Below are 54,611 nucleotides of genomic sequence, written 5' to 3' on the forward strand. Positions count from 1 at the left end.
GGCCAGCACAGCCTCAAAGGCGGCATCGGGTTCCTCTGGCGGCACGATGATGAAGCACTGGCCGTCAGCGGCCTCCATCACATCCTCAAGGGTCAGATGGCATTCACCCTTGGGGGCTTTCATCTTGCCTTTGGAGATGAGGGCGGAGAGGCGGCCATAGGCGGCGCGGGTTTCGGGGTAGCAGAGAAGGCTTAAGCCGCAGGCCAGATCCAGCCGCGCGCCAACCAGCAGTTTCAGCCCGTGTTCCTTCGCCGCGATATAGGCGCGCACCACACCAGCGAGCGTGTTGCGGTCCGCCACGCCAATCGCGGATAGGCCCAGCGCTTTTGCCTGCTCCACCAGTTCGGCAGCATGGCTCGCCCCGCGCAGGAAGGAGAAGTTCGTGGTCACCTGTAGCTCGGCGTAAAGGGCGGCGTTCATGGGAACAGCCCGCACACATACCAGCGCGGGGTGCCGCCGCGCTGGTCATCATAAAGCCCTTCGCGCATCAGCCAGTAGCGGTGCCCGTCCTCGTCCTCCACGCGGTAATAATCGCGCGCACGCACGCCGTCCGCGCTGCCCCGCCACCATTCCGGGCCGATCCGCTCCGGCCCGTCCGCGCGCGCCACGCTGCGTGTTACCCGCCGCCAGGTGAAGCGCGCAGGCGGCCCGTCGGGCAGGATCGCGATTGTTTCCACCGGCTCTGGCCGGTCGAGCACGATGAGCGGGCGCGGGCCGGTGCGGTGGGCCGTGACTGGCCAGGGTTTCAGCGCGCCGGGAAAGGGTGTCAGCGCCTCGCTGCGGCCCGGCACATGGCTTTCAAACGGGGTGAAAACGGCGACCAGATCATCGCCCAGCCTTGCATTCAGCCGGTCCACCAGCGCCGCTGTCTCGGCCGGGTCCGCGCCGGGCAGGGCCGCGCCATCGGGCAGGGCAGAGGCAATGGCTTCGAGCGGGCCAGTGCCATGGGCGGAGAGCGTCATCAGATCGATGCCAAAGCCCGGATCCATCGCCTCAAGGCGCGGCGCGAAGAGCTTCGCGATAGCGCTTGCCTCCCGCCCCGGACGGGAGAGGGCAAGGCTGGCGCTGGTGCGTGTGCCATCAGAGCGATAGCCGGTCAGGATGAAGCGGCGCGCGCCCTTGCCCGCTTCCTCCAGTTGGCGCGTTAGCTCGGTAAGCAGCTTGGAGAGCGCATCTTCGATCCCGCCAAGGCTCAATAGCGGTTCCGGGCCGGAAATCCGCGCGGTGAAGCGCGCGGGCGCTTTCAAGGGTATGAGCGGCTCCGGGCGGACACCAAGCGCCTGATCGAGGCGTAACAGCACGTCCTGCGCGGCTTCGCGATTGCGGAAGCGGCGGGCAAGGGCGGTGCGCTCGATTGCATAAAGCTGGCCGATGCGGGTCAGGCCGAAGCGGCGCAAGACCTGCACCGTGCCAGCCTCCAGCCGCAGGGCAGCGATGGGCAAGGGCGTCAGGGTCTCCCGCGCCTTTCCCGGCCCACTGATCTGCACCGCGCTGTCGCCAAACCGGGAAAGCGCCCATGCCGCGCCTGCGCTATCAGCGAGGCCAAGGCGCGGGGTGAGGCCCAAGGCTTCAAGCGCGCGCTTGATGGTGGCCAGAAAGGCGTCCTCCCCGCCGAACAGGTGCGCGCAGCCCGTCACGTCGAGGTGTATCCCGTCCGGCCCGTCCATGGCGGTGAGGGGGCTGAAACGCGTCATCCAGAGCGTGAGGCGTTTCAGGGCGATATGATCCGCCTCGCGGTCGATCTCTTCTGCTGCAAGGTCCGGCACGCGGGCGCGCGCATCGGTAAAGCGAAGCCCCGGCTCCAGTCCCAGCGCGCGTGCGCCATCGTTCACCGCCGCCAGCGTGCGGCCATGCAGGCAAGTCTCCGTCAGCACGAAGGGCGCGCCGTCCTCAACCGGCCAGGGCGTGGTGCGGGCGCGTTTCAGGCGCTCCATCGGCCAGTGCGGGAACCAGACGCACACGAAGCGGCGCATCATCAATCTCCATCAGGAATGTCTCTCCGGCCTTTTGCGCAAATTCGCGCGAGCGCTCCAGCGTCACCTGCCAGCGCGCGCGTCCGGGCGCGCGTGGATCAAACGCATTGGGCGCAGAAGGCGCCGCCGCCACCCGCCAGCGATTATGCGCGGCGGTCGCCCCTTCAGTGCGCCATGAACGCACCAGGATGACCGGCGTGGCGCTTGCCTCATGGGCCAGTGTCAGCCGCCGGGTGAAGGTGAAATCAGCGCTTTCCACCTCCGCGATGACGGCCCCGATGGCGCGTGAGCGCGCGGCCTCGTCAATCGCGCGCAGGGCCGCAGTGTGGTCGCGGGTCTCCACCAGCATCACCCGTCCGGGGTCGGCTCCCAGCGCTGCCAGTCCGCGCGCGCTGATCCGGCCCAGATCAAGGCGCTGGCGGCGCGTGCGCACCCACAGCCAGCCTCCATGGCCCCTTGTCTGCGCAAACCCCACCGCCAGCCCCAGCGCCGCGGCCATGTCGGCAAAGGCGGCAGGGGCGATCTCGTGTACGCCCTGCAAGGGTGCGCCGAATCTCTCTTCCAGACGCGCCGCCTCACTCTCCACACGCGCGGAAAGACGCTTAAGAGGCAGGTCATGGATGATCGCACGGGCCATATGTTCTTATTTTGTTCTTGGACCCAAGAGTCAAGAGGGTGATTCGGAGATCCTTTTTTTTGGGCAGGCCCGGCATGGGTCGAGCATCGCCAAAAGACTGGATCCCGGGTCAAGCCCGGGAACCCGGTTGATAGGTAGATGATGTAAACCACCGGGGTCCCCCGCCCCGACGGGGGACCCAGAATAAAAGCAAACCCCGGAACCCAGCCGGCGCGCAGCGCCGCAAGCGCGAACGCGCGCCCGCGCTCGTGCGCGGAACATCGCAACGCGGATGCGTTGCGGAACTCAAGGGTGCCCTACCCCCTTGCCGCCTTCACCACGCGCGCCACGTCTTCGGGCTTGGTCTGCCAGCTGGTGACGAAGCGGTAGCCGCCATGGGGCCAGGGGTAGAAGCCGGCATTGGCCGCATTGAGCGCGTTCACGGTTTCCTGCGGCAGGTCGATGAAGACCTCATTGCCCTCCACCGGGTGGAGCAGTTTGGCGCCGGAAGCGGCGGAGAGACCCTCGGCCAGTTCGCTGGCCATCGCATTGGCGTGAGACGCGAGTTCCAGCCAGCGGCCGTTCTCCAGCCATGCCTCGAACTGGGCGGCGACATAGCGCATTTTCGCTACCATGTGTCCGGCGCGTTTCTGGCGCACCTGCAGGGCGGAAAAGCGGTCCATGACGGACGGGAACAGGATCACGGCCTCTGCCGCCAGCGCCCCGCCCTTGGTCGCGCCAAGGCTGAGCACATCAACGCCAGCGCGCCATGTCAGGTCTGCGGGGTCGCATTTGAGATGCGCCAACGCATTGGCAAAGCGCGCCCCGTCCATGTGGACGTGCATGCCGCGCGTGTTGGCGATCCCGGCCAGTGCCTTCACAGCCGCCACATCATAGGCCGTGCCGGACTCGGTGAGGTTGGAAAGACTCAAGACGGAGGGCGGGGTGGTGTGCACGAAGTCTGACGGCCACTCGGCAAGGGCCGCTTCCAGCGCTTCAGGCGTCAGGCGCGCATGGTCGCCGTGCAGGGTGATCAGCTTGGCCCCGCCGGTGAAAAACTCCGGCGCGCCGCGCTCATCGCGGTGAATATGCGCCTCGTCATGGCAGAGGATGGCCGTATCGCCCGGCGCCAGCACAGACAGCGCAAGCGCGTTGGAGGCCGTGCCGGAGACGGTGAACACCAGTTCCAGATCGGTGGAGAATATCTCTTTGAGCTGCGCCTTCACCCGCGCCGAGACGGTGTCATTGCCATAGCTCGCGGCGGCCCCGTCATTGGCGCGTACAAGCGCCTCCAGAAGGGCAGGGTGGGCGGGGGCGGTAGTATCTGACAGGAAGCTCATGGGCGCGCACCTGACACGAGAAAAGGCGCGCGATCAACGCCTTGAAGCGGTGTCAGGCGACGGCCTGTTTGCGCGCATACATGGCCGCATCGGCTTCGGCCATGGCGGTTTCGGGCGTAATGCCACGTTCCAGCGCCTGTACGCCCCAGGCGGCCTTGAGGTTCAAGGTCAGTCCGCCGAAATGGATCGGCGCGGCTGCAATGGCACCGGCCAGTTCTTCGGCCTTGCGCTCGGCGGCCTCGACCGGGGTGAGTACCAGGACCACGCCAAACTCGTCGCCGCCGAGGCGTCCGACAGCATCAGTGTCGCGTAGCTGGGAGGAGAGGGTATCGGCCACGACTTTAAGCGCTTCATCGCCTGCGGCATGGCCATAGGTGTCGTTGATAGCCTTGAAGCCATTAAGGTCGAAATAGACCAGCGCTGAAGGGGCATCGTGGCGCTCTGCCAGTGACAGGGCTTTCGATACCTCGCGCAGGAAGGCGCGCCGGTTCAGCACGGGAAGCAGCACGTCGCGGTCGGCGAGACTCTCCAGATCACGCACCTTGGCGCGCAGCGCGTCGGTTTCCTTGCGCAGCTGGTCCACCTCGCCCATCAGGGTCAGGAGCGCACGCTGGACATTCGGGGTCAGTTCCGCTTCCGGCACGCCCATGATGGAGGCGGTGTCGTCGGCGCGCCGCACCGGAGAGGGGGCCGATACCGGGCTGGCAGCTTCGCTGCGCACGGGCCCGCTGACAGGCCCTGCAGACGCCACTCCGCCTGCCGCTCCGCTGGATCGCACCCGCATGTCCCCGATCCTTCCCAATCGACTCAAGGACGCAGTCTTGTTGATCGTGGTTAACAAACGCTCAAGCGGGTTTCGGCGTCTATTCACCTGCCGCTTGACGCCATGCGGCTTATGGCTAGGCTCGCGCGCTTTCCGCTGCCCGGAGGCTGCGCATGGCGACCCGTTTTCCCGACCCTTCACCGCCCGTAGCGGTCATCATGGGCTCACGCTCGGACTGGCCGACCATGCAGCACGCGGCCGGCGCGCTCGACGCGCTGGGTGTGGCGTTTGATGCGCGGGTGATCTCCGCTCACCGCACGCCGGACCGGATGGTGGATTTTACCAAGTCGGCAAAGGCGCGCGGCGTGAAAGTCATCATTGCCGGGGCAGGGGGCGCGGCCCATCTGCCGGGCATGGTCGCCTCGCTTACCGAACTGCCGGTGCTCGGCGTGCCGGTGAAGTCCAAGGCCCTCAACGGCCTCGACAGCCTGCTCTCCATCGTCCAGATGCCCGGCGGCATACCCGTTGGCACGCTGGCCATCGGCGAGGCGGGCGCGACGAATGCCGGGCTGCTGGCAGCCTCCATACTGGCGCTCACAGACACGGCGCTTGCTGACAGGTTGACCGCCTATCGTGCCAGCCTCAGCGATAGCATTCCCGACAGTGTAGAGGACTAGGCTCGCGCTCATGCTGCAACCCGGCGCGCGTATAGGCATTCTCGGCGGCGGTCAGCTGGGGCGCATGCTGGCGATGGACGCGGCGCGTCTGGGCTTTGATGTGCATATCTTCACGCCCGAGGACAACAGCCCCGCCGCGCGCGTGGCGGCGGCCTGTACGGTCGCGCCCTATGACGATCTGGACGCTGTGGCGCGCTTTGCCGCTGGTGTTGATGCCGTGACCTACGAATTTGAGAACGTACCCGTAGAGACCGCGCGCAAGGCGGCTGAACATGCCGCGTTGCGTCCCGGCGTAAAAGCGCTGGAAGTGTGTCAGGACCGGGTGACGGAAAAGCGCTTCGTCAATGAGGCGGGTATCGAGACCACGCCCTGGCGGGCTGTCTCCAGCGCTGCAGAGGCCGAGGCGGCAATAGAGGCGCTTGGCACACCTGCCATCCTGAAAACGCGGCGTATGGGCTATGACGGCAAGGGCCAGCAGGTCATCCGCAAGGCCAGTGATGCCGCTGCTGCCTTCGAGGCGCTGGGCGGTGTGGCCTGCATTCTGGAAGCCTTTGCGCCGTTCACGCGCGAAGTATCAGTCGTGGCCGCGCGCAGCCTTGACGGCCAGATTGCGGCCTATCCGCTGGCCGAAAACCACCATGAGGGCGGTATATTGCGCACCTCCATTGCCCCTGCACCCGGCGCGGATGTGCTGGCCGGGGAGGCCTTGCGCATTGCCTCTGCGATCCTCGAAGGGCTCGACTATGTGGGTGTGCTGGCGGTGGAATTGTTCGTGCTGGACGATGGCCGTCTGTGGGTGAACGAGATTGCCCCGCGCGTTCACAATACCGGCCACTGGACGATGGATGCGTGCGCGGTCAGCCAGTTTGAGCAGCATGTCCGCGCTGTGGCGGGCTGGCCACTGGGTAAGCCTGAGCCCCATTCCGCCGCCCGCATGGACAATCTGATCGGTGATGATGTGGCACGCTGGCAGGCGCTGGCCTCCGAGCCGGGCGTGTGCCTGCACCTCTATGGCAAGGGCGAAGCGCGCGAGGGCCGCAAGATGGGTCATGTAAACCGGCTCTCACCGTTCTCCTGACGGGTCGCGTGCGCGCTGCGGCGTGATGGACGGGCCGATACCCAGATGATCGGTGCGCGTTGAGCGGTCGCGGTCCATCGCGCGAAGCAGCGGTGAACGGCTGGTCTGCTCGCGCTGCGCATTGAGGAAATGCACGCGCAGCAATTCCATCGTCGAGGGGCTCACGCCCAGCTGGGCGAGTTCAAACTCCAGCCGCGACATGTTTTCGGCGAACTCCAGCGGCCCCGCGCTCATGGCCCGGATATGATAGATAGCGAGTTCTGCCTGGGCTGCGTTGGGGCCATCGCCGCAATCGCCAATCTCCCGGTTGGCATCGCCCGATGACAGGCAGAACACCTCGGCTATCACGGCGCCAACGCTGCCCTCGATGCGGCTGACCTGAAAATCTTCCACCCGCAGGCCGGTCTCCGCGCGGGCGGCGATTCCGGCAAAAGTGGGCACGCGGCGTATTGTGATCGCCGCATCTTCCTCGGCTGGCTGGATGGTGTCGACCGGGGATTCCGGAGACGTTACGGAAAAGGAAGGTACAGGCGCCCTGTCTTGTGCGGGGGCTGGAGGGGCTGACGCTGCTGGCGTGTCGGGTTCAGGGGGAAGGGTGCCAGTCTCCGATACAGGGGGAACAGGCTCAACCGTTTCGTCCGGACTTGTCTCGTCAGCGGGTTCAGGCTCCGGTTCCGCCGCCGGTTCAGGCTCTGCCTCCTCCATGCCGGAGGCGTCATCGCCTGGACTTCGGTCCGCGCCGGCACTGTCGCTGCCCGTTTCGCCACGATCAGCCAGCAATGGCACATTGAGCGGCAGATTGCTCTCTGCGTCGCTGGCGCTGATGGTGAAAAAGCGTATCTCGATGCCGGTGCCGGTATCGATAAACTGTTCCAGGGCTTCCGGCGGCAGCACGGCAATCGCACCGATAGCACCAAGATGCAGCAGGCCCGCACACACATAGGCGCCCAGCCGCAAGCGGCTGAACGCGGGTGCCGATGCACGGGTCAGGGCCGGTCCACGAACGCTCACAATGATGAGAGATGGCCGCTGGTGGCAGCTGGTTCAAATTAAATCGGCAGCAATGCCACAGGTATCGGCGTGTTAGCCTTCGCCGCCTTGGGCGATGAACAGGCCTGAGGAGGTGTCGCCGAGGACGCCCGAAGCGTGCGCGATCACGGCGCAAGCGCCGAACATGACGATGGCGATGAGCAGGGCGCCCAGATTGATATCGCGGCCCGGACGGCCATTGCCGGCAGAAAAGTCAGCCATGATCCCCTCCCTCAATAAGCCAGCCATCTATTGCTGGCTCTGTACTGATCCGGTGAACGCCAGATGAACAGGTTCAATCCGCTTAGCGGCGCGCAGAGGTTCAAAATCAGGCGAACTCAAGATCAATTACGGCCAGAAGAAGGCATCATGACAGTGCCACAGCGCAACGCGTATTGCGGTTTACGGTAAACGGACGGTAGTTTCTGCGCGCCTTTCACCTCCCGCATCAGGAGAGCCCATGTCCGCCCCGTTCGAGGTTTCCAAAGCCCTTTCCCGCGTCCAGCCGTCTGCCACCATTGCGGCGACCCAGAAGGCACGTGAGCTGAAAGCCAAGGGCATTGATGTGATCTCGCTCGGCGCTGGCGAGCCGGACTTCGACACGCCGGACCACATCAAGGACGCGGCCATAGACGCCATACGGCGCGGCGAAACGAAATACACCGCCGTGGACGGCATAACCGAGCTGAAAGAGGCGATCTGCGCCAAGTTCAAGCGCGATAACGGCCTCGCATACAAGCCCTCGCAGGTGAATGTCTCACCGGGCGGCAAGCCGGTGATCTACAACGCCTTTGCGGCCACGCTGAACCCCGGCGACGAGGTGATCGTGCCTGCGCCGTACTGGGTGAGCTATCCCGACATGGCATTACTGTGCGGCGGCAAACCTGTGTTCGCTGAGGCCACCGCAAAGGACGGCTACAAGCTGCGCCCTGAAGCCCTTGAAGCGGCCATCACGCCGCGCACGAAATGGCTGGTGCTGAATTCTCCATCAAACCCCACGGGCGCAGCCTATTCGGCCGATGATCTCAAGGCGCTGGCAGAGGTGCTGGAGCGCCATCCGCATGTCTGGATCCTGACCGACGACATGTATGAGCACCTTGTCTATGACGGGTTCAAGTTCGCCACCATCGCCGAGGTCGCGCCCTCGCTCTATGAGCGCACGCTGACCATGAATGGCGTGTCCAAATCCTACGCCATGACGGGCTGGCGCATCGGCTATGCTGCTGGACCGGAGCCTCTCATCAAGGCGATGGCCAAGGTGATGACGCAGACCACCTCCAACCCGTGCTCGATCAGCCAGTGGGCGTCCGTAGCCGCGTTGAATGGCGAGCATGACTTCCTGAAACCGCGCAATGACGCCTTCGTGCGCCGCCGCGATCTCGTCCTGCGTCACATCGCGGCTAGCGAAGGTCTTGATGCGCCAAAGCCGGAAGGCGCGTTCTACGTGTTTCCATCCTGCGCCGGACTCATCGGAAAAACCTCTGGCAAGGGCAAAGCACTGAAAACCGATGGCGATGTGTGTGATGCGCTGCTCGAAGAGGCGCATGTGGCCGTCGTTCCCGGCACAGCCTTTGGCTCCGGGCCGGCCTTCCGCATCTCCTATGCCACGTCTGACGAGGCGCTGGAGAAGGCGGGCACCCGCATTGCGGAATTCTGTGCCGCCGCGCGTTGATATAGGCGTTCTCTATCGCTGACAGTTTGTGTTCCAGTTGGATTGGAACAGGGCGTTCCCATATACGTAAGGCAATGGACACTGTCCGGGCGGTTCCCTCTCCGCCCGTTCCGCAAACTGGAGAACGTCATGCAGATCAATATGGGACTGAGCCAGGCGCAGCGTGAAGAGATGGCCGAGGCCGTCACCCGCCTGCTGTCTGACACCTACGCGCTCTATTTCAAGACGCACGCCTATCACTGGAACGTCACGGGGCCGCGTTTCCACGATCTCCACGCCATGTTCGAGACGCAGTATACCGAGATGTGGACGGCGACCGACGACATTGCCGAACGCATCCGCGCGCTCGGCGTGATGGCCCCGATCTCCTATGACGAGATCACGAAATCGGCCTCAATCCGCCCGGATGACAAGACTCCGAAGGCCGACGACATGGTCGCCAATCTCCTGGCGGGCCATGAGACGGTGGTACGCACGGCGCGCGCCGCGCTGGAACTGGCCAACACCCATGGCGACGAGGCCACAGCCGATGTCGTTGCACCGCGTGTGACCGCGCACGAGAAGATGGCGTGGATGCTGCGCGCGACGCTGGGGTAGGGGATGTTTTCAAGTCTCTACAACTTGAAATCCCGGCCAAGCGTAGCGCAGAGCCGGGATCTGGTGCAGGACTAGCGGAACAAGGCCCCGGATAGCGCTTTGCGCTTCCGGGGTTTCAGTTCCGGGTCTTTCAAGCCTTCTCCGCTATCGTCCAGGCATATTCAGCCATCGGCTCGACGAGGGCGCCAAGCTCCTTCGCGCGCTCATTGGAGGCATTACCCTGCAGGGCGCGCGCATAGACTCCCTGCGCGATGCCGGCCAGGCGGAAGATATTGTAGGCGATATAGAAATCGAGATTGGGAATGCCGCTGCGTCCGGTCCGCTCGCAATAGGCCGCGACATATTCTTCTTCGGTCGGGATGCCGAGCGATTTCAGGTCCACACCGAGGAAGCCGGAGCGGATTTCCTTCGGCGTGCGCCATTGCATGAGCTGGTAGGTGAAGTCTGCCAGCGGATCACCGAGTGTTGAGAGCTCCCAGTCCAGCACCGCGATGACGCGCGGTTCGGTGGGGTGAAAGATCATGTTGTCGAGGCGGTAGTCGCCATGGACGACGCTGGTTCGCTCCTGCTGCGGCGCATTGGCGGGCAGCCACTCGATCAGACGGTCCATCGCCGGGATGGGCCGTGTTTCAGCGGCCTTGTACTGCTTGGTCCAGCGTCCGATCTGGCGTTCGAAATAATTGCCCGGCTTGCCGTACTCGGACAGGCCCGCCTTTTCGACATCGATGGAGTGGAGATGCGCCAGCGAGGCGTTCGACGCATCATAGAGCGCGCGGCGTTCTGACGGGTCCATACCCGGCAGATAGGCGTCCCAGAAGATACGCCCCTCCACGAATTCCATTACGTAGAAGGCGGTGCCGATAATTTCCGGATCTTCGCACAGGCCAAACATGCGCGGTGCCGGAAAGCCGGCCTCGCCGAGCGCCTTCATCACCGTGAACTCGCGCTCCACGGCGTGAGCAGAGGGCAGCAGCACGCCCGGCGGCTTGCGGCGCAGCACGTACTGGCGTGACGGCGTTACCAGCTTGTAGGTCGGGTTGGACTGCCCGCCCCGGAACTGGCTCACCTCCAGCGGACCGGCATAACCGTCCACATGTGCCTTCATCCAGTTTTCCAGCGCCTTTTCGTCAAAGCGCAGCGCGTCCGCGACGGACTTGGTGCCGGAAAACTGGGCGTCGAGTTCGGATTGTGACTTGCTCATGGGGCTTTGTGTACCATTCCGGCTGCCATGACAAAGTCCACATCACGCAGTTCAGAGATATTTTCCAGCGGATTGCCGCTGACGGCGATGATGTCGGCATGAAAGCCCGGCGCAATACGGCCGATCTCGCTTTCCATCTGCAGATGGCGCGCGCCGTTGATGGTGGCGGCGATGATGGCCTGCTCAGGCGTCATCCCGGCTTCAACCATCAGCTCGAATTCACGCGCATTGTCACCATGACGGCTGACGCCTGAATCGGTGCCGAAGGCAATCTGTACCCCGCCCCGGTGGGCGCGGCGCAGCATGTCCACCATTTGCGGGCCGACCTGCAGCGCCTTGGCGCGCTGGAAGGGCGTCATCCAGGGCGCGTTGGCTTCGGCTTCCAGCGTGACGAACTCACCGGCCATGACGGTCGGCACCAGGAAGGCGCCTGAGCTGCGGAACAGCCGGATGGATTCATTGTCCAGAAAAGTGCCGTGCTCGATCGAATGCCCGCCTGCGGCGAGGAAAGCGTTCACGCCTGTCACACCATGGGCGTGCGCCGTGACGCGGCGTCCCATCATCTCGGCGGCCTGCACGATGGCGCGCAGCTCATCATCCATGAACTGGACCTCGATGCCCGCCGCCGTATTGGACAAGACCCCGCCCGTAGCCGTGATCTTGATCGTGTCCACGCCTGCCTGAATGAGCGAGCGCACGGCGCGGGCGCAGTCAGAGGGGCCATTGCATGCGCCGGGGCTGGAAAAGTTCTCGATAACGCGTTGATTATAGCCGTTCACATCACCATGCCCGCCTGTCGGCGTGATGGACGGACCGGCTACCCGCATGCGCGGGCCTACCGCATCGCCATTACGGATGGCGTTGCGCAGGGCCAGGATGGCTTCCAGATCACCGCCGACATCCTGCACCGTGGTAAAGCCTGCTTCCAGCGTGCGCCGGGCATGGCGCGCGCCAACAAAGGCACGGTCGGCGCTGGAGAGGGTGAAAGGATCCAGCCGGCTATTGGCTCCACGCTCGCTGAGCAGGTGGACATGGGCATCGATGAGACCCGGCAGTACCCAGTGCGAGGTGAGGTCGACGATCTCGGCCCCGTCGGGGGTGACATAGCCGTCCTCGATGGACTCGATGCGTCCATCGCGCACGATAATGGAGGCGCCATTGCGCACCCGCTCGCCGGGTACCGCGATCAGATGGCCTGCATGGATTACCTGCAAACGCTCCTCGACTGGCTGCGCGAAAGCCAGCCCGGCAGAGGTCAGTGCTCCCAGCGCTGCAACGCAAAGGCTTGAAATAAGGCGTTTCATCGGCCCGCTCCCCGTTAGTTTGTATTCGCTTTTGTCCGACGCGCCGTGCCGGAAAGTCAAATCCTGATCACGGGCTTGTGAGAGGTTACAACAGTTTAAGTGGACGCGCCGGTCCGTGTGCCGAACATCTGCCGATCAGTTTAACAAGGGGGAGCTGGCCATGCGCCGCAATATTATCACTCTTCTGGCCTGCACGGCCGCCATCGCGCTGGCGCCTGCCAGCTACGCACAGGGCACGGCTGCGCCTGATGCGCGCTGGACCTGGGATACAACAGCTCTCTATCCGGACCGCGCCGCCTGGGATGCTGACAGGCGAGCTGCCATGAGCACGGCAGACGAACTTGCCGGGCTGGAAGGCACGCTGGGCGACGGCGCGGGCGCTTTCCTGCGTGTTCTGCGCACCTATTCGGATGCCTGGCGTACAGGGGTCCGCGCCGGCACCTATGCCGGTCTGATTGCGGATGAGAATCTCGCCGATCCTGATGGTCAGGCCCTGCGCCAGCAGGCCATGGCGATGTATGCCCATATCGGACAGGCCGGTGCGTGGATCGACCCTGCCATCGTCGCGCTGGGAGAGGAGACGGTCTGGTCATACTTCGAGGCAGAGCCGGCTCTGGAGCCTTTCCGCCAGATGATCCGCACCACCCTGCGCAATGGCGATCATACCCTGTCTGACCAGACCGAGCGCGCACTCGCCGCCCTCGGCCCGGCCACGAGCGCCAGCTATACGATTTACGGCCAGCTTGCGAATTCCGAAATCCCCCGGCCCACCATTACCCTGTCGGACGGGACCGAGCTTACGGTGAACTCAGCCGGCTACGCGCGCGGCCGCTCTTCGGATAACCGTGAGGACCGTATCGCGGTGTTTGATGCCTATTGGGGCTCCTGGCAGCCGTTTACCGGGTCGGTGGGCGCAGCTTTGAACGGCCATGTCCAGAACTCGGTCGCGCGGGCCCGCCTGCGCGGTTACGACAACGCTCTGTCGGCTGCCCTGTCGGGCGATAATGTGCCGGAGGCCGTCTATCGAACGCTGGTGGCTGAGACCAACGTGGCGCTGCCCGTTCTCCACCGCTATTTCGCTCTGCGCGCGCGGCTGTTGGGGGTCGAGGATCCAGCCTATTACGACATCTATCCGGATATGGTCAGCATTGATCGTGAGTTCGGGATCGAGGACTCCATCGAGCTGACGCGCGCCTCCCTTGCCCCGCTGGGCGAGGACTACGTGGCGATGTATTCCGACGCGGTCTCTCAGCGCTGGATGCATGTCTATCCGCAGCCGGGCAAGACCTCCGGCGCCTATGTCAGCGGCGGGGCCTATGACGTGCATCCTTATGTGCTGCTGAACCATCTCGATGACTATAACTCAGCGACCACTTTCACCCATGAATGGGGCCATGCCCTGCATACCGTGCTGGCCAACGAGGCCCAGCCTTTCGAGACGGCGCGCTACTCGATCTTCACCGCTGAAGTGGCCTCAACGGTGCATGAATTCCTGCTTCAGGAGCACATGCTGGAGACGGCACAGACGCCGCAGGAGCGGCTATTCTATCTAGGCAACGCGCTGGAGCTGCTGCGCGCCACCTTCTTCCGCCAGACCATGTTCAGCGAGTTCGAGCTGGCCATCCATGAAACGGTGGAACGCGGTGAACCCCTTACCGGCTCGACGATCACCGCGCTCTACGCCGATGTGGTGCGCCGCTATCACGGCCATGCAGAAGGGGTGATGCGGGTCGATGATCTCTATACCCACGAATGGATGTTCGTGCCGCACTTCTACATGAATTTCTACGTGTACCAGTACGCCACCTCGCTGGCTGCGGCGGCCTATTTCACCGATCTCATTCTGGAAGGCGATGAAGAGGCGCTGGAGCGGTATCTGGGCGCGCTGCGTGCCGGCGGATCGGACGATCCCTACCAGATCCTGCTCGACGCGGGCGTGGACCTTGCCACCCCGGAGCCTTATCGCGTGCTGGTAGAGCGAATGGAGCGCACCATGGACGAAATGGAAGCCATCCTCGCAGAGATGGAGAACTGATCAGTCCTTCACCCTGTGATCCCCGGGCCGCCTGGCGGCTCCGGGGACAAAGGGCTGGACCCCGACTTGCGTCGGGGAAACGCGGAACAGGTGGAGCCGCCCCACCAAATTAGTTGCAAATGATACTAATTTCCGGCACAAAGACCGGGAGTTTGCCGGACGGGCTGGGCGGTTACGCGCCTCTCCCGGTTCCGGCTCATCCCCTTTTCTGTGAAGGAGCCCTGCCATGGCTGACCTGTTTGAAAACCCGCTGGGAACCGATGGTTTCGAGTTCGTCGAGTATACGAGCCCGGAGCCTGAGAAGCTCGACAAGCTGTTCACCCTGCTCGGCTTCACGGCTGTGGCCAAACACAAGACGCGCGACATTGTCCGCTACAAGCAGGGCGACATCACCTTCCTGGTAAATCGCGAAAAGACCGGCCAGGCGGCTGATTTCCGCGCCGAGCACGGCCCGTCGGCCAACGCCATGGCGTTCCGGGTGCGCGATGCGAAACAGGCCTATAAGGACGCGCTCGCGCGCGGGGCGGAACCCTATGGCACGCCGCTCTGGGGCGATGACCAGAACCTGCCGGCCATCAAGGGTATTGGCGGTTCGGTGCTCTATCTGGTCGACCAGTATGGCGACAGCAATATCTATGAGGAGAGCTTCGAGCCGATCCCCGGCGCCGAGGACAAGGGGGGGGCGGGCCTGGAAGTGCTCGACCATCTGACCCACAACGTCTTCATGGGCCGCATGAACCATTGGGCCAGTTTCTACGAGAATGTCTTCAATTTCCGCGAAATCCGCTATTTCGACATCAAGGGCGCCCATACCGGCCTGCTCTCGCGCGCCATGACCGGCCCGTGTGGCAAGCTGCGCATTCCGCTCAATGAAAGCTCCGACGACAAGTCCCAGATCGCGGAATATCTGCGCGATTACAATGGCGAGGGCATCCAGCACATCGCCCTGACCACAAGCGACATCTACACCACGATCGAGAAGCTGCGCGCCAATGGCGTGGAGTTCCAGTCCACCCCGCCGACCTATTACGAGCTCGTTGACGAGCGCGTGCCGGGCCACGGAGAAGACCTTGAGCGTCTGAAAAAGAACTCCATACTGGTCGATGGTGATCCGGAGAACGGTCAGGGCTTGCTTCTGCAGATCTTCACCACGACCAATATCGGACCGATCTTCTTCGAGATCATCCAGCGCAAGGGCAATGAGGGCTTTGGCGAAGGCAATTTCAAAGCGCTGTTTGAATCGATCGAGCTCGATCAGATCCGCCGCGGCGTGCTCAAGCCCGACGCTGCCGAGTAAGCTGTCATGACGGGGCGGGCGAACCGGGCGGACGGGGCGCCCGCCCTCATTCTTTCCGAGTATCTGCCCTACCGGCTCTCGGTCGTCTCCAACAAGGCGTCCGGGCTGATCGCGCGCGCCTATCAGGCCCGCTTCGGGCTTACGATCTGGGAATGGCGGGTGATCGCAGTGCTGGGTGGCGGCGAGGCGATCACCGCGCAGGCCATCTGCGAAGCGACCGCCATGGACAAGGTGACGGTCAGCCGCGCCCTGCGCACCCTGACCGAACGGGCGCTGGTGCGCCGCCGTACAAGCCCCACGGACAAGCGTGCCGCTCTGGTGTCCCTGACACCGGAAGGTCAGTCCATCTTCGACGAGATCGCACCGCTGGCATTGGAGTGGGAGCGTTCCCTGCTGGAGGGCTTCAGCCCTGACGAGGCGGATCAGCTATCGCGTTTGCTGGACAGGCTGGAGAAGCGTGCCGATGTGCTGGGTAAGGGCGAGCTTTAGGCGGATACAGCCTAGACCCCCTTCGTTTCTTCGATCAGCCTTTGATCGTCACTGTCTTCGGGCGTCTCGATGCGTTCAGGCTCCGGCGCTTCGCCGGTGAGAAGCTCCACGGCCTGATCGGCGGCATCCTGGAAGGGGAAGAGGATCAGGTCTGCTCCGGCCTCCTGCAGCCGCTCCAGCGCGGCGCCGCGCTGGCTGGTCACGGCAATCTTGCCAGCAAAACCGAATTTGCGCAGCGTGGAGATCATCGCGATACGGGTATCCTCATGGGTGACGCCGGTTTCCAGGTCCGAGGTGGTCGAGATGATCCAGCGCACCCGGTTAAGCGGCAAATGGGTGAGAAACTCCTGATCGGTCAGGTCGCCATAGACGGCGTCCAGCCCCCGTTCGCGCCATAGCTTCACCGCTGACGGGTTGAAGTCGACCCCTAGCGTTGAGACGCCGCGATTGAGAAGGCGCTGCGCAATCGCGCCGCCATAACGGCCCAGCCCGAACAGGACGATGTCATGATGCTTCTGCGCGGTTTCGCCATCGTCCGTCTCGGCATGATTGATATTGCGGCGCTCGAAGGGCGAGAGCATGGGTTCGACCAGCGGATAGAGCCGGTGCGAATAGGTGATCATGTAGGTCGAGGCCGCAATCGTGATCAGGCCCACCAGCGTGACCAGCCCGAGCGCCTCATCATTGAGGTGGCCGAGCGTCAGCCCCATCGCCATGAAGATGAGGGAAAACTCGCTGATCTGCGCGACGGTGAGGCCGGCCAGAAAGCCGGTGCGGCGGCGATAGCCCATAACGCCCATGATGATGACCACGATCAGCGGATTACCGATCAGCACGAAGGCGGAGAAGACCGCCGCTGCGGGGATGTTCTCGCCCAGCAAGGTCAGGTCGAGGCGTGAGCCGAGGCCGATAAAGAAGAACAGGAGCAGGAAGTCGCGCAAAGGCGCCAGCCGCGCTGACACCGCTTCGCGGTAGGGGGTCGACGCAAGCGCTACGCCTGCCAGCAGTCCGCCCAGCTCCTTGCCCAGGCCAAACATGTCGCCAAGGGCAGCAAACATCGCTGCCAGAGCAATGGCAAACGACAGCAGCAATTCCGGCGAGCGGGCGAGTATGGCCGTCAGCGGATTGGCGACGAAGCGGATGAACACCACCACCGCCGCGACCATGAGTATGCCAGCGATGAGAACGCCCAGCAGCGCGCCCGCACCGCCGTTTTCCGCCCCGCCTATACCGATGGCCGACAGGACGATCATGGCCAGCACGACGACCAGATCCTGTACGATCAGGAAACCAAGCGCGATGCGGCCATGCAGAGAGTCGATCTCGCGCTTGTCGGAGAGCAGCTTCACGATGATGATTGTGGACGAGAACGTCAGCGCCACCGCGATATAGATGCTGGTGAGCGGGTCAAACCCGAGCCCCAGCGCTATCGCGAAGCCGATGATCGAGGTGAAGGCGACCTGCCCCAGCCCTGTTGCGAGCGAGACCATACCCAGCGACTGGATCAGCTTCACGTCCAGCTTGATGCCGACCAGAAACAGCAAAAGCGCGATGCCAAGCTGGGAGAGCAACTCCACATGATCGCTGGAGCGCACCAGATCCAGCCCGGCCGGGCCCACCAGAATGCCAACCAGAATGAAGCTGACGATAAGGGGCTGGCGCAGCATGTGGCCGACAAGGCCGACGCCCGCGGCGATTACCAGCAGGACCGCGACTTCATAAAAGACCGATACGGAAACCAGATCGGCCAGCATGCGCATGTCCCCTTCGCCACGAAGTCTGAATCACCAAGTCACCACAATGACATGGCACAGACGAGCGACCAAGCCGGATCACACGAATGGGCGATCCGGCGTGGTCAGCCTGTGGCCGCTATGAGCGAGCGCGCGTCATAGGCATTGGGGGCGTCCGGTGTTGCGCCGTGCCGGGCGATGATTTCAAGACTGACCAGAGTGCGCCCTTCCTGGCCGGGACTGAAGCTGACGCCAAGCCCAACCCCGGAGGCCCGGTAGCCGCGCGACCCGACACTGGTGCCGGCCGAGCCACCAACGCGCACCGGATTGCGTCCGGTTGTGGACTCGACGCGCCGGTCGACGATCTCGAACCAGTCATAGCCATTTTCCAGTGTCAGCTCGGCAGCCCGGCGCAGGGCGAGGCGCTCCGCGCCGGCGGTGGAAACGTCCGCTCCGGCGGTAAAGCTGACGCGCCAGCGATTATCGGTGATCCTGAGCGAGTCGAACCCGATTGCCTGTCCGGCTGCGCCGGTGGCAGGGCCGTATGTCGTCTGTGTCGGCGCGCAGGCAACGAGCGCAGCAGAGCCAATGGCGGCCAGAAAGGCGAGTTTGATGGTCATGCACAGCACTCCTGATGGCGTGGCCGGTCGGGCGGCCACTATATCAGGGTTTACGCGTTTGCGCCCCGAACGGTTTCGCCTGGTGCGGTATCAGCATAGCCAAGCTGGCCGATAAACCATCCCGCCACGTAGCCTGCCGCGAGCCCGGCAGGCAGTGTCACGAGCAGGGCAGTGTCCGAGCCTGCCTGGAAATCCTCGAGAAATATCCGGCCGTTGAAGAAAAAGCCGATTGCGAAGATCAACCCGGCCACAGCCATCACGAGCCCCATCTGATGGGGTTTGCGCAATCTGGCAAAGTGAGCTGCAGCCCAGCCCGCCAGCATGATCGGTACGCCGAAAGTGTAGCAGACGAACACCGCGATGATGACCGCAAAGAAGGACATCACGAGGCCGGTGCGCAGGGTCTCCAGAACGGTAAAGTCTGGAAGCAGCTGAAAGCTGAGCCCGAACGATACAAGCGTGCCTCCCAGAAACCCCGCGATCAGTGGCGACAGTGCCATGGCGAGTACGAGCTGCAGCGGAACCGGCTTGCGCATCGGTCTATCGCCCTGCGCGCTCAAGGCTGGTGAAGATCAGCCCTCCCACGGCGCCTGACACCACGCCAATAAGCGGCAGGGCGAGGCTGAAAAGGCTGTCTGCGAGCGGCAGTTCACCAAGCGGCACCCCGCCGGTCAGCTGGGTTTCGAGATCGCCGCCATAAATGCGATAGAGATAAGCCAGCATGGCCACGAGGCCTGCCGCGCCGCCTGCCACAAGGGCTGTAAACCCTCCCCAGAGGCGCAGGCCCCGAAGGATGAGCCATAACGGCGCAAACAGTGCGATGGCTGCCGGGTAGGCAAACATCAGCGCTGAAATCCACACGCTGACCGCCATGGACGCGTAGTCGGCCAAGGGCACATCAGCGGCTGCCGGGTCGGTGATGTAGAGATGCCCGATCAGGCCCAGCACGGCGAGAGCGGCGGCAGAGGCCGGCGCAATGACGAAGGCGGCGAGCATGCCGCCCGGATAAGCGGACTGTCTCATGCGTGCATGATCCAGCCGGATTCGTATCTCATGATTTCCCCCCAATTCCCCGCAGACAGATTACTCAAGCGCGAGACCGGGCATGGCGCAAGGCCCATACTCGGCACGCGCTTGCCAGACCGCCCTCATCGCCGCTCGCAACCCGTTCCTCGTCAATCTCGCCGACCAGGCTTGCCAGTGAGCGGCTCTGCGCCGCACTGGCTTCGTCCAGCACCGCCCAGAACTCTGCTTCCAGCGCGAGGCTGGTGCGGTGTCCGGCAAGGGAGAGGGAGCGTTTGATCTGGCTCATCGCTTGAAGAAGATCACCGCTGCGCCCGCCGCGATCAAGGCAAACCCGATCAGATGGCGGATTGTGACAGGTTCTTTCAGGTAGATCGCTGCGAACGCGACGAAAACCGTCAGCGTGATCACCTCCTGCATGGTTTTCAGCTCGGCGGCCGAATAGACATTGTGTCCGATCCGGTTGGCAGGCACGGCCATCGTGTACTCCACGAAAGCGATCAGCCAGCTGAAGAAAATGACCATCAGGATGGGCGCGCTCTTGAAGCGTAAATGCCCGTACCAGGCGAGCGTCATGAAAATATTGGAGCCGATCAGCAGGATGACCGGAAGGATGTGCGGCCAGGAGATGGTTGGCATGGAGGAACCGTGGCGAGAGCGGCGGAAAGTGCTATTGCGCAGCACCGGGCGGGCCTGTCCATAGACAAAAAAAGAGCCGGAAGGCGCAAGGCGCTCTTTCCGGCTCAGTCTTGCATATCCGTTCGGGGAGGAGACGGTATGCGAACAAGAAACGGGGAAACCGTTCGCGGCTGATATGACGCTAACGCCTGCCCGCTTCAAGGCGTTCCAACGAATACCAGCTATGCAAAAATGCTGCGTTACGGCTTTGCGAAGAATATGTGACGCAATGCTGGAGGCGGAAAGCTGAAATTATTCAGCGGCCTCGGCTTTCCACGCTTTGGCGGCGTCCACGAGAAAATCCCGGAATGCGGCAACTCGCCGCGATCCTTTGAGCTCTTCGGGAAACACCACATAGACATCGAAGGTCGGCCCGTCGGTGTCAGGCAGGACGCGCACCAGGCCGGGGTTTTCAACAGCCACATAATCGGGCAGCCCGCAAATGCCGAACCCGGCTTCGGTGGCGCGCATCATTGCCTTGATCGTGTTGGCCTCGATTGTAGCCGCGCGCGGCTGAGTGCCGGGCTCGTGGCCAATGGTCAGCTGCCAGTTGAGGTTGGGGATCGGGGCGAGCTTTTTGGGCCCGTAAGCGATGAAGCGGTGACCTTTGTCCAGATCAGCCAGCGTTTCCGGCGTGCCATGTTTGGCGAGATATTCCGGCGCGGCGTAAAGATGCTGCTCCACCTGCATCAGGCGGCGCTGTACCAGATCGTTCTGGGTGGAGGGCCATGGACGGATGGCTATATCGGCCTCCAGCCCGGCGAGATCCAGCTCATGATCGGCCAGCAGCAGTTTGAGCTGTATTTTCGGGTACAGCGCCTGAAACTGTTTCAGGCGCGGGATCAGCCAGATTGAGCCGAGCGCGGTTGGTGCGGTAATGCGCAGCGCGCCGGTGGGCTTGTCGCGGCTGTCCTGTACCCGTGCCTCGGCCACCGCGACGCGGTTGGCAATCTCTCCTGCGGCTTCAAACAGGAGCCTCCCCGGCTCCGTGAGCAGAAGCCCGCGTGCATGGCGGTGAAAAAGCTTGATCTCCAGCTCGGCTTCGAGCGCAGAGATTTGACGGCTGACCGCCGACTGCGACAGGCCGAGTGTTTCGGCAGCGCCGGTGAGCGAACCCGCATCGGCGGCCGCGTGAAAGGTTTTCAGCTTGTCCCAATCCATCAGGGAACGTTAGAGCGCTTCGCCGCCCCCGTCAGGTGCGAATTGTCATGCCGTCTGCCAATGAATTGCGGAACGCCGTCCAGGCAGGAATGAAGCCCAGTATTGCCGATGCGCCAGTGACGACGCCGATGAGTGCGAGGTCGTAAAGGCCGGGCAGGGTGCCGCTCAAATGCACGCCATAGCGCTGTTCCAGCACCGGCGCGCCGAGGGACAGCGCCCCATAGGTAAGACCGGTGCCGATGATCGCGCCAGCAAGAGCCAGAAGAGCGCTTTCGCTCACTAGCAGCACGAAGACATGCCGGGGACGGGCGCCCAGCGCCCGCAATATCGCCATTTCCCGGCGGCGCTCATTGAGGCTCGTCAGCACGGCTGTCAGAATGCAGATCAGTCCCATCAGGACCACGAAGGCGGCCACCGCCGCCAGCGTGCGCTCGGCAACACCCACCACGCTCCAGAGCTGGGACAGCGCAACGCCGGGGATAATCGCCTGCAGCGGTTCCACCCGGTAGGTATTGATCTGGCGTTGCAGGCGCAGCGCCGCGACCGGCGTTTCAAGTCCAACCAGAAACGCGGTGATCTGGTCAGGGGTGAGGTCCATGGCCCGCAGCTCGTCCATGGAGAGGCTCGTGCCTGCACCAGTAGGGCCTTCCAGATGAATGGCCTCGATGGCTTCGAGGCTGACAAAGACCGAGCGGTCTACTGGCGTGCCGGTGGGTTCGAGGATGCCGACAATGGTGAACGGATTGTTGTCATGCTCGACAAAGCTGACCCGCCCCGTGCCGTGGGCGACGATGATTTCCTCGCCCAGTGAATAGCCCAGCTCGCGCGCGACGCTGGCGCCCACAACCGTGTCGAACAAGTCATCGAGCGGCCCGCCAGCAGCGAACTGCAGATGCCGCCGCCCCGCATAGCGGTAATGCTCGAAATAGCGGTTATCCGTCCCCACCACGCGGAAACCGGCATGGGAATCGCCTAGCGAGATCGGCACCGTCCAGGCGACGCCGGGCGCATTGGCCACCTGCTGGTAGGTCTCCCAGGTGATGTTGTTGGTCGCATCGCCGATATGGAAGATCGCGTAGAGCAGCAAATTGACCGGGCTGGAGCGTGCGCCGACGATCAGGTCTGTACCCGAAATCGTGTTCTCGAAGCTTGCCCGCGCGCCGTGACGCACCTTCTCGACACCCAGAAACAGCGTCATTGCGATGGCAACGGTCAGGATGGTCAAAAGCGCCGTACCGCGCCGGTTGGCAATGGAGCGCCAGGCGAGGGAGATAATGGGAAAGCGGGTCATACGCTTCTCCCCGCGGTGTTGAGCTCTGACAGATCGACCGCGCGGTCAAACTTCGAGGCGAGAGAGCCATCATGGCTGACAAAGAGAAGCGCCGCACCGCTGGCCGCGCATTCCTCGATCAGGAGGGACAGGAACGCATCGCGCGCATCGGCATCAAGCGCCGAGGTCGGTTCGTCGGCCAGTACCAGCCCTGGACGGCCAATGAGTGCGCGCGCTGCGGCCACGCGCTGCTGCTGGCCCACGGATAGCTCGGTAGGGGGGCTGGACCAGTATTGCTTGGGATCAAGCTGCAGGCGGGTCATCAGGCGTCGGGCCTCGGCCTCGGCTCCGCCTGCTGCTTCACACGCCTTGTCCCGCCGCGCGGAAAAGCGCGCAGGCAGCATCACATTGGCGCCGGCAGGCAGATAAGGCAGCAGGTTGAACATCTGGAAGATGACGCCCAGCCGTTCGGCGCGCAGCGCATCACGCTTGCCGCCGGAGAGCTTTGACATCGGCTCGCCCAGCACCTCGATACGGCCCGCCGTAGGCGCCATGATGCCCGCAATCAGGCCCAGCAGGGTGGATTTGCCCGATCCGCTCGCGCCCTTGAGGAATACTTTCTCTCCGGCCGCAACCTCGAAACGCTCCATGTCGAGCACGACAGGGGCTTTGCGCGCATAGGAGAAGCGCACGCCGGTTAACGATATGGCAGGTGCGGTGTTCACGCTGCGTCAGACTTGGCGGCTTTGCCTTCGCTGGCGGCGTGATGTTCCATTTCCGCCAGCCAGCGCTCGGCTTCCAGCGCGGCCATACAGCCCATGCCGGCTGCCGTGATCGCCTGACGGTAGATGTCGTCAGTCACGTCGCCTGCCGCAAACACGCCGGGAACAGAGGTGATGGTGGAGCCGGGCTTCGTCACCAGATAGCCGCCATCCTTCATCTCAAGCTGGCCTTCAAAGAGCGAGGTTGCAGGCGCGTGACCGATGGCGACAAACACGCCGTCAGTGGCGAGCTTCGTTTCCTCGCCGGTTTTCAGGTTCTTCACCCGCACGCCGGTGACGCCGGGGACATCGCCCTCGGCGAGGATTTCCTCCACCGCACTGTCCCAGATCACCTCGATCTTCTCGTTATCAAACAGGCGCGCCTGCGCGATCTTTTCAGCGCGCAAGCTGTCGCGGCGATGGATGAGGGTGACCTTGCTGGCAAAGCGGGTCAGGAACAGCGCCTCTTCAACGGCGGTATTGCCGCCGCCAACCACCACGACTTCCTTGCCGCGATAGAAGAAGCCATCACACGTCGCACAGGCCGACACGCCAAAGCCCTGCAGGCTCTGCTCGCTTTCAAGGCCCAGCCATTTGGCGCTGGCACCGGTTGCGATAATCACGCTGTCAGCGGTGTAGATCGTGCCGCCATCGCCCTTCATCGTGAAGGGACGCTTGGAGAAGTCGGCCTCCACGATGATGTCGGCGATGATTTCCGCGCCGACATTCTCGGCTTGCGCTTTCATCTGCTCCATCAGCCACGGGCCTTCGATGACGCTGGCAAAGCCCGGATAGTTCTCCACCTCGTGTGTGATGGTCAGCTGGCCGCCTGGCTGCAACCCGGCGATGACGATGGGCTCCAGCATGGCCCGCGCGGCATAGATCGCGGCAGTGTAGCCGGCCGAACCCGAACCGATGATGACAACTTTGGAGTGGCGGGTCTCGGTCATGGCGGGCGTGGTCCTCTGGCAGTCGTGTTTTGGGCGGGTGATGAAAGCTTATTGCGTGGATTCGGGGCCTGGCGTCTCTCCCAGCAGGCGTGACAGGAGAGCCTGATTCCATTCGCGTCCCGGATCGATGGTGTGAAGCTGGTCACGGGTGACATGGCCTGCACGGATCTGGGCGGCTGCGTACACGTGGCTTGCCCGTACCGATGATCCGCAGTTGATCACAACAGGGCCATCAGTATCGGCCATGATGCGCGCTACCGCATCGGCAGCTTCCGTGCCCGTCATGCCGCCGACCGGGACGTTCGCGTAGACCATCCCGTTTTGCATGACGTTTTCTGCATAATCGAAGCCCAGCGCCTCGATCTCCGGCTCGGTCAGCAGGTTGATGACGGTGGTACGGCCTTCGCGCGCCCAGCTGCGTGCATCGCCGGCATCGGGCCGCGCTTCAAACCGCACATCGCCGCGAATTTCGGGCATCGGGGTCTGTTGCCCGAGTGCGGGCGCCCCAGGCATGGCGAGCAGGGCGGTCACGGCAAGAACGGGGCGGAGCATTTCAGGCCTCTTTCGGACGCGTGGACATTATCGGGCGTTCAGATGTCGCCTTTGCGGGTCATGATTTCAAGGACACGGCGCGCTGCCCTCTCGGTTTCGTGAAGAGGCATATAGCTCCAGCGGTCCAGACGCCCAAGGAAGGGCCGCACCGCGCCGTGAGCCTCCAGCGCGCTGTAGAGCCGGGCAAACTTGCCGGGCTTTCCCTCCAGCATCAGCCGGTAGACAGGCGTGCCGGTAGCGGCGGCCTCGGTGAGCATGTTGGTGGAATCCTCGGTGGCGAATATCCAGTCGGCACCGGCCAGAAAGCCAAAATACGGGTTCGGCTCGCCGCCCGTATGCAGCCACACGCCGTCGTCTGCGCCGAATTGCGCTTCCAGTGCGCTCACGAAGCTCTCTGGCGTGCGCCGCGAGGTGGTGATCATCAGGCCGATGTCTTGCGCACGCAGCCAGACGAGGCGCTCCAACAGCGCACCGGCGATCTCCGGCGTGAACTGGTGATGCCGGGAGTCGCCGCCAATCAGCACAGCTGCGCGGGGGGCGGGCAGGGCGGCGATCTGTCCCGCAAAGGCGCGTTCTGCCTCGGCCAGCCGCTCTGGCGTGATGCGGTTGGGCGAGCCGGTGATTTCAAACACTTGGCGGCCGCGCATGCGGTCATGCTCAGGCGGTATGATGAGATCGAAGCGGTGATGGGCCATTTTCGGGTCCTGCACATAGACAAAGACCGCGTCTGGAAAAGCCTTGCGATGTTCGCCCGCCGCCCGAACGGCCGCCATGCCGCATCCGATCCACAAATCGGGCGCAATGGGGCCGGGATCAGGCAGGTCGCCGGTACGCGGCACCTGCACGGGCAGGATGCGCATGGGCGTCAGCCGGGCCACGGCCTCGGCGAGGCCCAGAGCCTGATTCTCCATGCCTCGCCTGCCGTCGGTAACGACAAAGCAGGCGCGTTCGCGTTGGAAGGATTGTTCCGCCATCCCGCCAGTTAGCCCTTCATCTGGCCGGAAGCCAAGGGCGCTTGTCGGCGCGACAAAACGCAAGAAGCCGGCGGATCGCTCCGCCGGCTTCGGTCATTTCTGAAGAGTGGCAGGCAGTAAGCCTATTTCCACTCGACCTTGATGATCTCGTACGTCTTCAGCCCGCCGGGCGCATTGACCTCGACGACATCGCCCTCTTCCTTGTTGATGAGCGCGCGCGCGATGGGCGAGGAAATCGAGATCTTGCCCGATTTCACATCGGCCTCATCATCGCCTACAATCTTGTAGGTGGCTTCCGCCTCGGTATCCTCGTCGATGAGGGTTACCGTTGCGCCGAACTTCACCTGCTCGCCGGACATGCGCGACACGTCAATGATTTGAGCACGCGCGAGCTTGTCCTCAAGCTCGACGACACGGCCTTCAATCCAGCTCTGGCGTTCCTTGGCCGCGTGATATTCCGCGTTCTCTGACAGATCGCCATGGTCGCGCGCCTCGGAGATCGCCTGGATCACCGCCGGGCGCTCAACCGATTTGAGATGCTTCAATTCTTCGTCGAGGGCCCGGTGACCCTCGGCGGTCATAGGGATTTTTTGCATAGGGAAGGACTCGTTTCTTTTTACGCCTGCGAGCGTAAGACCCAAATGATCCCGCTATCAAGCGCTCTTTGCGTTCTTCTCGAACGCCCTAGTAACGATAGGATTGCAAAGCGCGGGGTTCAAGCTCTCCTGCATCAATCGTCGCAATCGCCTTGACGGCAGCCCGGCTGGCCGATGCCGTAGTATAGCAAGGCACTTTCAGCTCCAGTGCTGTGCGGCGGATGGAGTAGCTGTCGATCTGGCTCTGGCGGCCTTCTGTTGTGTTGAAGATCAGCTGGACCTCGCCATTCTTGATCGCGTCGACAATGTGTGGGCGGCCTTCGAACACCTTGTTGATGCGCGTAACTGTCACACCGGCCTCTTCCAGCGTCTTTGCCGTGCCACCGGTCGCCAGCAGTGAGAAGCCAAGCTGCGTCAGCTGGCGGCAGGGTTCGATCATCTGCGCCTTGTCGGACTCTTTGAGTGAGACGAATACAGCCCCTGAGCGCGGCAGGCGCACCCCGGCACCCAGCTGAGCTTTGGCGAAGGCGGCTTCAAAACGCATGTCGATGCCCATTACCTCGCCGGTGGAGCGCATTTCCGGGCCCAGCACCGGATCGACGCCGGGGAAGCGGGCGAACGGCATCACCGCCTCTTTCACGGCAATGTGCTCGGGCGTGTCATTCCATGCCTTAAAACCAGACAGCTTCTCGCCTGCCATCACCTTGGCCGCGATACCCGCAACCGGCGCACCAATGGCCTTGGCGACGAAGGGCACGGTACGGCTGGCGCGGGGATTGACCTCCAGCACGAAAATCTCGCCATCCTTAACCGCGTACTGCACGTTCATCAGGCCTTTCACGCCAATGGCTTTCGCCAGCGCAACAGTTTCCGCTCTCAACTCCGCTATGGTCTCGGCCGGCAGCGAATGAGGCGGGATGGAGCAGGCGCTGTCGCCGGAGTGAACACCGGCTTCCTCGATATGTTCCATGACGCCAGCAATGCGCACTTCCTCGCCATCGCACACCGCATCGACATCCACTTCGGAGGCGTCGGTCAGGTAGCGGTCGAGCAGAAGCGGGCTGTCGCCGGAGACGTGAACGGCGGCGCGGATATAGCGCTCCAGGCTTTCCTGATCGCGCACGATCTCCATGCCGCGCCCGCCGAGGACGAAAGAGGGGCGCAAGACCAGCGGGAAGCCGAGCGTCTTGGCGCATTCCAGCGCTTCTTCTTCAGAGCGCACGATGGCGTTCGGAGGCTGACGCAGTCCCAGCGTATCCAGCAGCGCCTTGAACCGTTCACGGTCCTCGGACAGATCGATCGCGTCGGGGCTGGTGCCGAGAATCGGGATGCCGGCTTTTTCGAGCGCGCTGGCGAGCTTCAGCGGGGTCTGCCCGCCATATTGCACGACGACACCCAACAATGTGCCATTGGCCTGTTCTGTCTCGATCAGCTCCAGCACGTCTTCATCGGTCAGCGGCTCGAAATAAAGCCGGTCGGCCGTGTCATAGTCAGTGGAGACCGTCTCGGGGTTGCAGTTCACCATGATGGACTCGATGCCCATATCGGCGAACGCAAAGGCGGCGTGGCAGCAGCAATAATCGAACTCGATACCCTGACCGATCCGGTTCGGGCCGCCGCCCAGGATGATGGCTTTCTTCGCGCTTGAAGGCTGGCTCTCGCACCCGCCGGTTTCGTAGGTGGAATACATATAGGCGGTGGGCGTTGCGAACTCGGCAGCACACGTGTCCACGCGCTTGTAGACTGGACGCACGTTCAGGGCCCGGCGCGCTTCGCGCACCTTGGCTTCGGTGGATTTCGTCAATTGCGCAAGGCGCTGGTCTGAGAATCCCATCGCCTTCAGCCGGCGGAAGGCCTTGGCATCACCGGGCAGGCCCAGCGTGGAGATGTCTTCCTCGGCGTGGACGATCTCTTCGATCTGCCGCAGGAACCAGGGCTCATAGGCGCAGGCTGTGTTGATGTCTTCGACACTCAGCCCTTCGCGGAAGGCTTGCGCGATCACGCGCAGCCGGTCCGGCGTGGGGCGGGCCAGCGCAGCAAACACGGCCTGACGGCGCCCTTCCGGCCCATCGGCGGACTCAAAGCCCTCGATCTCGATCTCGTCAAAGCCGCAAAGCCCGGTCTCCAGGCTGCGCAGCGCTTTCTGCATGCTTTCCTGAAAGGTGCGGCCCATGGCCATGGCCTCGCCCACCGACTTCATCGAGGTGGAAAGCAGGTTCTGGGCGCCCGGATATTTCTCGAAAGCAAAGCGCGGGATTTTCGTGACGACATAGTCAATCGACGGCTCGAAGCTCGCGGGCGTTGCGCCGCCCGTGATGTCGTTATCGATCTCGTCGAGCGTGTAGCCTACCGCAAGCTTGGCAGCGACCTTGGCAATCGGGAAGCCCGTGGCTTTTGAAGCCAGCGCAGATGAGCGCGACACGCGCGGGTTCATCTCGATGACCACCATGCGGCCGGTCTTCGGATCGACGGCGAACTGCACGTTTGAGCCGCCGGTTTCCACTCCGATCTCGCGCAAGACTGCAATCGAGGCGGAGCGCATGCGCTGATACTCCTTGTCGGTCAGCGTCAATGCGGGGGCGACGGTGATGGAATCGCCGGTATGTACGCCCATCGGGTCAATATTTTCGATCGAGCAGATAATGATGCAGTTGTCCGCGCGGTCGCGGACCACCTCCATCTCGAACTCTTTCCAGCCGAGCACGCTTTCTTCCACCAGCACCTCGGTGACAGGGGAGGCGGCAAGGCCGGTGCCGACGATCTCGCGGTACTCCTCGACATTATAGGCTATGCCGCCGCCTGTGCCGCCCATCGTGAAGGAGGGACGGATGACGGCAGGCAGGCCCAGTTCGTCCAGCACGGCTTCGGCCTCGGCCAGCGAATGCACGGCGCGCGATTTCGGGCTTTCCAGACCAATCTTGTCCATCGCGTCGCGGAAGCGTTGGCGGTTTTCCGCCTTGTCGATGACATCGGCCTTGGCGCCGATCATCTCCACACCGAACAGCTCCAGCACGCCGCGCTTTTCCAGCTCCAGCGCACAGTTGAGCGCGGTCTGCCCGCCCATCGTGGGGAGCAACGCGTCCGGGCGCTCCTTCTCGATGATCTTGGCGACCATTTCAGGGGTGATCGGCTCGATATAGGTGGCGTCTGCGAGGACCGGATCGGTCATGATCGTGGCCGGGTTGGAGTTCACCAGAATGACCCGGTAGCCCTCTTCTTTCAGCGCCTTGACTGCCTGCACGCCCGAATAGTCGAACTCGCAGGCCTGACCGATGACGATAGGGCCGGCACCGATGATGAGGATGGAGCTGATATCGGTGCGTCTGGGCATGGGCGGTGCTCCGTTTGTGTTCGCGCGCGTATCCGCGCTGCCGGTCTTGTGGGGCAAGTCCGGGCGCGGTTCGACTCTGATTACATGCTAGAAGCGGGTGTTAGCGCCAATTTGCTCCCATGGCGAGGGGGTAGATGTTCACAACGCGGAACGAATATCGGTCACGCTGAAATCATTGCCGATATAGAGCAGCGGGGCGGCGTGCTGTTTGGCGGGGACGGCAGAGCTATCCGCCATTACCACTTGGGAAAGCCCAGCTGCTCTGGCGTGTCGCCGCAGGCTTCATCCCATTCCGGCTTGGTAATCGGACGGCGATCAAACAGATGGGCGTGCTTGTTCACAAATGCCTGCATCCGCTCCGTATAATCGCCCTTGGCCGCCTGTTCCGCCCGTAGGCGCACCAGCCGGTCGGCTTCTTCGGTCTTGATGCTGAGGCCCATGACGGCACCCCTTCTAGAATTGCTTTCTAGATAACATGCGCGCCGCCAGCTTCTAAGTGAAAGGCGCCTCACCCCAGACTTAAATCCCGCCAGAGCTGGGGCTGGAGGTTGGCGTCGCGCCGCCGCACGCGGTCTGAAATCATCCAGAAGGCGCGTTCGTGCAGCAGCGGCACATTGCATTGCTCTTCCAGGAAAACCGCCTCGGCCTCGCGGTGAACGGCGATGCGTTCAGAGCGCGAGACGCGTCCGCGTGCATCTTCCATCAACTGGGCAAAGCGCGTCCGGCCCGGCCCGGACCAGCCTGTGTCGTCGGCAAATCCGCCCGGTGCGAATGGTTCCAGCATGAAGTCCGGCTCTGATTTCAGGCCCCGGTTGAAATAGCCCAGCGTCATGTCGAACTCGCCGCCCGCCACGGCCTGATTGATGTCGTGCGGGTAGGAGGAGAGGATGTCTATATCCAGCCCCGCACTGCGCAGGTCATCCGCGATGGCAATCGCAATGCGCTCCCGGCTGCCCGATGACACCCGCAAGACCAGCCGCAGCGGGCTGTCCGGCCCGTAACCAGCCTCGGTCAGCAGCGTGCGGGCGGCCTGCCTGTCCGGTCCCGGCGCGGTTTGCCCGTTCTCTTCCAGCGCCTGTGCGGTGATGACATGAATCGTGGGCGTGGCTTCGCCGCTGAAGAAGTTCTCCGCCAGAAACTGCCGGTCCACGGCGAGCGAAATGGCACGGCGCACGCGTACATCGTTCAGGCCGGGCCGCCTGTGATTGAGTTTGAGATAGGTCAGTATGGGTGCGTCAAATCCGTGCAGCCGGTCGCCGATCTCCCGGCGCAGAAAGCCGATCTGCTCAGGCGGCGGACGGTCGGCAAGATCCAGATCGCCGGAGCGGAAGAGGCGCGCCCGCGTCGCCTCGTCCTCAACCACATCGACGCGCACAGTCTCTATGGAGACACTACCTGCGGCGTGGAAGCGCGGATTTCTGGCGAGAAGATAGGTCAGCGCGCTGGCCTGGCGCAGAATGTACGGCCCGGCGCTGACCCAGTTTTCGGGGCGCACCCAGCGATCCCCGCGCGCCTCGATCACATGGCGGGGCAGGGGGTAAAACTCGCGCATCAATACCGGGAAGGCACCAACGGGCGTATCCAGCTCGAAAATGATCGTGCGGGCATCGGGGGCTGTGACGCCTATCTCGCTGGCAGGGGCTCTGCCTGCGAGCGCAGCGCGGGCGCCGCGAACAGCAAAGAAATCGCCCAGATTGGCAAAGCCGGTGCGCGGGTCCACGGCGCGCTGGGCGGTCCATACGACGTCATCAGCCGTCAGCGGCATGCCGTCGGACCATTGCAGGCCTTCGGCGAGCCTGAAGCGCCATCTGCGCCCATCCTCCGAACGCCAGCTTTGCGCCAGACCCGGTGCCAGCCCGCCTGACGGGCTGTATTCGGTCAAGGGCGCGTGCAGCTGCTTGTAGAGCAGGGCGGAGGCCGCAAACTGGCCTTTGAGCGGATCAAGGCTGTCGGGTTCAGTGTCGATGGCGGCGCGCAGCAGGCTGCTGTCCGCACCGCCGCGCGGCGCACAGGCGGCAAGCGCCAGCACCCCGGCGCTGGCTGCACCGCCCAGAAGTGTCCGCCGTGAGACGGGCAAAAGGATTCGCTTGCTCATGACCGCAGTTTTGCGGGCAGCGGCGGACTCTGGCAATGCCTACCAGCGCGCGCGGATCGAGGCCCAGCCCAAGGCCTGGGGCTCGGCGTCCGCAATATGGCCGGGCTCACGGGTCACACGCGCGGCAAAGGCGGCGTCGACCTGTGTGGTCAGCTGCCTGCGCCAGGCGGCTTCCAGCGAAATCTCGCGGCCCGAAGGCGTCAGCGAAGCATGGCGCCGCTCATAGCTGACCCTGTCTTCCCGGTCGACATTGACCGGAACCCGGGCAGAGATCCGTCCGTGCTCCATGCGCAGTGGCTGAGACAGGGTGAAACCAAACCTGCCCCCGGCCAGCGGCCTGTCGATACCGGCGCTCCACGCGCTGGCACCGAGCTCCTGCTCGACGGTCAGCGAGGCGGGCGTGTTGAACTGGCCGGTGACGTATTCCGCCCGCGCCGACCCGCGCCAGCCGAGCGGCAGCTGGCCAGACCAGAGCGCTGCGGTGAACTGGGTGTCGGCGGCGTCTTCTGCCCCGAATCGGGCGGCCAGCCTGCCACCCATCACCGAACCGGTTTCCTGGCCGGTGCCGGTCTCCAGCCCGAAGGTCTGCCCGGTAAGCCGGCCGGACCGCAGGGTGTATGTGAAGCCCACGGCGTTGAATGCGCTGTTGTCTCCAGAGGAGGAGCGCATATGGAAGGCAGCGGGGCCGAACTCATAGCTGGCTGCCACCCATTCGCGCGAGCCGGCAAAGCGGGCCACCGCACCAGAGAACAGGGTTTCCGACAGCACCGATACCCCTGCCCCGCCAACGGGTGCGGGCGAGGAGAAGCCGCGCCCGGCTTCCACGCTCAAGCCCCCCTGACGGAAGGCGAAGGACATGTCCGGAGCCGACTGGTACCAGTCCTGCGGCAGGTTGCGCAGCAGGTGCGGCGGCTGCCAGTTCATGCGCAGATTGATGCTGGCCGGGCCGACCTGGGTGCGTGACGCGCGTGCCAGGCCCGCCGCTGCTGCGCTTTCCATGGCGTTCAGAGCGCTGTCCGGTGCAAAGGATGGGCGGTCGGCGCTGAAATGGAAGGGGCGGCGATAGCTGTCGCGCAGCACGGCATCATCAACCAGTCCGCTTTCCCAGAGCCAGTCCCCCGCCGGACCGTCCGGCGCAGACAGGAGCAGGTCGAGCGGGATGGCTTCGCCTGTGCCAAGCCGCATGCTGGTCGCGCCGACGGGCTGGAAAGCGGCCGCCAGGTCGATCAGCCCGCGACCGAACAGAAAATCGATCCCTTGTGGCCCGAGGTCCAGGGCCGTTTCAAACAGGATCTGCAGCGCCTCATTGCCCTGCAGGTTTGGAAAAGCATCTAGTAGCAGGGCGAGAGCACCGGCTACGTGCGGCGCGGCAAAGCTGGTGCCCGAAAAGCGAACAAGCAGGGGGTCGCCGTTCTCGTCGTCGATATAGGGTGTAAGAATCCTTGTGCCCGGGGCCACTAGGAAGGTCGCCCCCGCATCGCCAGCCCGGTTTGAGTAGGGTGCCAGATCAACAAGTTCCACGTCGCAACCCACGATGTCCCCTCCAGGGCAATCGATCGCTCCTACTGCCACAACAAACCCTTGCGCGTCCGGCATGTTGGCAAAGTTGGCCGGGAAATTGGGCTGGTCACCCGTGCCGTCCGTTTCCTCGCCGCTATTTCCCGCCGAAACGACGATGAAAATACCGGCATTTACTGCGCGCCGCATCGCAGCGAATGTCTGAGTCAGGGAGTCATTGCTGCCGATATCGCGCCCCAGCGAAAGATTGATCACGCGCGCGTTGTGGCTGATCGCATAGTCGATGGAAGCTGCGATATTGGCGTCCGAGAAGCGGCAGCCGCCATCATCGGGATCGTCATCTTCGCACGTTCCCGGTGTGTCAGCCCGGATGGCCAGAACGGTACTTTGAAACGCTACGCCGTGCCCGCCCAGATTGTTCTTGTTTGCAACTATAACGCCAGCCACGCCCGTGCCGTGTCCGTCTATGTCTTCCAGCTCGCCGCGTGAGGAAACGATGTCGACGCTGGCAGATGATATACGGCCGATCAACTCAGGATGAGACTGATTGATGCCACTGTCCACGACCGCGACGGTGATGCCCTGTCCGGTCGCGCCGGCCGCGTAGGCGCTCGACGCATTGATCAGGCCCAGCCCGTACTGGCGATTATACTCAGCCGTTTCAAAATCTGCCGGATTCCCGGGCGGGGGGGGCGGCGGTGGCGGAGGAGGTGGTGGCGGTGGCGGGGGGGGAGGTGGAGGTGCAGGCGTTACGGTAGGGCTGCCACCGCCACCGCCGCCACCACAGCCAGCCATGCCGATGCAGGCTGCCGCAAATACCGTTACCAGAAGCGCGCTGCGCAGTTTCATGGCCATTCCTGATCTCCGCGTCCCCTGTCCTTCGACAGATAAGCTAGAGCCGATCAGGCAAAATGGAAAAGGTTTTCCGAGAGGTGGGGTTTATCAGGGGTCAACCGCCCGACAGGCGACCGACAAATTCGTCAAACACGCCAAAGGAATCCTGCGGGCCGGGGCTGGCTTCCGGATGGTGCTGCACCGACATGACCGGCTTGTCCTTAAGGCGGAAGCCGCAATTTGTACCGTCGAACAGCGAGATATGGGTCTCTTCGGCATTATCGGGCAGGCTGTCACGATCCACCGCGAAGCCGTGATTCATGGAGACGATCTCCACCTGGCCTGACAGTATGTTTTTCACCGGATGGTTCGCGCCATGATGGCCGTGGGCCATTTTCTCTGTCCGGGCGCCAATGGCCAGCGCGAGCATCTGGTGGCCAAGGCAGATGCCAAGGGTTGGCACACCCGCCTCGATGACGCCGCGAATGGTGGCCAGCGCATACTCACCCGTGGCCGCGGGATCGCCGGGACCGTTCGATACGACCACGCCCGCCGGCGACAGCGAGAGTACGTCTTCGGCACTCGCCGTGCCGCGCACCACTTTTACGCGCGCTCCAGCCCCTGCCAGACGGCGCAGTATGTTGGCCTTCACGCCATAATCCAGCACCACAACGAGCGGACCATCGGACGGGCCGATGCCCGGCCCGTCGGGCCACACCCAGTCTGATTGCGTCCAGTCGCTGTCTGCTTCGCTCAGAACATGCTGCGCCAGCTCTGCGCCTTCCATGCTGGGCGCATCGAGCGCAGCCTTGCGCAAGGCATCCGCGTCCAGCTTCCCGTACGGGGAGTGCGCAATCGCGGCGATAGGCATGCCCAGCTCGCGGATCCGGGCCGTGAGCGCGCGGGTGTCGACGCCGGTAACGGCCACAATGCCCCGCGCGGTCAGCCATTCGGTAAAGCTGTGTTCGGCGCGCCAGCTCGATGGCGGCGTGATCGGGGCCCGGCTGACCATGCCTACGGCTGCCTTGCGCGCCCTGTCACTGGCGGCCTCTTCATCGTGCGCATTGGCACCGACATTGCCGATATGAGGGAAGGTGAAGCAGACGATCTGTCCGGCATAGGACGGATCGGCGAGAATCTCCTGATGCCCGGTCATCGCCGTGTTGAAGCAGAGCTCGCCAGTGGCGATTCCCGATGCCCCGGCGCCTTCGCCGGGGATGATCGTGCCGTCAGCCAGCACGATGGCTCCAGTCGCCCCGTCAAGATCGCTGTCGCGCCAGGGGTTTGCGGTCAGTACTTGATTCCCGGCCCGTTCCGTCATATCTCACCGCCTGATTTCGCGTGCGCCGCACAATAAGGGCGGCCCTTTGAACAAACGCGCGGACGGTATGTGAGCCTTGCCCGGACGTCAAGCAAGCTAGAAGCCGAAAAAGAAACTCAAAAACAACGGGTTAGGCGGCGTCGCTGTAACTCGTGCGAATGGATGAAAAATGTCGCTGCGCGACCAGATTGCCGAAGACCTCAAAAACGCGATGCGGGCCAAGGATGGGCTGAAGCTCAGCACGCTGCGCCTCGTTCAGGCTGCCATCAAGGACCGTGACATCGCTGCGCGGGCTGAAGACCGCTGCCAGGGGTGCGGTGAGGGCGAGATCATGGCCCTGCTGCAGAAGCTGGTGAAGCAGCGCGAGGAGAGCGCCGAAACCTACGAGAACGCTGGCCGGCTGGATCTGGCCGAGCGTGAGCGGGCGGAAGCCGACATCGTGCGCGCCTACCTGCCCAAGCCGATGTGCGAGCAGGAAATCGAGCAGGCCGCAGAGACGGTCGTCGACGAGCTCGGCGCCACGGGCCTGAAGGACATGGGCAAGTGCATGGGCGCGCTCAAACAGCGCTATACCGGCCGCATGGACTTTTCCAAGGCGGGCGAAACGGTGAAGACCCTGCTGCAGAGCCGGGCGTAAAGCGCACAACTAGGCCGTGGCAAGTCTGCCGCGTGTGCTATGGTGAGCCATGGCCCTTCCCGACGGATTCCTGGACGAGATCAAAGCGCGCATCCGCCTCTCCGATCTAGTGGGGCGCACGGTAGCCCTGCGCCGTCAGGGACGCGAGTTTGCGGGTCTGTCACCGTTCAAGAAAGAGCGCACGCCATCCTTTTTCGTCAATGACGAGAAGGGGTTCTACCATTGCTTCTCCAGCCAGAAGAACGGCGATGCCGTCAACTGGCTGCAGGAAACGCAAGGTCTCAGTTTCATGGAGGCGGTCGAGACGCTCGCCGCCGAGGCAGGGCTGACCATGCCTGCGCCGGACCCGGAAGCCGCCCGCAAGGATGAGCGCCGCAAGGAGCTGGCCGAGTGGAACGAGCTGGCGCAGCAGTATTTTGCGCGTGAGCTGAACGGCCAGCGCGGGGGCGAGGCGCGCGCCTATCTGGAGCGGCGCGGGCTTTCTCCGCGCGACTGGGAGAATTTCGGCCTTGGCTATGCGCCCGAGATGCGTACCGGGCTGAAGGACTTTCTGGTCAACAAGGGTGCCAAGCCTGATGAGCTGGTAACGGCTGGGCTGCTGATCGCGCCGGAAGATGGCGGAGCGGCGTTTGACCGCTTCCGTGGCCGGGTGATGTTTCCGATCCAGGATCCGCGCGGGCGGCTGGTGGCGTTTGGCGGGCGCGCTTTGTCAAAGGATGCGCGCGCGAAATATCTCAACTCGCCGGAGACGCCGCTCTTTCACAAAAGCCATGTCCTCTATCGTTATCCGCAAGCGCGCAGCGCCGCTTCCGATCCGAAATCCGGCATTCGCGGACTGATAGTCGCCGAAGGCTATATGGACGTGATCGCGCTGAACCGGGCAGGCCTCGTTCATGCCGTGGCGCCTCTGGGCACCGCTCTGACCGAGGACCAGATACGTTTATTGTGGCGTGCGGGGCCGGAGCCGGTGATCTGCCTTGACGGTGACAGTGCCGGTCAGCGCGCGGCAGGGCTGGCCGCTGAGCGCGCCCTTCCCATGCTGGAGCCGGGCAAGACCTTGCGCTTTGTCTTTCTCCCGGACGGGCAGGACCCTGACGATGTATTGAAGGCCAAGGGCGCCGAGACGCTGCGCGCGCTGGTCAACGATACGCGCTCGCTGGCCGATCTGGTCTGGGACAGGGAGTTTGCCGCAGAGCCGCTGACCGACCCGGACCGGCGGGCAGGTTTCCGCCGGCGCCTGCGCGCGCTGACTTCAAAGATCGCCGATCCGGATGTGCGCGAGGAATACAAGGCCGAGTTTGACAGGCGCCTTGCCTCGGCGTTTGGCCGCAAGCCGGCGCGCGCGCCCTGGCGCGGGCGTCAGGATGCGAGTGGCATATCCGATGGTCCGCCGGTGGCCGAAACGCGCAAGCTCGCGCAAGCACGCCGGGCGCCGCCTGCAGTCCGCCATCTTCTGCTGGCTGCCATTGAGTGGCCCGAACTGGCCGTCAGCGAAGCCGAAACGCTTGCCGAGCTGGACTGCGGTCCGCTTGACAGCCTGCGTGACGCTATTCTAGACGCATGCTCCACTGGTCAGATTGCGGATCATGAGATGCTCAGACACTCTCTGGTCCGGCAGGGGCATCATCCGGTCCTTCGCAAGCTGGAAGCTGAACGGGCACCGATGCGGGCATCCATGGGGGGAGAGGACGCTGACCCTTCCAGCAGGTTGAACGCTTGGCGAAAAGCGGCGGCTTCCTATATGGAGAGGGTTGAAGAGGAACGCATCCGGGGTGAAGCGCGTCTTCTTGAAAGCGAGGCGCTGGCGCGCGGCGATGCCGCTGAAGTGCACCAGCTTATCGCAGGGTATAAGGCCAGCCGCCGTCGCAGATAGCGCGCGGGCGGTCGATTTTGTTTGTGGCAGCTGGTATTCCGGCCGCCAAGGGAGTTCAAGTCAGGCATGACCAAAGCAGCGACCGAGACGGCTGAAGCAGCCCCGGAAAATCAGGACGGCCCGCTTCTCGATCTCAATGACCTGTCGGTCAAGGCGATGGTGAAAACCGCCAAGAAGCGCGGCTATGTCACCCATGACGAGCTCAACAAGGTTCTCCCGTCAGAAGAATTTTCATCCGAGCAGATTGAAGACGTGCTCTCCCAGCTGTCGGAGATGGGTATTACCGTCGTCGATTCCGAGGACGAGGTGGAAGAGAACGACGCGGCTGCAGGCGATGACGAGGAAGAAGATGATGGCCGCTCCCGCGCGGTAGCCGCCAAGTCGAAAACCGCTGTCGCCGGGCAGAACACCACGTCCGCGCAGGATCGCACCGACGATCCGGTGCGCATGTATCTGCGCGAGATGGGCTCTGTGGAGCTGCTTTCGCGCGAAGGCGAAATCGCCATCGCCAAGCGGATCGAGGCCGGACGCAACGCCATGATCCGCGGGCTTTGCGAAAGCCCGCTGACGTTTGAAGCCATCATGGTCTGGCGTGAAGAGCTGCAGTCCGGCCAGGTGCTGCTGCGCGATATCATCGATCTGGACGCCACTTATGGCGGCGTGCGCGAGGATCACTCCGAAACCGGCGCGCCCGACGCCGGACGCGGCCCCGCCGCCAATATCCGCGCCCAGGTGCGTTCGCGCGCCGAGGAGAGCGAGGAAAAGACCGGCGAAGAGGGCGAGGAAGGCGAAAACGCAGCCTCAACCGATGATGAGGAAGATGACGAGGATGGTGCAAACCTGTCCCTCGCGGCCATGGAAGCCGAGCTGCGCGAAGGCGTCATGGAGACGCTGGACGCGGTAGCGGGTGATTTCAACACCTTCCGCAAGCTTCAGGACAAGCTGGTCGGCCTGCGCATGGAGGGCAAGGACCTCTCCAAAAAGGATCGCGAGACCTATGAGGGCGTGCGCGAATCCATCGTTGCCAATCTCAACTCGCTGAACCTCAACAATGCGCGTATCGAGGCGCTGGTCGAGCAGCTGGACGCCATCAACAAGCGTCTGGTGGTGCTGGAAGGCAAGCTCTTGCGTTCCGCCGAGGCACACGGCGTGCCGCGTCATGAGTTCATGCAGGCCTATCAGGGCCATGAGCTGGACCCGAACTGGCTGGACGACTGGAAAGCCAAATCGGCCCCGTGGAAGAAATTCGCCGAGCGCGAGGAAAAGGAAGCCGCCCAGATTCGCGAGCACATCGCCGAGCTGGCGCAGGAATCCGGCGTGCCGATCGACGATTTCCGCCGTATCGTCGCGACCGTCCAGAAGGGCGCGCGGGAAGCTCGCATTGCCAAGAAGGAAATGGTCGAAGCCAATCTGCGCCTCGTCATCTCCATCGCCAAGAAATACACCAATCGCGGCCTGCAATTCCTGGATCTGATCCAGGAAGGCAACATTGGTTTGATGAAGGCGGTCGATAAGTTCGAATACCGCCGCGGCTACAAATTCTCCACCTACGCGACCTGGTGGATTCGTCAGGCCATTACCCGCTCCATCGCGGATCAGGCCCGCACCATCCGTATCCCGGTCCACATGATCGAGACGATCAACAAGATCGTGCGCACCAGCCGCCAGATGCTCCACGAGATCGGCCGCGAGCCGACGCCTGAGGAGCTGGCTGAAAAGCTCTCCATGCCGCTGGAAAAAGTGCGCAAGGTGATGAAGATCGCCAAGGAGCCGATCTCCCTTGAAACGCCGATTGGCGATGAGGAAGATTCACACCTCGGCGATTTCATCGAGGACAAGAATGCGGTCCTGCCCATCGATGCGGCGATCCATTCCAACCTGCGCGAGACCACCACGCTGGTGCTGGCCAGCCTCACCCCGCGTGAGGAGCGTGTGCTGCGCATGCGCTTCGGGATCGGCATGAATACCGATCACACGCTGGAGGAAGTCGGCCAGCAATTCTCGGTGACGCGAGAGCGTATCCGCCAGATCGAGGCGAAGGCCCTGCGCAAGCTGAAACACCCCAGCCGCAGCCGCAAACTGCGCAGCTTCCTGGATAGCTAGAGACAGTTTCTTTTTGTGCTACGGTTCAGCGCCGCCGGACGAAGATCCGGCGGCGTTTTCCTTTGTGCAGGTGCGGTGGTCTGACGGCGCTCACGCACTCGCAGCACGCGACGTATCTGATTAGAAGCAATCACATGGATTGATATGCAGTCGCGAGCTGGACAGGCGCGCTGTTGCATTGCAACATCTTTTTCTCAAAAAAATGAACAATGTTCACTTTTCAAACGCTCGTCATAGCCCTATCTTCCCGGAGCGAGTTCAACGCAACGCCCGGTCAACAGGGCGCCCATCTTTCGGAGACTGACATGTCCTTCAAATTCTCCTCCCCGATCCTGATGACCGCTGCTGCTGCCATGATGGCTGCAGGCCTGTCTGTCGCCAGCGCATCTTCCGCCGAAGCGCAGGTGTGCGAGCCGGCTTTCGTCGCTCAGAGCACCGCGCACCGCTCGGTGCGTGCCTCGGTCCAGCGCTTCGAGCGTGGCCAGTGGCGTGAAGCTGCCCACTTCGCCAATGAGGCCCTGTCGCGCCGCAATGCGGCCCCGACCATGGCCGCTGCCCGCACCAATCTGTGCGGCGCGCTCGCCAATCTCGGTGATGCCGGTGCAGCCGAAGCCTGTGATGCGGCCGTAGAGGCCAATGAAGGCGGCTGGGAAGCGCTCAACAATCGCGGCGCAGCCTATGCGTTGGCGGGCAATACGGCTGCCGCCTCGGCGGACTTTGCCGCTGCTGCCGCCATTGAAGGCGCTGGCCCGGAAGCTGCTGCCAACGCTGCAGCCTGCCGCTAGAGCGATAAGGAATTCCGCTGGCCGGGCAAATCCCCCGCCCGGTCAGCGATGTTGAGCCGGACACCCCTTCAGATGGAGTCCGGCTCTTTTTTTGCCTATTCGGCTGCGCGTGCCGTCTCTGCGGTCATGAGGGACGGCAACCAGGTCTCATGAGCCTGTTTCAGGCGAATCAGGTCCAGCGCATGGCCGCCATTGATCGAGATGGCGCGTCCACCCGCGATTCCGGCCACGCTGACCGGCACATCGGCGGCGATGGCGTTCTGGCGGATGGTTTCTGCCGTCGCTGCGTCAGCGGCGATCAGATAACGGGCCTGATCCTCGCCGAACATCCACGCATAGGCGGGCAGATTGCCGTTGAAGGCGAGCTTCACGCCGATGCCTGAGGCCATGGCCATGTCGGCAACCGCGCAGGCGAGACCGCCATCGGAAACATCGTGGACCACGCGGGCGCGCCCGGCGCGGATTTCGGCGCGGACAAAATCGCCATTGCGCTTTTCGGCAGCCAGATCGACATGAGGCGGCGCGCCGTCCTCTTTCTCCTCGACATGACGCATATAGAGCGAGGCACCGAGCTCTCCGCGCGTCTCACCGATGACAAGCACCACATCGCCCTCTTTCATGCCGCCAAAGCCGGCGCGTTTTGAAAGATCGGGCAGGAGGCCCACGCCGCCGACAGCCGGGGTGGGCGGGATCGCCTTGCCATCAGTCTCGTTATAGAGCGAGACATTGCCCGACACGACGGGGAAGGAAAGCTGTTTGCAGGCTTCGGCCATGCCTTCGACGCAGCCCACAAACTGCCCCATGATTTCCGGGCGTTCGGGATTGCCGAAATTGAGGCAGTCCGTGATGGCGATGGGGTCTGCGCCCACGGCCGTCAGATTGCGCCAGGTCTCGGCCACGGCCTGCTTGCCGCCCTCGAACGGGTCGGCATAGCAATAGCGCGGTGTGCAGTCGGTCGTGATGGCGAGCGCCTTGTTCGTGCCATGCACGCGCACGATGGCGGCATCCGCCGGGTCTTCGGAGCTTGCCATCGTGTCGGCCATGACGTGGCGGTCATACTGTCCCCAGATCCAGCGTTTGGACGCCATGTCGGGGCTCGCCATGATGGTCAGCAGCGCTTCACCCAGATGCTCCGGCCCCTTCATGGTGCGCGGATCAATGCTGGCGCGCGCTTCGGGCTCGAACCAGGGGCGGGTATAGGCCGGGGCCTCCTCGCCGATGGGATCAAGCGGCAGATCGCAGACCACTTCGCCCTGGTGTTTGAGAACCATGCGGCCGGTATCGGTCGTCTTGCCGATGGTGGCGACGTCCAGATCCCATTTCCTGAAGATGCGCTCGGCGATGGGCTCCGCGCCGGGCTTCAGGATCATCAGCATGCGTTCCTGCGATTCCGACAGCATCATTTCATAGGCCGTCATGCCGGTTTCGCGCTGGGGCACGTGGTCGAGGTCCAGCTCGATACCTAGCCCGCCGCGCGACGCCATCTCCACGGAGGAAGAGGTCAGGCCGGCTGCGCCCATGTCCTGAATGGAGCTGATCGCGTCTTCTGCCATCAGCTCAAGGCACGCTTCGATCAGCTTTTTCTCGGTGAAGGGATCGCCGACCTGCACGGTCGGGCGCTTCTCTTCCGAGCCCTCGCCAAACTCGGCTGAGGCCATGGTCGCGCCGTGAATGCCGTCCCGGCCGGTCTTTGCGCCTACGTACAGAACCGGGAAGCCAGCTTCCTTGGCAGCAGCGGTGAAGATGCCTTCGCGCTTCGCAAGGCCGACCGCCATCGCATTGACGAGGATATTGCCGTTATAACCCTTGTCGAAATTGGTCTCGCCGCCAACGGTCGGCACGCCGACGCAATTGCCATAGCCGCCAATGCCCGCGACGACGCCGGAGACAAGCTGGCGCGTCTTGGGATGGTCCGGCGCACCAAAACGCAGAGCATTCATCAGCGCCACGGGCCGCGCACCCATGGTGAAGACGTCGCGCAAAATGCCGCCCACGCCCGTCGCTGCGCCCTGATAGGGCTCGATATAGGAGGGGTGGTTGTGGCTCTCCATCTTGAAGACGGCGACATCGCCATCATCAATGTCGATCACGCCTGCATTCTCGCCGGGGCCGTAAACGACGCGCTCGCCGGTGACGGGGAATTTCTTCAGATGCACCCGGCTCGACTTGTAGGAGCAGTGCTCTGACCACATGACCGAGAAAATGCCGAGCTCGACCATGTTCGGCGCGCGGCCCAGCACGCGCAGGATTGTCTCGTACTCGTCTGCCGTGACGTGCTCGAGCGCGATCTGTTCGGTAATGCCGGGGGCGTATTTGGGTTCAACACTCATTCGGCATGCGTCCGTTGCGGCTGGTGGAGCGGGGAGGGATCAGGCAGATAGGCGGTGACCAGAAGCCGGGCGGCCTCCGGCGCGCCGGGTTCAGGCCGGATCGCGGAAAGGTCAGACGGGGCGGGAACGGGCAGGCCTTCACCCATCAGGCCTTCGAGATGCAAGGCGAGGGCTTCCTGCGCGTTCAGCGCAGCTTCGCTGGCGCTGTCGCCAGCCGACACGCAGCCGTTGAGATCGGGGAAGTAGACGCTGAAACCGGTTTCAGCATCGCCTTCGAGAATGGCGGGATAGACATGCAGTGTCATCGCACTCAGTCCTTGATCAGTTGCACGCCGCTCGCGCGCTCGATGGAGCGCAGCGTACCACGCTTCAGGTCCTTTTTGGGATGGGGCACCGTCACGATTGCTGCCACCCCGTCTTTCTTCATCTGCACATGGCTGCCGCGTTGTCGGATCTTGCGCCAGCCGGCTTTTTCCAGCCTGGCTATGACCTCCCGGCTGGTGAGCATCACCCCCGCCCCAGAAGGCTTTCAAACACGCCAAGTCCGTCCGTACCGCCATGCACCGGATCAACCGCGCGTTCGGGGTGGGGCATCATGCCGAGCACATTGCCCGCCGCATTGGTGATCCCGGCAATATCGCGGATCGAGCCATTGGGATTATTGAGATAGCGGAAGGCCACCTGGCCTTCACCCTCCAGCCGGTCCAGCGTTTCGGTGTCGGCAAAGTAATTGCCGTCATGGTGCGCGATTGGGATCGTCAGCTCGCGCGTTTCGCCATAGGCGCGGGTAAAGCGCGAATTGGTGTTCTCGATCTGCAGCGGGGTGCGCTCGCAGACAAAGAGCAGACCGGCATTACGCATCAGCGCGCCGGGCAGGAGCCCGGTCTCGATAAGGATCTGGAAGCCGTTGCACACGCCCAGTACCGGCAGGCCGTTCTCAGCGCGTTTTACCAGGTCTTGCGTGATCGGCGAGCGGGCCGCTATCGCGCCGGAGCGCAAATAGTCGCCATAGGAGAACCCGCCCGGCACCATGACGAGATCAAGCCCGTCCGGCAGGCTGGTTTCCTGATGCCAGATCATCGCGGGGGCAGCCCCCGTGACAAGGCGCAAAGCCTCGGCCGCATCGCGGTCGCAATTGGAGCCGGGGAATACAATGACAGCGGTCTTCATGGCGCAGCGTTTAGCAGGGGATTCACGCCAAGGCGAGAGGCCGGTGCGGCTGCGACAATCGCGTTGCATCTTTGCCGCATCCGATAGCGGTGCATACTGCATCTGACTGCAAGAGGGCGCTGCCTGCTACAAGGAGGAAGAGATGATGCTGAACACCGCCGTGATCGCGCTGGCCCTGTTCGCAGGAGCAGTTTCGGGGGGCGCCAATGACGCGCAAGGAACGCGCGGTTCGTTCGATCCCCGCGGTGAAGCTGCCCATGTGCACGGCCAGGTGACGGAGGCCTATGTGCTGGGCACTGCGCATCTCGCTCAGGTGGAGGGATTTGAGCCGGCGGCTCTTTCCGGCCTGTTGGACCGTCTGGAATCGCTGGCGCCGGATGTCATCACCATCGAGGCGCTGGGTCCGGAAACGATTTTTCTGATGCAGGCATATGATGCCCGCTATGACGGGGCAGTGGGCTACTTTGCCAGCGCCGCGCTGGAGGGCGTGCGTCTGGCCGGAGAAGAAACCGGCCTCGACATGCCCCAAGCCCTGGTAGCCGTAGATGAGGCGCTGGCAGGCTGGCCGGACACAGCTGCAGCGCCGCAGCGCCGTCATCTCGCCGCGCTGTTTGCCGCGTCCGGTGATATCTTTTCTTCGCTCGTGCAATGGCTGCACCTTGAGCCAGCAGAGCGCGCTGCAGGTGATGGTGTCACCGCTGAACTCGCGGCTCTGCTGGAGCGGGTCTCAGCCTCCCGTAACGAGAATGTCCAGATTGCCGTGGCCTTGGCGGTGCGGCTCGGCCATGAGCGGGTCTACCCTGCTGATGATCACACGGCCTCCCACCTGATGGGCCGGGTAGCCGGACCGATGACGGCCGCGCTGGAAACGGCCGAATTTGCCAGCATTTTCGACCATCCGATTTTCACGGCAACGGACATGAATGCGGATGACTGGCAGAGCCCGGAGGCGATGCTCGCCTATTTCCGGCGGCTGAACGCGCCAGAGCACGGCCACATGGACGTGGAGGGCCAGTGGCGGGTGATGATCGACAGGGCGTGGCCGGAGCATGCAGGCCGGGTGCGCATGGCCGAATGGGATACCCGCAATCTGCGCATGACGGCCCATATCCGCGAGGCGTCGGCCGATGCGGTGGGCGGGCGCGTACTCGTGCTGGTCGGCGCGGCGCACAAGCCGTGGCTCGATGCCTATCTGGACATGATGACCGACATGCGCAGCGGCGACATGCTGGCCGTGCTGGAATAGGGGCAGGGTCGCCTTTCTAAAGCACCGCTGCTAACCTCTCCCCAGGTCAGCCGGGGAGGCAGGCATGAGTGTTCTGGGCGTAGGCGGCGTGTTCGTAAAATCAGCGGACCCGGAGGCCAGCAAGGTCTGGTATCGCGACGTGCTGGGCATGGAGCTCAGCGAATATGGGGAATTCGAATTCCGCCACGGTGAGGCGGCCGCGCGCTATGGCGATGGCGCACGCACCATTTTCGCCCGCTTCAAGGCCGATACGGAGTATTTCCAGCTCTCTGCCCAGCCCTTCATGATCAATCTGCTGGTTGATGATCTCGACGCCCTGCTGGAGCGCATCAAGGCGAAGGGCGTGGAGCTTGTCGGCGCGCCGGAGTCTCACGATTATGGCCGCTTCGCCTGGATCATGGACCCGGACGGGGTGAAGATCGAACTGTGGGAGTCGGTGGAGCTTTAGGCCTGCTACTCCAGGGTGCATTGACCGGCGAAAAAAGTCGATTTCTCTCCGGCGTCGTTCCCGCGCAGGCGGGAACCCAGAGCAGCTTGGGACTGTCTTTGCCCCACGATCTCTGGATGCCCGCCTGCGCGGGCATGACGAGACGAAAGAGCTTTAATTGTCAGAGGCATGGATCACCCACATACGCGGGTGATGACAGTGCAAGGAGGCTTACGCGCTCAGCTCGATGTCGTAGTTCTCGATCACCGGATTGGTCAGCAGCTTGTCGCACATGGCCTTCACGCGCTCGCTGGCTTCTTCGGCGTCAACGCTGGAGAGATCGAGCTCGATCAGCTTGCCCTGGCGCGCGCCGGTCACTTCCTCAAAGCCGAGCGTACGAAGCGAATTGGCAACGGCGGTTCCTTGCGGGTCCAGCACGCCGGGTTTCAGATAGACGTGGATTTTCGCTTTCATCGTCTCTTTGATCCTATTCGCTTTCTTCAGACTCAGGGGCCGCGCCATTGGCGCTGTCCATCTCGCGCATGATGCCGAGGCGCCGCGCGACTTCGGCATAGGCTTCGGTGACATTGCCCAGATCGCGGCGGAAGCGGTCCTTGTCCATCTTCTCGTTCGTGGTCATATCCCACAGGCGGCAGCAATCAGGGCTGATCTCGTCGGCCAGCACCACGCGCGGCATGTCGTTCTGGTCGTACAGACGGCCAAATTCCAGCTTGAAGTCGACCAGACGGATACCCGCACCCGCAAACAGGCCGGAGACGAAATCGTTCACGCGCAGTGCCAGAGCGATGATTTCGTCCAGCTCCTGCGGGCTTGCCCAGTTGAACGCCGTCACATGCTCTTCGGAGACGAGCGGATCGCCCAGCGCATCGTCCTTGAAGTAGAACTCCACAATGGCGCGCGGCAGTGGCTCGCCTTCCGGGATGTTGAAGCGCGTGGAGATGGAACCGGCGGCGACATTGCGCACCACGACTTCCAGCGGAATAATCTCCACCTCGCGCACCAGCTGCTCGCGCATGTTCAGGCGGCGGATGAAATGCGTCGGCACGCCAATCCGGTTCAGGTGTTCCATAATGAACTCGCTGATCCGGTTATTGAGCACGCCCTTGCCCTCCAGCGTCGCGCGCTTCTGGGCGTTGAAGGCGGTCGCATCATCCTTGAAATGCTGGATGATCGTACCCGGCTCCGGGCCCTCATAGAGGATCTTGGCTTTACCTTCGTAGAGTTTCTTGCGGCGTGACATGGGGGTCATCGCTCTCCGCTGGGCGTTGGAAAATCGTATCGCTGCGCTATGAGGCCCTTCATGCGCGCGAGTCTTGGGTGCGGGTCAATCGGTGTCGTGTCAAACGCGAAGCGGCCCGTCAATACGGGCCGCCTTTGATGATCAGGATACGCGCTTGGCCGGGCGCCCGCAATACTGGCCTGCAATGCGCTGCAAACGATTGATAAAGCGGCTTGGGCGCGATACCCATGGATCAAACACTCCCCGTTCCATCTATTATAGGAAACACCTCATGTCCGGCTTTGATGATCGCGAAAAGGCTCACGAAAACCGCTACGCGCGCGAGCAGGAGCTGGAGTTCAAGGCCGGTGCGCGCCGCAACAAGCTGCTGGGCCTGTGGGCGGCAGAGAAGCTCGGCCTGTCCGGTGAGGAGGCCGATGCCTATGCCAAAGAGGTGATCGCGGCCGACTTTGAGGAAGTGGGCGACGAAGATGTGTTCCGCAAAGTCCGCAAGGATTTCGACGCCAAGGGCGTGGCGGTCTCCGACATCGAACTGCGCCATGAGATGACGCGTCTCCTCGATATTGCCCGCGCGCAGGTGCAGGCGGGGGACTGACCGCTACGGGTCAACGTCCCGGGGCGCGGAATTGTCTTGCGGCGGTAACTTGCTTCTCAGTACATGGCGTTCGATCGATACCAGTATGGTAAGCACGATCAGGGCGAGCGCCACTGCCGCCGCACCGATGCCGAACGCGCCAGCACCAAACGCCACGCCGACGGCGCCGGACAGCCATAGCGCTGCTGCCGTGGTTACGCCGTGAATATCCTTGCCGGCACGGATGATGGCACCTGCCGCAATGAAGGCGACGCCAGCGGTGACAGCCTCGATGACACGTACCGGATCGGCCTGAATACCGGCCTCGTCATCACCCATGGAAATCGCGATCTGGAACGCCAGGAGGGTGAAGAGGCAGGCGGCAAGGGCCACCAGCATGTTGGTACGCAGGCCAACATGGCGCCTGGGGCGCTCGCGCTCGATCCCGATAAAGGCGCCGGCGAGGGCCGCCAGGCCTAGCCGCATCAGGCTTTCCAGCATGTCGCCGGGCGGACCGGCATCGTTCAGCCATTCGGGCATGTGCTCCTCCACCCCTTTAACGGGAAGAGGAGGGGGAGTGTTCCAGATTGGCTACCCGAAAACTCGCGCGAAGATCGTGTCGACATGCTTGAGGTGGTAGGCCTCGTCAAAGCAGTTATCGATTTGCGCCGGTGAGAGCAGGGCGGTCACTTCCGCGTCGGCTTTGAGGTGATCGGCGAGCCTGCCGCCCTCATCCCAGGTTTTCATGCCATTGCGCTGGACGAGGCGGTAGGAGTCCTCGCGGCTTGCCCCGGCCTGGGTCAGCGCCAGCAGCACGCGCTGGGAATTATGGATGCCGCCATGGGCCTCCAGATTCTCGCGGCAGCGGTCGCCATGCACGATCAGTCCTTCAATCATCGACGCCGTGCGGTGCAGGGCGAAGTCCAGATGCGCGGTGGCGTCCGGCCCGATGCCACGCTCGACTGAGGAGTGTGAGATGTCGCGCTCGTGCCAGAGGGCGACGTTTTCCATCGCAGGGGTGACGGCAGAGCGCACGAGACGCGCAAGGCCGGTCAGGTTCTCGGTCAGGATCGGATTGCGCTTGTGCGGCATGGCCGAGGAGCCCTTCTGCCCCGGCGAGAAATACTCCTGCGCCTCACGCACTTCAGAGCGCTGCAAATGGCGCACCTCTACCGCGATATTCTCGATAGCCGACGCGATCAGGCCCAGCACGGCAAAGTAGTTGGCGTGCCGGTCGCGCGGGATGACCTGCGTCGAGATGGGCTCCACGGTCAGGCCCAGCTTTTCGGCGACATGGGCCTCCACCGCCGGGTCGACATTGGCAAACGTGCCGATAGCGCCTGAGATGGCGCAGGTGGCGACTTCCTCGCGGGCGCGCACCAGACGTTCCCGGTTGCGGGCGAACTCGGCATAAAAGCGCGCAAACTTCAGGCCCATCGTAGTGGGCTCGGCATGGATGCCGTGGCTGCGCCCGATGCACACCGTCATCTTGTGCTCCAGCGCCCGCTTTTTCAGCGCCGCCAGCACCCGGTCCATCCCCTCCAGCAGGAGATCGCTGGCGCGGGTAAGTTGCACGGCAAGGCAGGTGTCGAGCACGTCAGAGCTGGTCAGCCCCTGGTGGACGAAGCGGGCCTCTTCGCCTACGAGTTCGGAGAGATGGGTCAGGAAGGCGATGACATCGTGCTTCACCTCGCGCTCGATCTCGTCGATGCGCGCGACATCAAACTCCATGTCCTTGGCTTTCCATACGGCCTTGGCGGCGGAAGCAGGGACCACGCCTAGCTCGGCCAGCTTGTCGGTGGCGTGGGCCTCGATCTCGAACCAGATGCGGTAGCGGCTCTGCGGGCTCCAGATCGCTTCCATTTCTGGCCGGGTATAGCGGGGGATCATGGGCGCGCCTCTTTATCCGTGACGGGAGTAGCGCGCTCTCTCGCCCCTGAGGGCGTGAAGGTCAAGAGGCGGGGGTGTCTGCCTCGCCTTTCAACGCCGCAATGCCGGCCCGCGCCAGCGCGTCGGCGCGCTCATTGCCCGGATCGCCATTATGGCCCTTCACCCACACCCATTCGATCGTGTGGCGCTTGGTGGCCTCATCGAGAGCCTGCCACAGCTCGGCGTTCTTCACCGGCTTCTTGCCGGCTGTTTTCCAGCCATTGCGCTTCCAGCCGTGAATCCATTTGGTCACGCCGTCGCGCACATAGACACTGTCGGTGACAAGGCGGACCTTTGAAGGGCGTTTGAGCGCGTTCAGCGCCTCGATGGCGGCCTTGAGTTCCATGCGGTTATTGGTGCTGTGGGCCTCCCCGCCAAAGAGCTCCTTCTCGTGGCCCTTCCACTCCAGAAGCGCGCCCCAGCCACCAGGACCGGGATTGCCCGAACACGCACCGTCGGTGTGGATGGTGATGAGGGCGCTCACGCCGGATGCACCGTCCATTGCGCATCAAGGTCTTTTAGGCCAGCTGCGATCAGCTCGCCCAGCACGTCCATATCGATGTCGGCGAGGCGCTTCACATTCAGGCAGGCCTGCCCCTTCTTGTGCTTGCCGAGGCGGTCCAGGATATCGCCGAATTCGGCATAGCCGGGCATGATGTAGATTGAGTGCTGCGCCTTTCGCGGTGCGAATCCGGTGGCAAGGGAGTCGCCCTCGCGCCCGCTTTCATAGCGGTAGTGGTAGCGGCCATAGCCGACCATGGAGCCCCACATTACCGGCTCGAAGCCGGTCACCTTGCGGAACAGCGCGTCCAGCTGGCGGGCTTCCTCGCGCTTTGCTTCCGGTTCGATGGCAGCAAGGAACGCCTCCCCAGGGGTATTCCCGGCCTTGGTCTGGTTTTCACTCATCACGCTACCTCGCGCGGCAATTTGAACACCACATCTTCGCTGGCGACACGTACCTCTTCGATGCTCAGCTTGCGGAAACCGGCGATCTGGGTGAGCACATCCTCCACCAGCTCTTCAGGGGCGGACGCACCGGCGCTGACGCCCAGCGTGTTGACATTGTCAAACCAGCTACGGTCAAGGTCTGCGGCGCTCTGTACCAGACGCGCATCGGGCGCGCCGGCCCGCTTGGCAACCTCCACCAGCCGCACCGAATTGGACGAGTTCGGGGCGCCCACTACCAGCACCAGATCGCAGCGCGGGGCGAGGGCCTTTACCGCTTCCTGCCGGTTGGTGGTGGCGTAGCAGATATCTTCCTTGTGGGGTGCCGCCATCGCCGGAAAGCGCGTCTGCAGCACGTCCACAATGGCCGCCGTGTCATCAACCGATAGCGTCGTCTGCGTGACATAGGCGAGCTTTTGCGGGTCGCGCGGTTCAAATGATTCTGCGTGCTCTACCGTCTCGATGAGGTGGATGGTGCCCTCGGGAAGCTGGCCCATCGTGCCGATAACTTCGGGATGCCCGGCATGGCCGATCAGCACAATCTCAAGGCCATTCCTGTGATGGCGGCTTGCCTCGACATGCACCTTGGAGACGAGCGGGCAGGTGGCGTCCACAAACAGCATGTTGCGCGCCTTGGCCGTCTCCGGCACCCGCTTGGGCACGCCATGGGCGGAGAACACCACGGGGCGGTCATCCGGGCACTCGTCCAGCTCCTTGACGAACACCGCGCCCATGGCCTTCAGCCGGTTCACCACATGTTTGTTGTGCACGATCTCGTGGCGCACATAGACCGGCGCTCCATAGCGCTCCAGCGCCTTCTCCACGATCTGGATGGCGCGGTCCACGCCGGCGCAGAAGCCGCGCGGCGCGGCAAGCAGAATGTGGAGAGGGGGCAACGCGCTCACGGTTTTCCTCAGTGGCAGGGGCGCGACAACGTTGCTCTCGCGCAGTGCAGGGCTTAGACACAGTGGGTGTAGCAGAGTCCGGCGCGCCCGTAACCCGTACTGCCTGTGTCTGCAACATAGTGACGAACTGGTTCTTCGGGAGACCCCATGCGCTCAATCGCCGCTGTATTTGCCGCCGCCCTTGTCCTGTCCGGGTGCCAGAGTGTGCGCGACCGCTTCGACGGACCGCAGCCCAATCCGGGCCCGTGTCCCAATGCGCTGTCGCTGTATGACGCGCACCGTCTGGTGGAGTTCAGGGGCGAAGAACGCGTTCTGCGCAATGTCGGCTTTACCGGCGAAATCCTGAACGTGAGGGGTGCCTGCACCTACACCGATGCGCGGGTCTCGCCGATCGACATGCAGATGGCCGTGCGCTTTGCCTTTGGCCGCGGCGCAGCGGCCGAAGGCAGCGAGAAAACATATTACTACTTCGTGGCCGTAACCCGCACGGACAGTGCCGTCATTGCTCGCGAGGTATTCCCGATCACCGTGCGCTTCCCGCCGGGTGAAAACCGGGTTGAGCTGACCGAGGAGATCGGTTCAATCGTGATCCCGCGTGCCGAAGCGACAACCTCGGGCGCCAATTTCGAGGTGATTGTCGGCTTTGAGCTGACGCCGGAACAGGTTGAGTTCAACCGCTCCGGCCTGCGTTTCCGCGTCCCTGTCGAGTAAATCTGGACCGTCATGACCCGTCTTGCCGATCAGCTCAGCGCCCTGCTGGGCGATGCCTTTGCCGCTATGGAACTCGACCCGGCGCTTGGGCGTGTTTCCGAAAGCGACCGCCCCGATCTGGCGCCCTACCAGTGCAATGGCGCCTTGGCAGCCGCCAAGCAGGCCGGCAAACCGCCGCGCGCGATTGCGGAGGGGGTAAAGGCGCATCTGGCAGGGTCGGCGCCTGATCTCGATATCGAGATTGCCGGGCCGGGCTTTTTGAACATCACACCGTCGCAACAGCTTTATTCAGCGCGGGCGCGAGCCATCAGCGCTGATGAGCGCACAGGCGCTGGCCAGGTGGATTCCCCGCTCAAGGTGATGATCGATTTTGGCGGCCCGAATGTCGCAAAGCCCATGCATGTCGGGCATTTGCGCTCCTCGGTCATTGGCGACAGCCTGCAGCGCCTGATGCGCTTTCTGGGCCATGACGTGACCAGCGACATCCATCTGGGTGACTGGGGGCTGCAGATGGGCCAGCTCATCACCGAGCTGGAGGATGAACAGCCAGACCTGCCCTATTTTGTCGAAGACTTTACCGGCCCGTACCCGGCTGATGCGCCCGTCACCATCGAAGACCTGGCCCGGCTCTACCCGCAGGCGAGCGCCAAGGGCAAGGAAGACCCCGCCCGTCAGGAGCGCTCGCGCAAGGCGACGGCTGAGCTCCAGGCCGGGCGTGCAGGCTATCGCGCTCTGCTGAAGCACTTCATCAATGTGTCGATTGCCGCGCTGAAGGAGGATTTCTCGGCACTGGGGGTGCATTTCGACCTCTGGAAGGGCGAAAGCGACGTCAACGATCTGATCCCCGGCCTCGTCGAGGATTTCAAGGCGCGCGGCGTAGCCGAACTGTCTGATGGGGCGTGGATCGTGCGCGTGGCGCGCGAGGACGACAAGAAGGAGCTCGCCCCGCTCATCCTCGTCAGCTCGCAAGGCTCGGCGCTCTACGCGACGACGGATCTCGCCACCATTCTTGACCGGCGCGAGAGCATTGATCCCGATCTTATCCTCTACGTCGTCGATCTCGGCCAGTCAGACCATTTCGAGCAGGTCTTCCGCGCGGCCGTGAAGGCCGGCCTCGCAAGTGAAGGCGGGCTGGAGCATGTGAAGTTCGGCACGGTCAACGGCCCGGATGGCAAGCGCCTGCGCACCCGCGCCGGTGGCACGTTCCGGCTTGCGGACCTGATTGAAGAGGCCCGCGAGCGCGCCCGCGCGCGCCTTGCCGAAGCCGGTCTTGGCGAAACGCTTGATACAGACTCGCTCGAAGATGTGGCGCGCAAAGTCGCCAATGCCGCGATAAAGTTTGCCGACCTGCAGAACTACCGCACCACGAATTACATTTTCGAGATGGACCGGTTTGTGTCCTTCGAGGGAAAGACCGGGCCTTACCTGCTCTATCAGGCCGTGCGTATCAAATCGCTGCTGCGCAAAGCCGCTGGCGAGGGGCTGGAGCCGGGCGAGATCATTATCGCCGCGCCGGAAGAAGCCGCTCTTGTGCGCAGGCTCGACGGCTTCCACGGGGCGCTGGTGCGTGCCCATGATGACCGGGCGCCGAACCATATCTGCGAGCATGTCTATGGTCTCTCGCAGGCCTTTTCCAGCTTCTACGCGGCCTGTCCGATTCTGCCGGAGAAGGACGAGGCGGTGCGCCGCTCGCGCCTGGCTCTGGCTGCCCTGACGCTGAAACAGCTCGAACTGGGCCTCTCCCTGATCGGGATTGAAGCGCCAGAGCAGATGTAAAAAAAAGCCCGCCGGTGATGGCGGGCATTTTTACATTCATGCGCGACGGTCACCGGCGGTGGTGGACATCCCTCGCGTGTCCGGTGCGGGCGTCAATTTCGATTTCCATCCAGCGCCGGCGCTGATCGTAACCTTCCACCTCCCAGTAGCGGCCATCCAGTTCCACCTGGGTGATGCGGACCATGCCGTGTTCGCGGGCGATATCTATAGCCTGCTCGGCCGACGTAATCTCATGGCCACGCTGTTCGCCCCGGTGGTAGCGGTTGTCGCGATCACGGTCGCGGTCGCGGCCACGGCGCTCGTCTCGCGTGTCGTTGTTGAAGAACTCCTGGATGATCTGGAAGAAATCATCTGCCGGCTCATCAGCAAGCGCGGGAGCTGAAACCGGAAGAGCCAATGCGCCTGCGAGAGCGGCAGATGTCATAAGCTTGCGCAATTTCACCGTGGCCTC

General features: G+C 63.4%; 56 protein-coding genes (1 of these 56 running past the window's edge). 16 read left to right on the forward strand and 40 right to left on the reverse strand.

Annotation, left to right across the window (positions count from 1 at the left end; all coding sequences use genetic code 11):
• The 5 genes from ACTIGC_RS05985 to ACTIGC_RS06005 all read right to left on the reverse strand — a co-directional run.
• Window positions 1-420: the start of an error-prone DNA polymerase gene (locus ACTIGC_RS05985; protein WP_439633551.1), read on the reverse strand. It extends 2,850 nt beyond the left edge of the window; 420 of the gene's 3,270 nt are visible here — the first part of the coding sequence; its start codon is at window positions 418-420; the stop codon falls past the left edge of the window.
• On the reverse strand, window positions 417-1,976 hold the full coding sequence (locus ACTIGC_RS05990; RefSeq protein ID WP_439633552.1) for a Y-family DNA polymerase: 1,560 nt from the start codon (window positions 1,974-1,976) through the stop codon (window positions 417-419). The genes ACTIGC_RS05985 and ACTIGC_RS05990 overlap by 4 nt, the downstream gene beginning before the upstream one ends.
• The gene (locus tag ACTIGC_RS05995; RefSeq protein WP_439633553.1) at window positions 1,891-2,610 is read right to left on the reverse strand and encodes an ImuA family protein; all 720 of its coding nucleotides are present in this window, start codon (window positions 2,608-2,610) and stop codon (window positions 1,891-1,893) included. The genes ACTIGC_RS05990 and ACTIGC_RS05995 overlap by 86 nt, the downstream gene beginning before the upstream one ends.
• 296 nt (window positions 2,611-2,906) lie before the next feature.
• Window positions 2,907-3,929, reverse strand: a complete 1,023-nt coding sequence (locus tag ACTIGC_RS06000; protein WP_439633554.1) for a threonine aldolase family protein — start codon at window positions 3,927-3,929, stop codon at window positions 2,907-2,909.
• A 52-nt stretch (window positions 3,930-3,981) separates the two neighbouring features.
• On the reverse strand, window positions 3,982-4,713 hold the full coding sequence (locus tag ACTIGC_RS06005; protein ID WP_439633555.1) for a GGDEF domain-containing protein: 732 nt from the start codon (window positions 4,711-4,713) through the stop codon (window positions 3,982-3,984).
• A 152-nt stretch (window positions 4,714-4,865) separates the two neighbouring features.
• Between ACTIGC_RS06005 and purE the strand changes: the two genes are divergently transcribed.
• Both purE and ACTIGC_RS06015 read left to right on the forward strand, forming a co-directional pair.
• Window positions 4,866-5,369: a 5-(carboxyamino)imidazole ribonucleotide mutase gene (purE, locus tag ACTIGC_RS06010; RefSeq protein WP_439633556.1), complete on the forward strand. Its 504-nt coding sequence runs from the start codon at window positions 4,866-4,868 to the stop codon at window positions 5,367-5,369.
• Window positions 5,370-5,379: 10 nt separating this feature from the next.
• Window positions 5,380-6,447: a 5-(carboxyamino)imidazole ribonucleotide synthase gene (locus ACTIGC_RS06015; protein WP_439633557.1), complete on the forward strand. Its 1,068-nt coding sequence runs from the start codon at window positions 5,380-5,382 to the stop codon at window positions 6,445-6,447.
• Here the strand turns inward: ACTIGC_RS06015 and ACTIGC_RS06020 are convergent.
• Entirely contained in the window at window positions 6,433-7,458 is a 1,026-nt protein-coding gene (locus tag ACTIGC_RS06020; RefSeq protein ID WP_439633558.1) for a hypothetical protein, read from the reverse strand. The two genes, ACTIGC_RS06015 and ACTIGC_RS06020, sit on opposite strands and share 15 nt — an antisense overlap.
• A 72-nt stretch (window positions 7,459-7,530) precedes the next feature.
• Window positions 7,531-7,698 (reverse strand): hypothetical protein, encoded by a 168-nt coding sequence (locus ACTIGC_RS06025; protein ID WP_439633559.1) that lies wholly within the window; start codon window positions 7,696-7,698, stop codon window positions 7,531-7,533.
• Between the two features lie 238 nt (window positions 7,699-7,936).
• On the opposite strand from ACTIGC_RS06025, the gene ACTIGC_RS06030 reads away from it, so the two are divergent.
• Both ACTIGC_RS06030 and ACTIGC_RS06035 read left to right on the forward strand, forming a co-directional pair.
• Window positions 7,937-9,148 carry a pyridoxal phosphate-dependent aminotransferase gene (locus ACTIGC_RS06030; RefSeq protein ID WP_439633560.1) on the forward strand — a complete coding sequence of 404 codons (1,212 nt, stop codon included), beginning with the start codon at window positions 7,937-7,939 and terminating at the stop codon, window positions 9,146-9,148.
• Between the two features lie 129 nt (window positions 9,149-9,277).
• Complete coding sequence (locus ACTIGC_RS06035; RefSeq protein ID WP_188451681.1) at window positions 9,278-9,745, forward strand: Dps family protein; 468 nt, start codon at window positions 9,278-9,280, stop codon at window positions 9,743-9,745.
• Window positions 9,746-9,875: 130 nt separating this feature from the next.
• Here ACTIGC_RS06035 and ACTIGC_RS06040 read toward each other — a convergent pair whose 3' ends face one another.
• Window positions 9,876-10,946, reverse strand: a complete 1,071-nt coding sequence (locus ACTIGC_RS06040) for a phosphotransferase (protein WP_439633561.1) — start codon at window positions 10,944-10,946, stop codon at window positions 9,876-9,878.
• Window positions 10,943-12,250: an amidohydrolase family protein gene (locus tag ACTIGC_RS06045; RefSeq protein WP_439633562.1), complete on the reverse strand. Its 1,308-nt coding sequence runs from the start codon at window positions 12,248-12,250 to the stop codon at window positions 10,943-10,945. Before ACTIGC_RS06045 ends, ACTIGC_RS06040 begins: the two co-directional genes overlap by 4 nt.
• 160 nt (window positions 12,251-12,410) lie before the next feature.
• Here ACTIGC_RS06045 and ACTIGC_RS06050 point away from each other — a divergent pair, with 160 nt between their 5' ends.
• The 3 genes from ACTIGC_RS06050 (at window position 12,411) to ACTIGC_RS06060 (ending at window position 16,071) form a co-directional block, all read left to right on the forward strand.
• Complete coding sequence (locus tag ACTIGC_RS06050; protein ID WP_439633563.1) at window positions 12,411-14,285, forward strand: M3 family oligoendopeptidase; 1,875 nt, start codon at window positions 12,411-12,413, stop codon at window positions 14,283-14,285.
• A gap of 226 nt (window positions 14,286-14,511) precedes the next feature.
• The gene (hppD, locus tag ACTIGC_RS06055) at window positions 14,512-15,582 is read left to right on the forward strand and encodes a 4-hydroxyphenylpyruvate dioxygenase (protein ID WP_439633564.1); all 1,071 of its coding nucleotides are present in this window, start codon (window positions 14,512-14,514) and stop codon (window positions 15,580-15,582) included.
• A 6-nt stretch (window positions 15,583-15,588) separates the two neighbouring features.
• Window positions 15,589-16,071 carry a MarR family winged helix-turn-helix transcriptional regulator gene (locus tag ACTIGC_RS06060; protein ID WP_439633565.1) on the forward strand — a complete coding sequence of 161 codons (483 nt, stop codon included), beginning with the start codon at window positions 15,589-15,591 and terminating at the stop codon, window positions 16,069-16,071.
• A gap of 11 nt (window positions 16,072-16,082) precedes the next feature.
• Here the strand turns inward: ACTIGC_RS06060 and ACTIGC_RS06065 are convergent, their stop codons facing one another.
• The 19 genes from ACTIGC_RS06065 to carA all read right to left on the reverse strand — a co-directional run bounded on the left by ACTIGC_RS06065 (window position 16,083) and on the right by carA (window position 35,488).
• The gene (locus ACTIGC_RS06065) at window positions 16,083-17,825 is read right to left on the reverse strand and encodes a cation:proton antiporter (RefSeq protein ID WP_439633657.1); all 1,743 of its coding nucleotides are present in this window, start codon (window positions 17,823-17,825) and stop codon (window positions 16,083-16,085) included.
• Window positions 17,826-17,929: 104 nt separating this feature from the next.
• The gene (locus tag ACTIGC_RS06070; protein ID WP_439633566.1) at window positions 17,930-18,424 is read right to left on the reverse strand and encodes a CC0125/CC1285 family lipoprotein; all 495 of its coding nucleotides are present in this window, start codon (window positions 18,422-18,424) and stop codon (window positions 17,930-17,932) included.
• Window positions 18,425-18,474: 50 nt separating this feature from the next.
• A complete protein-coding gene (locus ACTIGC_RS06075) occupies window positions 18,475-18,960 on the reverse strand; it encodes a hypothetical protein (protein WP_439633567.1) in 486 nt (161 codons plus the stop codon).
• Between the two features lie 4 nt (window positions 18,961-18,964).
• Window positions 18,965-19,447: a hypothetical protein gene (locus tag ACTIGC_RS06080; protein WP_439633568.1), complete on the reverse strand. Its 483-nt coding sequence runs from the start codon at window positions 19,445-19,447 to the stop codon at window positions 18,965-18,967.
• Window positions 19,448-19,511: 64 nt separating this feature from the next.
• Complete coding sequence (locus ACTIGC_RS06085; protein ID WP_439633569.1) at window positions 19,512-19,736, reverse strand: ribbon-helix-helix domain-containing protein; 225 nt, start codon at window positions 19,734-19,736, stop codon at window positions 19,512-19,514.
• Window positions 19,733-20,086, reverse strand: coding sequence for a DMT family protein (locus ACTIGC_RS06090; protein ID WP_439633570.1), 354 nt, complete (start codon window positions 20,084-20,086; stop codon window positions 19,733-19,735). Before ACTIGC_RS06090 ends, ACTIGC_RS06085 begins: the two co-directional genes overlap by 4 nt.
• A 291-nt stretch (window positions 20,087-20,377) precedes the next feature.
• Complete coding sequence (locus ACTIGC_RS06095; RefSeq protein WP_127566052.1) at window positions 20,378-21,286, reverse strand: LysR family transcriptional regulator; 909 nt, start codon at window positions 21,284-21,286, stop codon at window positions 20,378-20,380.
• 31 nt (window positions 21,287-21,317) lie between these two features.
• Complete coding sequence (locus tag ACTIGC_RS06100; RefSeq protein ID WP_439633571.1) at window positions 21,318-22,577, reverse strand: ABC transporter permease; 1,260 nt, start codon at window positions 22,575-22,577, stop codon at window positions 21,318-21,320.
• On the reverse strand, window positions 22,574-23,281 hold the full coding sequence (locus tag ACTIGC_RS06105; protein ID WP_439633572.1) for an ABC transporter ATP-binding protein: 708 nt from the start codon (window positions 23,279-23,281) through the stop codon (window positions 22,574-22,576). The genes ACTIGC_RS06100 and ACTIGC_RS06105 overlap by 4 nt, the downstream gene beginning before the upstream one ends.
• Complete coding sequence (gene trxB / locus ACTIGC_RS06110; protein WP_439633573.1) at window positions 23,278-24,267, reverse strand: thioredoxin-disulfide reductase; 990 nt, start codon at window positions 24,265-24,267, stop codon at window positions 23,278-23,280. Before trxB ends, ACTIGC_RS06105 begins: the two co-directional genes overlap by 4 nt.
• A 48-nt stretch (window positions 24,268-24,315) precedes the next feature.
• Entirely contained in the window at window positions 24,316-24,819 is a 504-nt protein-coding gene (locus tag ACTIGC_RS06115) for a hypothetical protein (RefSeq protein ID WP_439633574.1), read from the reverse strand.
• A 38-nt stretch (window positions 24,820-24,857) separates the two neighbouring features.
• A complete protein-coding gene (locus tag ACTIGC_RS06120; protein ID WP_439633575.1) occupies window positions 24,858-25,793 on the reverse strand; it encodes a mitochondrial fission ELM1 family protein in 936 nt (311 codons plus the stop codon).
• A 122-nt stretch (window positions 25,794-25,915) separates the two neighbouring features.
• Window positions 25,916-26,389, reverse strand: coding sequence for a transcription elongation factor GreA (greA, locus tag ACTIGC_RS06125; RefSeq protein ID WP_127566064.1), 474 nt, complete (start codon window positions 26,387-26,389; stop codon window positions 25,916-25,918).
• An 88-nt stretch (window positions 26,390-26,477) separates the two neighbouring features.
• On the reverse strand, window positions 26,478-29,720 hold the full coding sequence (gene carB, locus ACTIGC_RS06130) for a carbamoyl-phosphate synthase large subunit (RefSeq protein ID WP_439633576.1): 3,243 nt from the start codon (window positions 29,718-29,720) through the stop codon (window positions 26,478-26,480).
• A 138-nt stretch (window positions 29,721-29,858) separates the two neighbouring features.
• Window positions 29,859-29,957, reverse strand: coding sequence for a type II toxin-antitoxin system VapC family toxin (locus ACTIGC_RS06135; RefSeq protein ID WP_439633577.1), 99 nt, complete (start codon window positions 29,955-29,957; stop codon window positions 29,859-29,861).
• Window positions 29,957-30,160: a type II toxin-antitoxin system VapB family antitoxin gene (locus ACTIGC_RS06140; protein ID WP_439633578.1), complete on the reverse strand. Its 204-nt coding sequence runs from the start codon at window positions 30,158-30,160 to the stop codon at window positions 29,957-29,959. The genes ACTIGC_RS06135 and ACTIGC_RS06140 overlap by 1 nt, the downstream gene beginning before the upstream one ends.
• 68 nt (window positions 30,161-30,228) lie before the next feature.
• On the reverse strand, window positions 30,229-31,815 hold the full coding sequence (locus ACTIGC_RS06145) for a peptide ABC transporter substrate-binding protein (RefSeq protein WP_439633579.1): 1,587 nt from the start codon (window positions 31,813-31,815) through the stop codon (window positions 30,229-30,231).
• Window positions 31,816-31,854: 39 nt separating this feature from the next.
• Entirely contained in the window at window positions 31,855-34,182 is a 2,328-nt protein-coding gene (locus ACTIGC_RS06150; protein ID WP_439633580.1) for a S8 family peptidase, read from the reverse strand.
• A 100-nt stretch (window positions 34,183-34,282) separates the two neighbouring features.
• Complete coding sequence (carA, locus tag ACTIGC_RS06155) at window positions 34,283-35,488, reverse strand: glutamine-hydrolyzing carbamoyl-phosphate synthase small subunit (RefSeq protein WP_439633581.1); 1,206 nt, start codon at window positions 35,486-35,488, stop codon at window positions 34,283-34,285.
• A 169-nt stretch (window positions 35,489-35,657) separates the two neighbouring features.
• Here carA and ACTIGC_RS06160 point away from each other — a divergent pair, with 169 nt between their 5' ends.
• From ACTIGC_RS06160 to ACTIGC_RS06175, 4 genes are all read left to right on the forward strand, one after another.
• Window positions 35,658-36,125 (forward strand): GatB/YqeY domain-containing protein, encoded by a 468-nt coding sequence (locus ACTIGC_RS06160; RefSeq protein ID WP_127566080.1) that lies wholly within the window; start codon window positions 35,658-35,660, stop codon window positions 36,123-36,125.
• A 49-nt stretch (window positions 36,126-36,174) separates the two neighbouring features.
• Window positions 36,175-37,998, forward strand: coding sequence for a DNA primase (dnaG, locus tag ACTIGC_RS06165; RefSeq protein ID WP_439633582.1), 1,824 nt, complete (start codon window positions 36,175-36,177; stop codon window positions 37,996-37,998).
• A gap of 66 nt (window positions 37,999-38,064) precedes the next feature.
• On the forward strand, window positions 38,065-40,101 hold the full coding sequence (gene rpoD, locus ACTIGC_RS06170; protein ID WP_439633583.1) for an RNA polymerase sigma factor RpoD: 2,037 nt from the start codon (window positions 38,065-38,067) through the stop codon (window positions 40,099-40,101).
• 305 nt (window positions 40,102-40,406) lie between these two features.
• The gene (locus tag ACTIGC_RS06175) at window positions 40,407-40,886 is read left to right on the forward strand and encodes a hypothetical protein (protein ID WP_439633584.1); all 480 of its coding nucleotides are present in this window, start codon (window positions 40,407-40,409) and stop codon (window positions 40,884-40,886) included.
• A 95-nt stretch (window positions 40,887-40,981) separates the two neighbouring features.
• Here ACTIGC_RS06175 and purL read toward each other — a convergent pair whose 3' ends face one another.
• From purL to purQ, 4 genes are read right to left on the reverse strand one after another with little or no spacing between them, the layout of a single operon-like run.
• The gene (purL, locus tag ACTIGC_RS06180; protein ID WP_439633585.1) at window positions 40,982-43,216 is read right to left on the reverse strand and encodes a phosphoribosylformylglycinamidine synthase subunit PurL; all 2,235 of its coding nucleotides are present in this window, start codon (window positions 43,214-43,216) and stop codon (window positions 40,982-40,984) included.
• Complete coding sequence (locus ACTIGC_RS06185) at window positions 43,213-43,521, reverse strand: type II toxin-antitoxin system HicB family antitoxin (RefSeq protein ID WP_439633586.1); 309 nt, start codon at window positions 43,519-43,521, stop codon at window positions 43,213-43,215. Before ACTIGC_RS06185 ends, purL begins: the two co-directional genes overlap by 4 nt.
• A gap of 5 nt (window positions 43,522-43,526) precedes the next feature.
• Window positions 43,527-43,724 carry a type II toxin-antitoxin system HicA family toxin gene (locus tag ACTIGC_RS06190; RefSeq protein WP_127566095.1) on the reverse strand — a complete coding sequence of 66 codons (198 nt, stop codon included), beginning with the start codon at window positions 43,722-43,724 and terminating at the stop codon, window positions 43,527-43,529.
• Window positions 43,724-44,386 carry a phosphoribosylformylglycinamidine synthase subunit PurQ gene (purQ, locus tag ACTIGC_RS06195; protein ID WP_439633587.1) on the reverse strand — a complete coding sequence of 221 codons (663 nt, stop codon included), beginning with the start codon at window positions 44,384-44,386 and terminating at the stop codon, window positions 43,724-43,726. The genes ACTIGC_RS06190 and purQ overlap by 1 nt, the downstream gene beginning before the upstream one ends.
• 142 nt (window positions 44,387-44,528) lie before the next feature.
• Between purQ and ACTIGC_RS06200 the strand changes: the two genes are divergently transcribed.
• A complete protein-coding gene (locus ACTIGC_RS06200) occupies window positions 44,529-45,632 on the forward strand; it encodes a DUF5694 domain-containing protein (RefSeq protein WP_439633588.1) in 1,104 nt (367 codons plus the stop codon).
• A 64-nt stretch (window positions 45,633-45,696) separates the two neighbouring features.
• The gene (locus tag ACTIGC_RS06205; RefSeq protein WP_439633589.1) at window positions 45,697-46,080 is read left to right on the forward strand and encodes a VOC family protein; all 384 of its coding nucleotides are present in this window, start codon (window positions 45,697-45,699) and stop codon (window positions 46,078-46,080) included.
• Window positions 46,081-46,290: 210 nt separating this feature from the next.
• Here the strand turns inward: ACTIGC_RS06205 and purS are convergent, their stop codons facing one another.
• Window positions 46,291-46,533 carry a phosphoribosylformylglycinamidine synthase subunit PurS gene (purS, locus tag ACTIGC_RS06210; RefSeq protein ID WP_127566105.1) on the reverse strand — a complete coding sequence of 81 codons (243 nt, stop codon included), beginning with the start codon at window positions 46,531-46,533 and terminating at the stop codon, window positions 46,291-46,293.
• A gap of 13 nt (window positions 46,534-46,546) precedes the next feature.
• Window positions 46,547-47,320: a phosphoribosylaminoimidazolesuccinocarboxamide synthase gene (purC, locus tag ACTIGC_RS06215; RefSeq protein ID WP_233352542.1), complete on the reverse strand. Its 774-nt coding sequence runs from the start codon at window positions 47,318-47,320 to the stop codon at window positions 46,547-46,549.
• Between the two features lie 271 nt (window positions 47,321-47,591).
• On the opposite strand from purC, the gene ACTIGC_RS06220 reads away from it, so the two are divergent.
• On the forward strand, window positions 47,592-47,915 hold the full coding sequence (locus tag ACTIGC_RS06220) for a DUF1476 domain-containing protein (RefSeq protein ID WP_439633590.1): 324 nt from the start codon (window positions 47,592-47,594) through the stop codon (window positions 47,913-47,915).
• A 3-nt stretch (window positions 47,916-47,918) separates the two neighbouring features.
• Here ACTIGC_RS06220 and ACTIGC_RS06225 read toward each other — a convergent pair whose 3' ends face one another.
• From ACTIGC_RS06225 to ispH, 5 genes are all read right to left on the reverse strand, one after another.
• Window positions 47,919-48,434, reverse strand: a complete 516-nt coding sequence (locus tag ACTIGC_RS06225) for an MgtC/SapB family protein (RefSeq protein WP_439633591.1) — start codon at window positions 48,432-48,434, stop codon at window positions 47,919-47,921.
• Window positions 48,435-48,485: 51 nt separating this feature from the next.
• Window positions 48,486-49,784 carry an adenylosuccinate lyase gene (gene purB, locus ACTIGC_RS06230; RefSeq protein ID WP_439633592.1) on the reverse strand — a complete coding sequence of 433 codons (1,299 nt, stop codon included), beginning with the start codon at window positions 49,782-49,784 and terminating at the stop codon, window positions 48,486-48,488.
• A 61-nt stretch (window positions 49,785-49,845) separates the two neighbouring features.
• Window positions 49,846-50,307 (reverse strand): ribonuclease HI, encoded by a 462-nt coding sequence (rnhA, locus tag ACTIGC_RS06235; RefSeq protein ID WP_439633593.1) that lies wholly within the window; start codon window positions 50,305-50,307, stop codon window positions 49,846-49,848.
• Window positions 50,304-50,729, reverse strand: a complete 426-nt coding sequence (locus ACTIGC_RS06240) for a DUF1801 domain-containing protein (protein WP_439633594.1) — start codon at window positions 50,727-50,729, stop codon at window positions 50,304-50,306. Before ACTIGC_RS06240 ends, rnhA begins: the two co-directional genes overlap by 4 nt.
• Window positions 50,729-51,673 (reverse strand): 4-hydroxy-3-methylbut-2-enyl diphosphate reductase, encoded by a 945-nt coding sequence (gene ispH, locus ACTIGC_RS06245; RefSeq protein ID WP_439633595.1) that lies wholly within the window; start codon window positions 51,671-51,673, stop codon window positions 50,729-50,731. Before ispH ends, ACTIGC_RS06240 begins: the two co-directional genes overlap by 1 nt.
• Before the next feature lie 147 nt (window positions 51,674-51,820).
• Between ispH and ACTIGC_RS06250 the strand changes: the two genes are divergently transcribed.
• Both ACTIGC_RS06250 and argS read left to right on the forward strand, forming a co-directional pair.
• Window positions 51,821-52,384, forward strand: a complete 564-nt coding sequence (locus ACTIGC_RS06250) for a hypothetical protein (protein WP_439633596.1) — start codon at window positions 51,821-51,823, stop codon at window positions 52,382-52,384.
• Window positions 52,385-52,396: 12 nt separating this feature from the next.
• Complete coding sequence (argS, locus tag ACTIGC_RS06255; protein ID WP_439633597.1) at window positions 52,397-54,160, forward strand: arginine--tRNA ligase; 1,764 nt, start codon at window positions 52,397-52,399, stop codon at window positions 54,158-54,160.
• Window positions 54,161-54,209: 49 nt separating this feature from the next.
• Here argS and ACTIGC_RS06260 read toward each other — a convergent pair whose 3' ends face one another.
• Window positions 54,210-54,602, reverse strand: a complete 393-nt coding sequence (locus tag ACTIGC_RS06260) for a PepSY domain-containing protein (RefSeq protein WP_439633598.1) — start codon at window positions 54,600-54,602, stop codon at window positions 54,210-54,212.
• Between the last annotated feature and the right edge of the window lie 9 nt (window positions 54,603-54,611).

It is taken from the genome of Glycocaulis sp. (assembly GCF_051859565.1).
Lineage (GTDB): Bacteria > Pseudomonadota > Alphaproteobacteria > Caulobacterales > Maricaulaceae > Glycocaulis.

Excerpts from the sequence above, each read along its gene's own strand:
- ACTIGC_RS06090 (WP_439633570.1), bottom strand. The coding sequence starts at position 20,086 with ATGCCAACCATCTCCTGGCCGCACATCCTTCCGGTCATCCTGCTGATC.
- ACTIGC_RS06050 (WP_439633563.1), top strand. The coding sequence starts at position 12,411 with ATGCGCCGCAATATTATCACTCTTCTGGCCTGCACGGCCGCCATCGCG.
- carA (WP_439633581.1), bottom strand. The coding sequence starts at position 35,488 with ATGACGGAACGGGCCGGGAATCAAGTACTGACCGCAAACCCCTGGCGC.
- ACTIGC_RS05995 (WP_439633553.1), bottom strand. The coding sequence starts at position 2,610 with ATGGCCCGTGCGATCATCCATGACCTGCCTCTTAAGCGTCTTTCCGCG.
- ACTIGC_RS06035 (WP_188451681.1), top strand. The coding sequence starts at position 9,278 with ATGCAGATCAATATGGGACTGAGCCAGGCGCAGCGTGAAGAGATGGCC.
- ACTIGC_RS06060 (WP_439633565.1), top strand. The coding sequence starts at position 15,589 with ATGACGGGGCGGGCGAACCGGGCGGACGGGGCGCCCGCCCTCATTCTT.
- ACTIGC_RS06205 (WP_439633589.1), top strand. The coding sequence starts at position 45,697 with ATGAGTGTTCTGGGCGTAGGCGGCGTGTTCGTAAAATCAGCGGACCCG.
- ACTIGC_RS06220 (WP_439633590.1), top strand. The coding sequence starts at position 47,592 with ATGTCCGGCTTTGATGATCGCGAAAAGGCTCACGAAAACCGCTACGCG.
- purQ (WP_439633587.1), bottom strand. The coding sequence starts at position 44,386 with ATGAAGACCGCTGTCATTGTATTCCCCGGCTCCAATTGCGACCGCGAT.
- ACTIGC_RS06075 (WP_439633567.1), bottom strand. The coding sequence starts at position 18,960 with ATGCGCAAGCCGGTTCCGCTGCAGCTCGTACTCGCCATGGCACTGTCG.
- ACTIGC_RS06080 (WP_439633568.1), bottom strand. The coding sequence starts at position 19,447 with ATGAGACAGTCCGCTTATCCGGGCGGCATGCTCGCCGCCTTCGTCATT.
- ACTIGC_RS06115 (WP_439633574.1), bottom strand. The coding sequence starts at position 24,819 with ATGCTCCGCCCCGTTCTTGCCGTGACCGCCCTGCTCGCCATGCCTGGG.
- carB (WP_439633576.1), bottom strand. The coding sequence starts at position 29,720 with ATGCCCAGACGCACCGATATCAGCTCCATCCTCATCATCGGTGCCGGC.
- ACTIGC_RS06240 (WP_439633594.1), bottom strand. The coding sequence starts at position 50,729 with ATGAGTGAAAACCAGACCAAGGCCGGGAATACCCCTGGGGAGGCGTTC.
- ACTIGC_RS06065 (WP_439633657.1), bottom strand. The coding sequence starts at position 17,825 with ATGCTGGCCGATCTGGTTTCCGTATCGGTCTTTTATGAAGTCGCGGTC.
- ACTIGC_RS06100 (WP_439633571.1), bottom strand. The coding sequence starts at position 22,577 with ATGACCCGCTTTCCCATTATCTCCCTCGCCTGGCGCTCCATTGCCAAC.
- ACTIGC_RS06005 (WP_439633555.1), bottom strand. The coding sequence starts at position 4,713 with ATGCGGGTGCGATCCAGCGGAGCGGCAGGCGGAGTGGCGTCTGCAGGG.
- purS (WP_127566105.1), bottom strand. The coding sequence starts at position 46,533 with ATGAAAGCGAAAATCCACGTCTATCTGAAACCCGGCGTGCTGGACCCG.
- ACTIGC_RS06250 (WP_439633596.1), top strand. The coding sequence starts at position 51,821 with ATGCGCTCAATCGCCGCTGTATTTGCCGCCGCCCTTGTCCTGTCCGGG.
- ACTIGC_RS06145 (WP_439633579.1), bottom strand. The coding sequence starts at position 31,815 with ATGAGCAAGCGAATCCTTTTGCCCGTCTCACGGCGGACACTTCTGGGC.
- greA (WP_127566064.1), bottom strand. The coding sequence starts at position 26,389 with ATGCAAAAAATCCCTATGACCGCCGAGGGTCACCGGGCCCTCGACGAA.
- ACTIGC_RS06190 (WP_127566095.1), bottom strand. The coding sequence starts at position 43,724 with ATGCTCACCAGCCGGGAGGTCATAGCCAGGCTGGAAAAAGCCGGCTGG.
- ACTIGC_RS06070 (WP_439633566.1), bottom strand. The coding sequence starts at position 18,424 with ATGACCATCAAACTCGCCTTTCTGGCCGCCATTGGCTCTGCTGCGCTC.
- ACTIGC_RS06225 (WP_439633591.1), bottom strand. The coding sequence starts at position 48,434 with ATGCCCGAATGGCTGAACGATGCCGGTCCGCCCGGCGACATGCTGGAA.
- purC (WP_233352542.1), bottom strand. The coding sequence starts at position 47,320 with ATGTCACGCCGCAAGAAACTCTACGAAGGTAAAGCCAAGATCCTCTAT.
- ACTIGC_RS06025 (WP_439633559.1), bottom strand. The coding sequence starts at position 7,698 with ATGGCTGACTTTTCTGCCGGCAATGGCCGTCCGGGCCGCGATATCAAT.
- purB (WP_439633592.1), bottom strand. The coding sequence starts at position 49,784 with ATGATCCCCCGCTATACCCGGCCAGAAATGGAAGCGATCTGGAGCCCG.
- ACTIGC_RS06015 (WP_439633557.1), top strand. The coding sequence starts at position 5,380 with ATGCTGCAACCCGGCGCGCGTATAGGCATTCTCGGCGGCGGTCAGCTG.
- dnaG (WP_439633582.1), top strand. The coding sequence starts at position 36,175 with ATGGCCCTTCCCGACGGATTCCTGGACGAGATCAAAGCGCGCATCCGC.
- ACTIGC_RS06150 (WP_439633580.1), bottom strand. The coding sequence starts at position 34,182 with ATGAAACTGCGCAGCGCGCTTCTGGTAACGGTATTTGCGGCAGCCTGC.
- purL (WP_439633585.1), bottom strand. The coding sequence starts at position 43,216 with ATGAGTGTTGAACCCAAATACGCCCCCGGCATTACCGAACAGATCGCG.
- ACTIGC_RS06000 (WP_439633554.1), bottom strand. The coding sequence starts at position 3,929 with ATGAGCTTCCTGTCAGATACTACCGCCCCCGCCCACCCTGCCCTTCTG.
- ACTIGC_RS06040 (WP_439633561.1), bottom strand. The coding sequence starts at position 10,946 with ATGAGCAAGTCACAATCCGAACTCGACGCCCAGTTTTCCGGCACCAAG.
- ACTIGC_RS06120 (WP_439633575.1), bottom strand. The coding sequence starts at position 25,793 with ATGGCGGAACAATCCTTCCAACGCGAACGCGCCTGCTTTGTCGTTACC.
- ACTIGC_RS06185 (WP_439633586.1), bottom strand. The coding sequence starts at position 43,521 with ATGACACTGCATGTCTATCCCGCCATTCTCGAAGGCGATGCTGAAACC.
- ACTIGC_RS06135 (WP_439633577.1), bottom strand. The coding sequence starts at position 29,957 with ATGGCGGATAGCTCTGCCGTCCCCGCCAAACAGCACGCCGCCCCGCTG.
- ACTIGC_RS06140 (WP_439633578.1), bottom strand. The coding sequence starts at position 30,160 with ATGGGCCTCAGCATCAAGACCGAAGAAGCCGACCGGCTGGTGCGCCTA.
- argS (WP_439633597.1), top strand. The coding sequence starts at position 52,397 with ATGACCCGTCTTGCCGATCAGCTCAGCGCCCTGCTGGGCGATGCCTTT.
- purE (WP_439633556.1), top strand. The coding sequence starts at position 4,866 with ATGGCGACCCGTTTTCCCGACCCTTCACCGCCCGTAGCGGTCATCATG.
- ACTIGC_RS06085 (WP_439633569.1), bottom strand. The coding sequence starts at position 19,736 with ATGAGCCAGATCAAACGCTCCCTCTCCCTTGCCGGACACCGCACCAGC.
- trxB (WP_439633573.1), bottom strand. The coding sequence starts at position 24,267 with ATGACCGAGACCCGCCACTCCAAAGTTGTCATCATCGGTTCGGGTTCG.
- ACTIGC_RS06160 (WP_127566080.1), top strand. The coding sequence starts at position 35,658 with ATGTCGCTGCGCGACCAGATTGCCGAAGACCTCAAAAACGCGATGCGG.
- ACTIGC_RS06175 (WP_439633584.1), top strand. The coding sequence starts at position 40,407 with ATGTCCTTCAAATTCTCCTCCCCGATCCTGATGACCGCTGCTGCTGCC.
- hppD (WP_439633564.1), top strand. The coding sequence starts at position 14,512 with ATGGCTGACCTGTTTGAAAACCCGCTGGGAACCGATGGTTTCGAGTTC.
- ACTIGC_RS06030 (WP_439633560.1), top strand. The coding sequence starts at position 7,937 with ATGTCCGCCCCGTTCGAGGTTTCCAAAGCCCTTTCCCGCGTCCAGCCG.
- rpoD (WP_439633583.1), top strand. The coding sequence starts at position 38,065 with ATGACCAAAGCAGCGACCGAGACGGCTGAAGCAGCCCCGGAAAATCAG.
- ACTIGC_RS06095 (WP_127566052.1), bottom strand. The coding sequence starts at position 21,286 with ATGGATTGGGACAAGCTGAAAACCTTTCACGCGGCCGCCGATGCGGGT.
- ACTIGC_RS06045 (WP_439633562.1), bottom strand. The coding sequence starts at position 12,250 with ATGAAACGCCTTATTTCAAGCCTTTGCGTTGCAGCGCTGGGAGCACTG.
- ACTIGC_RS05990 (WP_439633552.1), bottom strand. The coding sequence starts at position 1,976 with ATGATGCGCCGCTTCGTGTGCGTCTGGTTCCCGCACTGGCCGATGGAG.
- ACTIGC_RS06200 (WP_439633588.1), top strand. The coding sequence starts at position 44,529 with ATGATGCTGAACACCGCCGTGATCGCGCTGGCCCTGTTCGCAGGAGCA.